Annotated in this window: 55 protein-coding genes (1 of these 55 running past the window's edge); 32 read left to right on the top strand and 23 right to left on the bottom strand. The window is 39.1% G+C overall.

The features are described 5' to 3' along the window. From AS141_RS03580 to AS141_RS03500, 17 genes are all read left to right on the top strand, one after another. Positions 1-164, top strand: the end of a protein-coding gene (locus AS141_RS03580) for a primase-helicase family protein (RefSeq protein ID WP_057936272.1). It extends 1,054 nt beyond the left edge of the window; 164 of the gene's 1,218 nt are visible here — the last part of the coding sequence; its start codon lies beyond the left edge, outside the window; its stop codon occupies positions 162-164. A 1,225-nt stretch (positions 165-1,389) separates the two neighbouring features. Then, complete coding sequence (locus AS141_RS03575; protein WP_057936271.1) at positions 1,390-2,871, top strand: type I restriction-modification system subunit M; 1,482 nt, start codon at positions 1,390-1,392, stop codon at positions 2,869-2,871. 2 nt (positions 2,872-2,873) lie between these two features. Further along, positions 2,874-4,685: a DUF262 domain-containing protein gene (locus tag AS141_RS03570; RefSeq protein ID WP_057936270.1), complete on the top strand. Its 1,812-nt coding sequence runs from the start codon at positions 2,874-2,876 to the stop codon at positions 4,683-4,685. Between the two features lie 2 nt (positions 4,686-4,687). Continuing rightward, entirely contained in the window at positions 4,688-6,154 is a 1,467-nt protein-coding gene (locus tag AS141_RS03565) for a type I restriction-modification system subunit M (RefSeq protein ID WP_057936269.1), read from the top strand. Positions 6,155-6,162: 8 nt separating this feature from the next. Then, positions 6,163-7,314 (top strand): restriction endonuclease subunit S, encoded by a 1,152-nt coding sequence (locus AS141_RS03560; protein ID WP_232424809.1) that lies wholly within the window; start codon positions 6,163-6,165, stop codon positions 7,312-7,314. Between the two features lie 3 nt (positions 7,315-7,317). Continuing rightward, positions 7,318-8,406 carry a DUF3644 domain-containing protein gene (locus tag AS141_RS03555; RefSeq protein WP_057936267.1) on the top strand — a complete coding sequence of 363 codons (1,089 nt, stop codon included), beginning with the start codon at positions 7,318-7,320 and terminating at the stop codon, positions 8,404-8,406. A gap of 108 nt (positions 8,407-8,514) precedes the next feature. Next, entirely contained in the window at positions 8,515-8,991 is a 477-nt protein-coding gene (locus tag AS141_RS03550) for a hypothetical protein (protein ID WP_057936266.1), read from the top strand. Next, complete coding sequence (locus AS141_RS03545; RefSeq protein ID WP_157243376.1) at positions 8,991-9,467, top strand: hypothetical protein; 477 nt, start codon at positions 8,991-8,993, stop codon at positions 9,465-9,467. The genes AS141_RS03550 and AS141_RS03545 overlap by 1 nt, the downstream gene beginning before the upstream one ends. Positions 9,468-9,497: 30 nt before the next feature. Then, on the top strand, positions 9,498-12,827 hold the full coding sequence (locus tag AS141_RS03540; RefSeq protein ID WP_057936264.1) for a sacsin N-terminal ATP-binding-like domain-containing protein: 3,330 nt from the start codon (positions 9,498-9,500) through the stop codon (positions 12,825-12,827). A gap of 57 nt (positions 12,828-12,884) precedes the next feature. Beyond that, positions 12,885-14,657: a hypothetical protein gene (locus tag AS141_RS03535; RefSeq protein ID WP_057936263.1), complete on the top strand. Its 1,773-nt coding sequence runs from the start codon at positions 12,885-12,887 to the stop codon at positions 14,655-14,657. A 2-nt stretch (positions 14,658-14,659) separates the two neighbouring features. Beyond that, positions 14,660-16,495: a DEAD/DEAH box helicase gene (locus AS141_RS03530; protein ID WP_057936262.1), complete on the top strand. Its 1,836-nt coding sequence runs from the start codon at positions 14,660-14,662 to the stop codon at positions 16,493-16,495. 128 nt (positions 16,496-16,623) lie between these two features. After that, on the top strand, positions 16,624-16,983 hold the full coding sequence (locus AS141_RS03525) for a hypothetical protein (protein WP_057936261.1): 360 nt from the start codon (positions 16,624-16,626) through the stop codon (positions 16,981-16,983). 10 nt (positions 16,984-16,993) lie between these two features. Continuing rightward, entirely contained in the window at positions 16,994-19,960 is a 2,967-nt protein-coding gene (locus AS141_RS03520; RefSeq protein ID WP_057936260.1) for a type I restriction endonuclease subunit R, read from the top strand. Positions 19,961-20,038: 78 nt separating this feature from the next. Continuing rightward, on the top strand, positions 20,039-20,353 hold the full coding sequence (locus tag AS141_RS03515) for a hypothetical protein (protein WP_057936259.1): 315 nt from the start codon (positions 20,039-20,041) through the stop codon (positions 20,351-20,353). A 305-nt stretch (positions 20,354-20,658) separates the two neighbouring features. Then, a complete protein-coding gene (locus AS141_RS03510; protein WP_057936258.1) occupies positions 20,659-21,126 on the top strand; it encodes a hypothetical protein in 468 nt (155 codons plus the stop codon). Between the two features lie 9 nt (positions 21,127-21,135). Beyond that, positions 21,136-21,612 (top strand): helix-turn-helix domain-containing protein, encoded by a 477-nt coding sequence (locus tag AS141_RS25895; protein ID WP_082632168.1) that lies wholly within the window; start codon positions 21,136-21,138, stop codon positions 21,610-21,612. A gap of 3 nt (positions 21,613-21,615) precedes the next feature. After that, positions 21,616-22,056, top strand: a complete 441-nt coding sequence (locus AS141_RS03500) for a hypothetical protein (RefSeq protein WP_057936257.1) — start codon at positions 21,616-21,618, stop codon at positions 22,054-22,056. Between the two features lie 105 nt (positions 22,057-22,161). Here the strand turns inward: AS141_RS03500 and AS141_RS03495 are convergent, their stop codons facing one another. Continuing rightward, positions 22,162-22,785: a hypothetical protein gene (locus AS141_RS03495; RefSeq protein WP_057936256.1), complete on the bottom strand. Its 624-nt coding sequence runs from the start codon at positions 22,783-22,785 to the stop codon at positions 22,162-22,164. Positions 22,786-23,031: 246 nt separating this feature from the next. On the opposite strand from AS141_RS03495, the gene AS141_RS03490 reads away from it, so the two are divergent. The 3 genes from AS141_RS03490 (at position 23,032) to AS141_RS03480 (ending at position 24,930) form a co-directional block, all read left to right on the top strand. Further along, on the top strand, positions 23,032-23,247 hold the full coding sequence (locus AS141_RS03490; protein ID WP_057936255.1) for a helix-turn-helix transcriptional regulator: 216 nt from the start codon (positions 23,032-23,034) through the stop codon (positions 23,245-23,247). A gap of 61 nt (positions 23,248-23,308) precedes the next feature. Next, entirely contained in the window at positions 23,309-24,289 is a 981-nt protein-coding gene (gene rhuM / locus AS141_RS03485) for a RhuM family protein (protein WP_057936254.1), read from the top strand. Continuing rightward, the gene (locus AS141_RS03480) at positions 24,286-24,930 is read left to right on the top strand and encodes a hypothetical protein (RefSeq protein WP_057936253.1); all 645 of its coding nucleotides are present in this window, start codon (positions 24,286-24,288) and stop codon (positions 24,928-24,930) included. Before rhuM (AS141_RS03485) ends, AS141_RS03480 begins: the two co-directional genes overlap by 4 nt. Positions 24,931-25,118: 188 nt before the next feature. On the opposite strand, the gene AS141_RS25890 is transcribed toward AS141_RS03480, so the two are convergent. Then, positions 25,119-25,277, bottom strand: a complete 159-nt coding sequence (locus AS141_RS25890) for a DUF4172 domain-containing protein (protein ID WP_082632167.1) — start codon at positions 25,275-25,277, stop codon at positions 25,119-25,121. Between the two features lie 120 nt (positions 25,278-25,397). Continuing rightward, positions 25,398-26,015, bottom strand: coding sequence for a hypothetical protein (locus tag AS141_RS03475; RefSeq protein WP_057936252.1), 618 nt, complete (start codon positions 26,013-26,015; stop codon positions 25,398-25,400). Positions 26,016-26,114: 99 nt separating this feature from the next. Here AS141_RS03475 and rhuM (AS141_RS03470) point away from each other — a divergent pair, with 99 nt between their 5' ends. The 11 genes from rhuM (AS141_RS03470) (at position 26,115) to AS141_RS03425 (ending at position 36,377) form a co-directional block, all read left to right on the top strand. Continuing rightward, positions 26,115-27,089 (top strand): RhuM family protein, encoded by a 975-nt coding sequence (gene rhuM, locus AS141_RS03470; protein ID WP_057936251.1) that lies wholly within the window; start codon positions 26,115-26,117, stop codon positions 27,087-27,089. Between the two features lie 42 nt (positions 27,090-27,131). Continuing rightward, complete coding sequence (locus AS141_RS26495; protein ID WP_157243375.1) at positions 27,132-27,284, top strand: hypothetical protein; 153 nt, start codon at positions 27,132-27,134, stop codon at positions 27,282-27,284. Between the two features lie 157 nt (positions 27,285-27,441). After that, positions 27,442-27,684 (top strand): ribbon-helix-helix domain-containing protein, encoded by a 243-nt coding sequence (locus AS141_RS03465; RefSeq protein ID WP_057936250.1) that lies wholly within the window; start codon positions 27,442-27,444, stop codon positions 27,682-27,684. After that, positions 27,684-27,956, top strand: coding sequence for a type II toxin-antitoxin system RelE/ParE family toxin (locus AS141_RS27330; protein ID WP_057936249.1), 273 nt, complete (start codon positions 27,684-27,686; stop codon positions 27,954-27,956). Before AS141_RS03465 ends, AS141_RS27330 begins: the two co-directional genes overlap by 1 nt. 52 nt (positions 27,957-28,008) lie before the next feature. Further along, positions 28,009-29,220 (top strand): ISL3 family transposase, encoded by a 1,212-nt coding sequence (locus AS141_RS03455; RefSeq protein WP_057936248.1) that lies wholly within the window; start codon positions 28,009-28,011, stop codon positions 29,218-29,220. A gap of 284 nt (positions 29,221-29,504) precedes the next feature. Then, positions 29,505-30,596, top strand: a complete 1,092-nt coding sequence (locus AS141_RS03450) for a Fic family protein (protein WP_057936247.1) — start codon at positions 29,505-29,507, stop codon at positions 30,594-30,596. A 772-nt stretch (positions 30,597-31,368) separates the two neighbouring features. Beyond that, positions 31,369-31,737 carry a type II toxin-antitoxin system death-on-curing family toxin gene (locus tag AS141_RS27000; RefSeq protein WP_232424808.1) on the top strand — a complete coding sequence of 123 codons (369 nt, stop codon included), beginning with the start codon at positions 31,369-31,371 and terminating at the stop codon, positions 31,735-31,737. 499 nt (positions 31,738-32,236) lie between these two features. Further along, positions 32,237-34,846 carry a PKD domain-containing protein gene (locus AS141_RS03440; RefSeq protein ID WP_082632166.1) on the top strand — a complete coding sequence of 870 codons (2,610 nt, stop codon included), beginning with the start codon at positions 32,237-32,239 and terminating at the stop codon, positions 34,844-34,846. 76 nt (positions 34,847-34,922) lie between these two features. Then, positions 34,923-35,753 (top strand): alpha/beta hydrolase, encoded by an 831-nt coding sequence (locus tag AS141_RS03435; protein WP_057936245.1) that lies wholly within the window; start codon positions 34,923-34,925, stop codon positions 35,751-35,753. A 3-nt stretch (positions 35,754-35,756) separates the two neighbouring features. Next, positions 35,757-36,008: a hypothetical protein gene (locus AS141_RS03430; RefSeq protein ID WP_057936244.1), complete on the top strand. Its 252-nt coding sequence runs from the start codon at positions 35,757-35,759 to the stop codon at positions 36,006-36,008. 132 nt (positions 36,009-36,140) lie between these two features. Beyond that, positions 36,141-36,377: a type II toxin-antitoxin system HigB family toxin gene (locus AS141_RS03425; protein ID WP_087149380.1), complete on the top strand. Its 237-nt coding sequence runs from the start codon at positions 36,141-36,143 to the stop codon at positions 36,375-36,377. Between the two features lie 485 nt (positions 36,378-36,862). Here the strand turns inward: AS141_RS03425 and AS141_RS03415 are convergent, their stop codons facing one another. From AS141_RS03415 to AS141_RS03320, 20 genes are all read right to left on the bottom strand, one after another. Further along, on the bottom strand, positions 36,863-37,282 hold the full coding sequence (locus AS141_RS03415) for a hypothetical protein (protein ID WP_057936242.1): 420 nt from the start codon (positions 37,280-37,282) through the stop codon (positions 36,863-36,865). A 519-nt stretch (positions 37,283-37,801) separates the two neighbouring features. After that, on the bottom strand, positions 37,802-38,329 hold the full coding sequence (locus AS141_RS03410) for a Crp/Fnr family transcriptional regulator (protein WP_232424806.1): 528 nt from the start codon (positions 38,327-38,329) through the stop codon (positions 37,802-37,804). 260 nt (positions 38,330-38,589) lie between these two features. After that, entirely contained in the window at positions 38,590-38,967 is a 378-nt protein-coding gene (locus AS141_RS03405) for a response regulator (protein ID WP_057936240.1), read from the bottom strand. Between the two features lie 368 nt (positions 38,968-39,335). Then, complete coding sequence (locus tag AS141_RS03400) at positions 39,336-40,910, bottom strand: PKD domain-containing protein (RefSeq protein ID WP_057936239.1); 1,575 nt, start codon at positions 40,908-40,910, stop codon at positions 39,336-39,338. Positions 40,911-41,960: 1,050 nt separating this feature from the next. Then, on the bottom strand, positions 41,961-42,839 hold the full coding sequence (locus tag AS141_RS03395) for a hypothetical protein (protein WP_057936238.1): 879 nt from the start codon (positions 42,837-42,839) through the stop codon (positions 41,961-41,963). Then, complete coding sequence (locus AS141_RS03390) at positions 42,820-43,650, bottom strand: DUF4138 domain-containing protein (protein ID WP_057936237.1); 831 nt, start codon at positions 43,648-43,650, stop codon at positions 42,820-42,822. Before AS141_RS03390 ends, AS141_RS03395 begins: the two co-directional genes overlap by 20 nt. 2 nt (positions 43,651-43,652) lie before the next feature. Then, positions 43,653-44,990: a conjugative transposon protein TraM gene (gene traM / locus AS141_RS03385; protein WP_057936236.1), complete on the bottom strand. Its 1,338-nt coding sequence runs from the start codon at positions 44,988-44,990 to the stop codon at positions 43,653-43,655. Then, complete coding sequence (locus AS141_RS03380) at positions 44,971-45,375, bottom strand: hypothetical protein (RefSeq protein WP_057936235.1); 405 nt, start codon at positions 45,373-45,375, stop codon at positions 44,971-44,973. The genes traM and AS141_RS03380 overlap by 20 nt, the downstream gene beginning before the upstream one ends. Next, positions 45,372-45,989 (bottom strand): conjugative transposon protein TraK, encoded by a 618-nt coding sequence (traK, locus tag AS141_RS03375; RefSeq protein ID WP_057936234.1) that lies wholly within the window; start codon positions 45,987-45,989, stop codon positions 45,372-45,374. Before traK ends, AS141_RS03380 begins: the two co-directional genes overlap by 4 nt. Continuing rightward, positions 45,989-47,167 carry a conjugative transposon protein TraJ gene (gene traJ, locus AS141_RS03370; protein ID WP_082632165.1) on the bottom strand — a complete coding sequence of 393 codons (1,179 nt, stop codon included), beginning with the start codon at positions 47,165-47,167 and terminating at the stop codon, positions 45,989-45,991. The genes traK and traJ overlap by 1 nt, the downstream gene beginning before the upstream one ends. After that, on the bottom strand, positions 47,064-47,729 hold the full coding sequence (locus AS141_RS03365; RefSeq protein ID WP_157243374.1) for a TerB family tellurite resistance protein: 666 nt from the start codon (positions 47,727-47,729) through the stop codon (positions 47,064-47,066). The genes traJ and AS141_RS03365 overlap by 104 nt, the downstream gene beginning before the upstream one ends. A gap of 7 nt (positions 47,730-47,736) precedes the next feature. After that, positions 47,737-48,369 (bottom strand): hypothetical protein, encoded by a 633-nt coding sequence (locus tag AS141_RS03360; RefSeq protein WP_057936231.1) that lies wholly within the window; start codon positions 48,367-48,369, stop codon positions 47,737-47,739. Continuing rightward, positions 48,366-49,016 (bottom strand): hypothetical protein, encoded by a 651-nt coding sequence (locus AS141_RS03355; RefSeq protein ID WP_082632164.1) that lies wholly within the window; start codon positions 49,014-49,016, stop codon positions 48,366-48,368. Before AS141_RS03355 ends, AS141_RS03360 begins: the two co-directional genes overlap by 4 nt. 58 nt (positions 49,017-49,074) lie before the next feature. Beyond that, entirely contained in the window at positions 49,075-51,528 is a 2,454-nt protein-coding gene (locus tag AS141_RS03350) for a TraG family conjugative transposon ATPase (RefSeq protein ID WP_057936229.1), read from the bottom strand. 28 nt (positions 51,529-51,556) lie between these two features. Beyond that, positions 51,557-51,877 (bottom strand): DUF4133 domain-containing protein, encoded by a 321-nt coding sequence (locus tag AS141_RS03345; RefSeq protein ID WP_057936228.1) that lies wholly within the window; start codon positions 51,875-51,877, stop codon positions 51,557-51,559. Between the two features lie 8 nt (positions 51,878-51,885). Further along, positions 51,886-52,164 (bottom strand): DUF4134 domain-containing protein, encoded by a 279-nt coding sequence (locus AS141_RS03340; protein ID WP_198293501.1) that lies wholly within the window; start codon positions 52,162-52,164, stop codon positions 51,886-51,888. Positions 52,165-52,247: 83 nt separating this feature from the next. Further along, positions 52,248-52,547: a hypothetical protein gene (locus tag AS141_RS03335; protein WP_057936226.1), complete on the bottom strand. Its 300-nt coding sequence runs from the start codon at positions 52,545-52,547 to the stop codon at positions 52,248-52,250. 140 nt (positions 52,548-52,687) lie between these two features. Beyond that, on the bottom strand, positions 52,688-53,929 hold the full coding sequence (locus tag AS141_RS03330) for a WG repeat-containing protein (protein ID WP_057936225.1): 1,242 nt from the start codon (positions 53,927-53,929) through the stop codon (positions 52,688-52,690). Between the two features lie 132 nt (positions 53,930-54,061). Continuing rightward, positions 54,062-54,907, bottom strand: a complete 846-nt coding sequence (locus tag AS141_RS03325) for an RteC domain-containing protein (protein WP_157243373.1) — start codon at positions 54,905-54,907, stop codon at positions 54,062-54,064. A 37-nt stretch (positions 54,908-54,944) separates the two neighbouring features. After that, positions 54,945-56,489: a terpene synthase family protein gene (locus AS141_RS03320; RefSeq protein ID WP_057936223.1), complete on the bottom strand. Its 1,545-nt coding sequence runs from the start codon at positions 56,487-56,489 to the stop codon at positions 54,945-54,947. A gap of 288 nt (positions 56,490-56,777) precedes the next feature. Here AS141_RS03320 and AS141_RS03315 point away from each other — a divergent pair, with 288 nt between their 5' ends. Next, positions 56,778-57,245: a MauE/DoxX family redox-associated membrane protein gene (locus AS141_RS03315; protein WP_057936222.1), complete on the top strand. Its 468-nt coding sequence runs from the start codon at positions 56,778-56,780 to the stop codon at positions 57,243-57,245. Positions 57,246-57,671 lie beyond the last annotated feature (426 nt).

Here is a 57,671-nt window from a genome sequence, read left to right as displayed (position 1 = left end):
TGGAAGAAGTTTGGAAACTGAAACAGTACCCCAATGCCTCCAACTTCACCGCTTACCAATATGACTCAACTGGAAGCATCTATGAAAAAGAAGAGAAAGGAAGGTACTACAAAATACTTCAACAGGAATTAGAGCCAATTTTGTCTGGAATGTTGACTAATTGATTTATTGAATTGAAAATGAATAGGTTAACAAGTCAACAATCAGTCAACATTTGGTCAACAATTGAAATCAATGTTGACTACCGATCAACAAACAGATTGGAATGTTGACCTGAAAGTTGACCAAATGTTTACCATACAATAATCTGATAAACAGTGACTTGACATCAAAAGTCAACAAATCAACATTTCAATGGACGATTTTCAGGGTTCTCAATTGAGGTTAATATTGAATAAGATTCAAATGAATAAAAGTGCATCCTTTTCTTTTTGCTGTGTTCTCTCAACCTCCGTAGATGTAAGGCAACCAAGGAAAGAAATAAAGAGAGCTGTTGAATATTTCATCTTACTTCAAGGAAGTGGATTTAGTGAACCAGTTCAATGCCATAGTGAACCACCTCATGATTAAAGTGAACCAGTTACCGCTATTAACACATCAGCTAAGACCTTAACACACCACCTTCGTCGCTTAACACACTACCTCCAATGCTTAACACATTAGCTGAAACTCCTTACTCAGAGCAACTTGGTCTGCCTCAGCAATTAATTAGTAGAAATATGCCCCTGATGAACATTTTGAAATATTCGTCGGAGGTAAAAAAACAGCAAAAAGAAAAAAGATCTAAGTGATTGGCTTTTGAAATAATCCTATGCAACAAAGTTATTTCCGTAATTTTCCCAAGCCTTTGAGTGGGCAGGAAAATTCCAGAATAACTTTTCAACTGCTATCAAACCTTGCAAGATTCTTCCATACAAACTGTTAAAAAATGTATTGCCACATCTGTTTGCGTGTGCTTTGCAAGTTGTGTATATGTTATACAAATTCTCCCGAATTTGAAAAACAATAACCTACTTGCCTTCCGACTCACCTATTGCATATGGTAAGCCCAAAGGAGTTAAGAACCTCGCAACTCGGTTCACATTAAAAAGAGAATCAACACATTATGATCCATAAAATATACCTGCATATATGTATATGTATATCTATATTTTTTAAAAAAGTTATTTCCGTAATTTTTCCAGGCCTTTGGAGGGGCCGAAAAATTCCAGAATAACTTTGATCACACCTAACTAAGGGGAAAAACCATTAATGTAAACTATTCATTTTCCCCTTTCCTGATTTGCCATTTTTCTCAAAAAAAATGCATCTTGTAGTTAGTTTTTTTACTCAAGGCTACAAAATAAATTTTTGATCTTGGGTACTTAGGCATAAGCCCATTACTTTCAAATGATTAAAGAAAAACTCACCCTTTCTCAGCTTGAGCAATACCTTTCCAAAGCAGCATGGATTTTAAAAGGTCCAGTTGACGCTTCGGACTTCAAAGTTTACATCTTCCCTCTCCTATTTTTTAAGAGAATCTCTGATGTATACGATGAGGAATTTAGGATTGCACTACTAGAATCTGATGGTGATTCAGAATATGCAAACCTGCCAGAGTTTCACCGATTCCTTATCCCAGAAGGTTGCCACTGGAAAGACGTAAGAGAAACAACTAACAATGTTGGACTCGCCATTGAGAAAGCTCTCCGTGGAATTGAACAAGCAAATCAAGAATTCCTGTATGGAATTTTTGGTGATGCCCAGTGGAGCAATAAGAACAAGTTATCAGATCGCCTGCTCATTGATTTAATTGAGCATTTCTCACAATACGATCTTTGCAATAGCAATGTGGATTCTGACCTTTTAGGGAATTCCTATGAATACCTCATCAAACACTTTGCAGATCTTACAAACAAGAAAGCAGGTGAATTCTATACGCCACGCTCAGTTGTCCATTTGCTAGGATTGATTCTAGATCCACATGAAGGAGAAACCATTTATGATCCTGCCTGCGGAACAGGTGGAATGCTTTTAGAATGTGTGGATCATTTGAAGCACAATAAGGAAGATTATCGAACACTAAAACTTTTTGGTCAGGAAAAAAACCTAACCTCCAGCTCCATTGCAAGAATGAATATGTTCTTGCATGGTATAGAAGACTTTCAAATTTATAGAGGGGATACACTTCGCAATCCAGCATTCTTTGAAGCAGATGGTTTAAAGACTTTTGATTGTGTCATTGCAAATCCTCCTTTTTCACTTAAGGAATGGGGTGCTGTGAATTGGGCTAATGATCCATATGGAAGAAACATTGCAGGTGTACCTCCTCAAGGCAATGGAGACATGGCCTGGGTTCAGCATATGATTAAATCCATGAATAGTACAGGAAGAATGACGGTAGTTCTTCCTCATGGTGCACTATTTAGAAAAGGTGCTGAAGGAAAAATTCGTGAGGCTTTGCTTAAAATGGATTTACTGGAGGCAGTTATTGGCTTGGGCTCCAATATCTTTTATGGAACTCAACTGGCGGCTTGCGTACTGGTTTTCAAGCAAAATAAAACAGCAGATCGAAAAGGTAAAGTACTCTTTATAGATGGATCAGAACAAATCCGAGTGGGAAGAGCGCAGAATTTCCTAGAGCCTCAGCACGTACAGCAACTTTTTGACTGGTATGGTGAATTTGCCGATGTGGAGAATTTCGTCAAAGTAAGCACCTTAGATGAAATCGCTGAAAATGATTTCAACCTGAATATTCCACTTTATGTAGAGAAAATCATTGAAGACAATCTTCCTTCGGTGGAAGAAGCATTGGCTGATTTAAAGAAAGCTTGGGAAGCAAGCCAAAAAGCAGAAGAAAATTTTAAATCCATTTTATCCAAATTTTTATAAACATGGCATACGAAAAACCAATATCAATAAAAGAAGCAATAACCTCTATTAGTGAACAAGAGTTTATTCTTCCTGCAATTCAAAGAGAATTTGTTTGGAATACAAGACAAATAGAAATGCTCTTTGATTCCATTATGAGAGATTACCCAATTAGTACTTTTTTGTTTTGGCATGTTAAATCGGAGCATTTAAATAGATTTAAGTTCTACAGATTTTTACCATATTTCCACCAAAGAGACAAACGTCATAATGACCCTGCTGAATTGAGTTTTACAAAAGATCGAAGAGCTGTTTTAGATGGTCAACAAAGACTAACGTCTCTTTATCTCGGACTTAAAGGAAGCTATGCCTATAAACTTAATAGGTATAACTGGAAAAGCGATCATGCATTTCCTAAACGACACTTATACATAAATCTGTTATCTGCAGCTGAGGATAATGAGATGCTATACGATTTTAGATTCATTTCTGAGGAAGAATTAAGTCATTTCAAAAATAACTTTAGTAGTAAATATCACTGGTTTAAAGTTGGTGATATTCTTGATTACTCAGGGCTTATTCAGTTAATGAATTATATTACCAAACATTCATTAGCAGATTCTTCTAAATACTCTTCTGATCAAATTGATTTTGCTTCTAACACCCTTTCTAACCTTTATGAAAAATTTAATGACAAAGAACTAATAAATTTCTATTTAGAGAAATCGGAAGAATTAGATAAAGTCCTTCATATTTTTATTCGAGTTAATAGTGGTGGTACTAAATTAAGCTACTCCGATTTACTTCTGTCGATTGCCACTGCACAATGGAAGGATAAAGATGCGCGTGAGGTTATTCACAAATTTGTGGATTCAGTAAACAGCATTGATCCTGGTTTTAATATAAACAAAGATTTAGTGCTAAAATCTTGTTTGGTACTTGCTGATTTAGACGTAAAGTTCAAAGTCGATAACTTTTCTTCAGAAAATATGCATGCAATCGAAAATCAATGGGATTCGATTTCAACTGCAATCAATATTTCATTTCAACTTATAGCCTCTTTTGGTTTCGATAGTAAAACATTAACTGCTTACAATGCTGTTATTCCAATTGCTTACTTCTTAAAAAAGAACGGTTTTAAAGAGGAAGTTTTGCATAGTAAACATCATCAACAAAACCGAGCTAATATTAAAGAATGGTTAATTAGAGCCTTACTTAGAAAGGTATTCGGTGGAACTCCTGATAACCTATATCCTACATACCGAAAGGTTATTGCTGAAAACTTAGGAACATTCCCTCTTGAGGAATTAGTCACCAAGTACAAAGGTTCAAATAAATCTTTGTCTTTTGATGAAGATACTATTGATAATTTACTGAACACGCAATATGGAAGTGCTTTTGCCTATATGGTGCTAAATTTATTGTACCCTTTAAATCATAATTACAAGTTTCATCAAGATCATATGCACCCAAAGAAATTCTTTACAAATAAAGCATTAAAAAAAATCGGGTATGATGATACAAAAATTGAAGATTATATGAATAGGTTCAATAGCCTTGGAAACCTTCAATTGATTCAAGAAACTCAAAATTTAGAAAAAAATGCAACTCCATTAGCGGAATGGCTTTCAAAAACCATTGGTGCTGCAGAATTAATTAATTACAAACAACTTCATTACATACCTTTTGATAATGATTTATCAATGGATAGCTTTTTGGGGTTTTATGAGGAGCGAAAAAAAATGATGAAATCAAAATTAATGCAATTGCTTAAGGTGGAGAAAAATCATTTAATAGAAGTAGAAATCGATGCTTATGAGGAAGAATTAAATTAGCAATGACCCAACAAGAACTTGAAAAATATCTCTGGGGTGCGGCAACTCAATTACGAGGCACCATTGATGCCGGAGATTACAAACAATATATTTTCCCCCTACTCTTTTTTAAGCGTATTTGCGATGTTTATGATGAGGAATTTGAAAAAGCTTTGGCTGAAAGTGATGGGGATATGGAATATGCTGCTTTCGCGGAGCATCATCACTTTATCGTTCCTGAAGGAGCGCACTGGAATGACGTTCGGGAAACCACTACTAATGTGGGTATGGCTTTGCAAGATGCCATGCGCCAGATAGAAAAAGCCAATCCAGATACGCTCTATGGGATTTTTGGCGATGCCAGCTGGACAAATAAAGATAGACTTAGTGATGAGACACTAACTAATCTCATCGAACATTACTCTCAGCATAAACTGAGTCTGAGTAATATTGCAGATGATAAACTGGGGAATGCTTACGAATACCTGATCAAGGAATTTGCTGACGATAGTGGCCATACGGCTGCTGAGTTTTATACTAATCGAACGGTGGTCAAACTGATGACTATGATCATGGATCCACAACCCGGAGAATCAGTTTACGATCCTACCTGTGGTTCTGGAGGCTTATTGCTCAACTGTGCCCTGCACCTAAAGGAAGAAGGAAAAGAATATCGGACCCTTCGCCTGTACGGACAGGAAATCAACCTGATTACCTCAGCCATCGCCCGGATGAATATGTTTATGCATGGTATCGAGGAGTTTAGCATCGTGCGGGGAGATACCTTGGCCCAACCGGCATTTTTGGAACAGGACGAACTGAAAAAGTTCAATGTGATCCTTGCCAATCCACCCTACTCGATTAAGGCTTGGGATCGGAAAAGCTTCGAAAACGATCCCTATGGACGAAATATTTGGGGTACACCTCCTCAGGGCTGTGCGGATTATGCCTTTCAGCAACATATCCAAAAAAGCTTGGATGACCGAAACGGTAGATCCATTTCACTGTGGCCACATGGGATTCTGTTTCGGGAGTCGGAAGCGGATATGCGGAGAAAAATGATCGAAGCCGACTTGGTGGAATGTGTGATTGGCTTGGGGCCAAATCTCTTTTACAATTCGCCCATGGAAGCCTGTCTCCTGATCACCAAAACCAACAAGTCAAAAGACCGAAAGGGGAAAGTATTGATCATCAATGCGGTGAACGAGGTAAAGCAGGAAAAAACCATGGGTTATCTCGAAAACAGCCATGTCGAAAGGATTTTTGAAGCGTATCAAAATTTTCAGGATGAAGAAAATTTTGCCAAGGTTGTCCCAGTTGATGAAATCCTGGCAAACAAAGCCAATATGTCAATTAGCCTCTATGTAAGGCCGGAAAAAAATTCAGCAGATGATATCCTACCATTTCCAACAGCTTTTGAACTATGGGAAAGAAAAGGGATTGAACTTAAAGAAAGTATGAACCAACTTTTTGAGGTATTAGCAAAATGATGGAGGAAGTGGTAAATCAGATTGATCTCAATATTGATAAGTCCAACTGGAAATTGGTGAAGTTCGGCGATGTAGCCTTCGAACCGAAAGAAGTATGTAAAGACATTCAGGAAGAAAAAATCGAGCATGTCGTCGGCCTTGAACACATTGATTCAGGAGATATTCATTTGAGGAAATCCGCTACTATCGAAGAGGCGACAACCTTTACCAAGAGATTCCGAAAAGGGGACGTGCTATTTGGCAGACGAAGGGCTTATTTAAAGAAAGCTGCTCAGGCGGAATTCGATGGGATTTGTTCAGGAGATATCACAGTCTTTAGGGCCAAAAAAGAGCTTTTGCCTGAATTGCTTCCCTTTATCGTTCACAATGAAAAGTTTTTTGATTATGCAATCAAACATTCAGCAGGCGGTTTGTCACCAAGAGTTAAATTTAAAGACCTAGCTAATTACGAATTCCTCCTTCCTCCCAAATCCGAACAAGCCCGCTTGGCGGAATTGCTTTGGGCGATGGATGAGGTGATTGAGAGGGAGAGGGAGGTTTTGGAGAGGTTGGAATGTTTATTAGAATCTATTGAAAATGAAACATTCACTAACAAAAGATATAAAAAACTGTCCTCTGCCATAGTAAAAACACTTTCTGGAGGAACGCCTGACACAAAGGAAGTTCAATTTTATAAAGATGGAAATATTCCTTGGCTTACCACCAAAATTCTCGAGGGTGATTTTATAGAAAATGGAGAAAAACTAATTTCAACAGACGCTATAAAGCTTTCTGCTGCCAAAGTTTTACCTAAAGGAAATATTTTGGCAGGTACTCGGGTTGGTGTAGGAAAATTTTCAATCAATCTAGTGGATATGTCTTTTAGTCAAGATGTAACCGGCTTATTGGTAAACAATGATGTAGTAGATGTTGAATTCCTTGTTTATCAGTTGAATTCAAATTGGTTTGGCAAAATGCTTTCTCCCCGACTTAGAGGAACAACTATAAAGGGGGTTTTAAAAGATGATTTATTGAATATGAAAATTCATTTTCCAACCATTGATGAGCAAGTAATTATTCGTGAAAAACTAAAGCAAATGAAAGCTTCCATTTCTAAAACCAGAATAAAGACCTTCAATTCCCAATCCCTTCAAAAATCCCTTATCAATCAGATTTTTTAATTTATGGGCTTAAGACAAGGAAAGACTAAACTTCTTTTAGAAAGCGCAATTGATTGTGCATTACTCGCTGTTGAGATTTATAATAAGCCTAGAACACCTTTCCGAGTCGAAAATTACATCACAAATATGATTATGGCCTGGACAAAGGTCTTTCATGCTCATTTTCATACTACAATTGGTGAAAAGTATTTCTATAAAACCAAGGATGGTAGAAGGTATGAGGTAATTGACGGTGAAAGAAAAGCATGGGAACTTTCCACCTGCTTAAAGAAGTCCAATTCTCTAAGTCCGCCGGTAAAGGCAAATTTGGAATTCTTCATAAAGCTTCGAAACAAGATTGAGCACCGGAATATCAATAAAGATGAAGTGGGTATTGTAATTTTTGGTGAGTGTCAAGCCTTACTCAACAATTTCGAATCTTTTGTAATTAAATGCTTTGGTGAGGAATACACCCTGAATGAAAGTCTGGCCTTTGCCTTACAATTTTCCAAGTTGAGAACTGATCGGCAACAAAGAGCTTCTAAAACTCTGTTGGCAAAGGAAGTAAAAGAACTCAAGGAGTTTATTTCAAAATACCGAAGATCCCTTGATGAGGAGACTTTCAATTCACAAGAATTTAGTATTAAGTTGATTTCAGTTCCCAAAATCAGCAATACGAACCGAAATGATCTTGCGATTGAGTTTGTCAACTGGAAAACAGTGAAGGATGAGGATAAAGAAAAATACAGCAAACTTTTAGCAATCATAAAAGAAAAACATGTAATAAAAGAGGTGGTTAATGCTGGAAAATTAAAGGCTGGATCAATAGTTCAAAAGGTAAAAGAGAATACGAGTGTTTCTGATTTCAATCACTTTGACCACAGATGCTTATGCATTATTTTTTCAATAAGACCCTACCAGGGTGAAAAGGATAAAGATCCTTTTAATACAAACTCTAATTTTTGTCACTATGATGAGGCTCACGATGATTACCTATATCAAGAGGAATGGGCAATCTTTTTAATTAACCTTATTGCCAACAAAAATTGGAATAAAATAAAATGGAAGGAGCATTTTAATTCATCAATAAAACTTGACCCTGATAAATTATAAGAAATTATGGTTCACTGCTTACAACTTCTGACTTTCAAAGTCTCAAACTTCTTGGGAATGAGGGTATTTAAGTAGAAAGGGTTCTTTTGGCCAAATAATGCAAACACTATGAGTTTTCATTTTTCACATTGCCGATTTTCATTGTTTATCCGAGAAGATTCCGGTAGGATTTTCTATAGTTTGGACAGTTTTGACTCACCGGATTCAGATTACCTAATTCGGTCCAGACAACCAAAAATCTATGTAATCAAATCGGAAGAGGATTTTCTCTATGTAGGTTATGCTTCACAATCTTTGATCACTCGATTAAATCAAGGATTTCGTGCAAATGGTAAAAATGGATATCATGGATATAAATGGAAGAAGTTGGAAAAGGTGGAGGTTCATGTTTTTGTATTTCCCATCCTAGCTGATACTCCTGCCAAAGAAAGTAGACTATTCTTCGAGGCAATCGAAGCAGAGTTGGTATTTCAAATCCGAACTCAAACAGGGAAATGGCCCCTTTCTCAGAATGAGATTCATTTTAATAATTATTTCTTGGAGGAAGCAGAAAGAATAGCTGGTGAACTAATAGAAGAGCTTTGATGAAGGACAAATCATATTTCGATCCAGACCCTTTGATGCATTATTACCAAATTCATTCAGGCGAAGAATTTGTCAAACTCTATTTGGTGAAAGGAGAATTCGGACCAAAAGTCCCTGAGGATGTCAAGGCTAGTTACAAAACCGCAGAATACCTGATGGCACATTCCTACTATCATTGGCCTATGTACGATGAGGCGTTTTGGAAGGTCCTAGGAATTTATGAAATGGCTATCCAATTCAGGTGCAAAGAATTGGAAATAGAACTTAAAACCGCAAAAGGGTGGAGAAAAAGCCTCGATGCTCTCCAAAAGGACTTGATCGAGAAGCTTCAAATGGAAGAATATCTATACTCTTTTGACAGAATCAGAAAGTTGAGGAATGACCTGGCTCATCCTGAAATACATTCCTTTGGAGGTGGGCTTTACAAAACTCACATTGAGTTTATTGTGAATTTTATCAACATGATTTTTGAATAATAACCAAACCTAATTTTATAATAATAAACTATGAGTGAATTAACTTCAAACCTTGTTGACCTAGATTTCGACGACCCAAGAGTAATTGAGGAACAAAACAATCGTAAACTCACCGCTGATAAAATCAGGCAAATTTTAAGTAAGGTAGAAAACAACCCAGGTGATTCTTCTAAGCGTTGGGTTTGGGAATTAATCCAAAATGCCAAAGATGTACCCAATACAGCATTTGAGAGGGTTTCAATTCAGCTCATTTTGACAAAAGACAAACTGATTTTTAAACACAATGGAGATCCTTTTACCTTAAAGAACATTTTTAGTTTGATTCAACAGGTAAGTTCCAAAGACTCTACCAATGCAGACGAAGAAGTGACAGGGAAGTTTGGGACTGGATTTATCAGCACCCACTTATTATCCAAAATCATCGAAGTAGAAGGTGTGGTAAAGCATCGAGGCATTCATAGGAACTTCAAATCATTATTAGATCGATCAGGAAATACCTCAGAGGAAATGCTTCCAAAGATTGAAAAAGCCCTAAATCATATTCGAGATATTGAAAATGATGAGGTTTTTCCAAAGGCATCTGAATATGAATTGCGTCGAGAAGAAAGTTCTCTCGATACGGTTTTTACCTATTTCTTAGATACAGAGGAGCGTTTATCTTTTGCTGAAGAAGGACTTAAGGATCTGGTCAATACTCTTCCATTAACATTAGTCTACCTTCCAAAAATCAAAAAGGTAGAAGTTTTGAACGAACTTGAAGAATCTGAGATTTCGTTTTCTAGCGAGTTGAAGGATCAAACTGATGAGGTTTCGAAATTCACTGTCACAACCTTCAAAGATGGGGAATTTGAGCTAGATCATAATTTCATTACTTATTCGACTCCAGAAGTCTCATTAGCTGTGGAAGTTGAAGATTTTGAAAACATGAAATTAATTCCTCATGATTCCAGAAACCCTAGACTTTTTAGAGATTTCCCTTTGATCGGTTCCCAAAAATTCCACTTTCCTTTCATTCTAAATGGATTTAAATTTAATCCCACAGAGGATAGAGATGGTATTTTGCTTCATAGTAAAGAGGGGGTTGATGCAGTTCAGAATCGAGAGATTATTGAAAATGCTTATGAAGCAGCCACAAAATTTACTGACTGGTTAATTGAAAATGATGCTAAAAATAGGTTCATTACTGTTTTTTCTAAACTTCCAGATGAAAAATGGAGTGATGCTAGTAAACCTTGGATAGAAGAGCAAATCAAAGGCTATAGAGAATTTATTTATAATTCCGAAATTGTTGAAACTGCTGAAGCTGGTATCATAAAACCTTTGAGCGAGACTTTTATTCCTAAGTATGGAGCAAGTCATGAGTCTAAACTTGCTTTTTATGAATTGGTTAAATTTTTTAAAGGAGCAACAAGAGTACCTCAGAATAACAACATTTTAGATTGGATAGAATTTGTAGGGCCTACAGCTGAAGAGGAATTATGGCCTGCAAAGATTTATTATGGACTGGAGGATTTATTGACTGAATTATCAGAACTAGGATCGGTTCAGGCTGTCTCTGACTTATTAAAGATTAAAAAGAAAAAGGTTAGAGAATGGATAAATCAACTTATTGAATTTTTGGTAAAAAATAAGGAGTCAGAATTGCTCAAGGAGTACGCTATTATTCCAAACCACAACAATGATTTTTTGCTTTTAGAAGATCTTTACTTGGAGGCTACTGATGATCCAATTGCTGATGAGTTTTTGGATTTAGTAGTGCCGTTTGACGATGACTGGAGAGACTACATTATCCATAGCTCTATAAAATTAGCGGGAATTTCAGTTGAAAAGCTCGGGTTATCTGATCTTTCGGCTAAGGTAAATGAGGTATTAAAAGAGAAAATATCTCTTGCTGGTAATAGGTTCAAATGGAAGTTTAAAGAAAGAGACGATGCAAAGGATCTTTTAATTCAAATTCTACAACTCATTGGAAAAGATTCAAAAACTGACAGTTTTAAGAATCAAATCTTTTATTTCGGAAAGGAAATTTTTGGGTTTAAGGAGGAGTTGATTTCAATTGACCGTATTGAAAATTTTCGTTATGAAAATGCATTGAAGTTCTACATCGAGTTAATCAATGATCAAATTGAGGAAACTGAAAATATTTCTGGACTAGCAGACAGCTTAGAAATTAGTAATAAAGAAGCTAAAGAATGGATTGACAATTATATAAAACTACTTAAAGGTAAAACTGATTTTGAATCTCTAATCAAGCATGGAGAGATCATCCCAAATAGGTATGAATATTTCTGTGCATTTGAAGACCTGAAAAATTATGGAACACCTGAAAATCCTTTAGATGAAAAACTATTGGATATTCTATTTGAATTGGATGAAAAAGAAGATTGGAGAATTGATTTGGTTCATGAATGTATTTCAATTCCAATGGCAGAAACTATTAAGTTTGAAGAGTTAGGAAGTAAAATCCAAGAGATTACCTTCGAAATTCAGAAAAGTGACTTATCTGAACCTGATATGGGGCACCTGGAAAAATACAGGAATTGCCTTCTTGACTTAATTGATTGGGCAAACAAAGATGAGCGGGCTGAAAAGTATTTGAAATCATTCAAAGAAAAATCAAATGAACTTTTTTATAAGCTCACCATGAGGAATTCCAACCTTACGGTCGATGAAATTAAAATGCTTGCTGATCCAGAAAGCAAATCACTTATGAAACAAATTTCCAATTCAAACCTCTCAAAAAAAGAAATCCAAGATTTAATAGCACGTGCAGAGCTTTTGGGCTCAACTTCATCTCTGCTAAAGTACGCTGATGACCTATTGGCTGAAAAACAAAATATGGAATGGCTTTTAAAAGTAGGGTCAGAAATTGAAAAGGCATTTTTGCAAGCTTTAGAAAATGAATCATTAAACGGGGAGTTAAAGCATACCGGATCTGGTTCATTCGATTTCAAAATCACGAATAGTCAAACCGGTAAATCATTTTTTATCGAGCTTAAATCATATGCTAATGGATCGACAAATTCTTTAAGATTTGCTCCTAGTCAAGCGGAAAGGGCAATCAATTCGACTGGTGATTTTGCGATTTGCTTAATTGAAAGACCATTTAATCAAAATATTTCAACTGAATACATTAAATCCTATACCAAAAGTGTAATGAATTCATCTCCGCTTTTCACCACAGGATTTAGAGACTATAAGAAATATTGTGAGATAATCGGAAGAGATGGAAGTCTTGATTCAAGACTAAGACTTGTGCTACTTGAAAGAGAAAGAATTGAGGTGACTCAAGAAAGTCTTTTAAAAAATTCGATTGATTTTCAATCTATTATCGAAATTATTAAAAGAACTATTTCTTAATATGACATTCCAACGAAACATAATCAAAAGGATAAATTTAAAGCAAAAATTAGCTTGATGGCAAAACGGGAACTTTCCATTTTACAGCGAGCTTATCGAGCGTTTTTTCTTTCTCGATTGGCAGAATTTGGGGTGAATTCTCCCGCAAAACTCGAATTTGAGCAGAAGAGGGAATTCTTTAATGGAATTCGTGAAGGTTGGAAAGTAAGGAAGGTGGAGCTTATCAAGCCAAAAGTTCCAAAGGCGGCACCTTCAAAAAAAGAAGGATATGCAAAAATTAAGATTTCCCGACCTTCTGTAGCGCTAGAGCCAGGACGATCTTCCTATAGAAACTCCAATTCTCCCGCTCAAATCGAGGAAATGGATGAGATCATTCAAATCCTTTCCGAGAAAAACCCGGAGCAAACGAATGATTTGAAGATAAAATTCTATCCTAACCAGTTTTTTGAGCAAGAAGATCCTTATACTTATCCTGTTGTGAAGATGCCTAGGGAAGATTCATTTCTTAAACTTCCCAGAAAAGGACGTGCTCAGGGAAAAGGTTACAAAGAGAATGATTTTTATCAAGCTATTCTAACCAATATCCCAGAGGTGGAAGTTGAAATAGATGTTCATATGGCGATTCCACACTTTAATAAACCCTATGAGCCAGATATTGTTCTAATACACCGAGAACTTAATTTATTCATAGATATTGAAATTGATGAACCCTATGATGGATTTTATCGATTCCCAAGACATGAAATAGAAAAGGATGATATAAGAGATTTGTTTTTTACAGAAAGCGGATGGATTGTAATTCGATTTACAGAGAGACAGGTTCACCTTCAGGAGAAGGAATGTATTACCCACATCAAGGATGTGCTGAGTTCAGTCTATTCTTTCCGGCTTGAAGAAACATCAAATTGTATCCCTGAAGAGCAATGGGATTATCAGCAGGCGGTGCGTTGGGAAAAGGAGCACTATCGGGAGAAATATTTGGGCATTGAGTCTTTTGGTAAGCAGAAAATAATTAAAGAGATCGTGGTGGAAGTGGAAGATGAAGATATCGATGGGATAGAAGAAAATCTCCACCGCACAAAAAAAAGGAAGGTACCAAGCCTCCTTGATAATATTGCTTTTGAAGACGAAACACATACCTATCACCACCCAAAAGACGAAACAGGGAATGCGGAATACATCTCCGTTACTACACTGATCGATCGATTTTTCCCATTTGACATAGATCGATTTATCACAGTAAAAGCCCGAAAAGAAGGGAGAACTGAAGAAGATGTTTTGGATGAGTTTTTAAAAAACAGGGATGAAGCAGCTGAGAAGGGGACCTATTTGCATGAGCAAATAGAGTACTTTCTAAAAGGAAAAGATCATGAATCCAAGTCAAAGGAATTCGGAATGTTCAATGAATTTTATAGCCAAATCGTGGTAGCCAAAGGCTTTGAATTTGTAGAGGCGGAAAAAAGGATTTTTTTGGAGGATTACAACATCGCAGGTACTGTGGATGCTCTTTTCAAAAAGCCAAATTCAGATCAGTATTTAATTGTAGACTGGAAGCGTAGTAAAAAGCTGGTGGTCGATGGGAATCCAAAAAAATATGGATATGGGTATGGTTTGTCTGAATTAAGCCATTTGGATAATTCAAGCTATTACAAGTATGCATTACAACAAAATATCTACCGATACATTCTTCAAAAGAAATATGGGATGAAAATTTCTTCAATGAATCTCATTGTCTTGCATGAGAATTTTGAACAGTTCCATCGTGTCAATCTGGAAGTATTGGAAAGGGAAGTAGAAATCATTTTTAAATCAATAAACCATAAAATTTAACCATGCCAGTATTAAGTGAATTTAGACAGGCGATTGCCATTCAGCAGCGAAAAGAGGATGAAGCATATGAGGAGCAAATGAGATTACCTATTGACGAAAGAGTCGCCAAAGGGATTACTATGACCAATCTTAGAGTGCACTTTGATTTTTATGACTATGCTCCTAATGATTGGTGTCCTTATATTCCAGAGCCCCAAAAATTTATTCGATCCGCAAAAATTTACAGTCAGAATAACATTTCAAAATTTAGAGAAGGGGGTCAGGTTATTTTAAGCAATGGGACCAAATCATTCAAAATGGAAATCAAGGAGGATACGATTTCCAATTTCATCATTGCTCCGAATGATTTCGACGTAAAGTTTTGTTACATCGACTCTGAAAATTATAATCCAAACAATTGGGAAATTAATATTGTCAAGACAGACCTTACCCTTAAGTTGCTAACAGCTACAGCAGGAAACTTGGAATATGACAGCCAAAGACTGTCAAAAATCGAAAAACTCCTTGGGGGGAGTTTGGAGAATAGAAGTATTTCCAGCTTTCAATATTCCGTATTGAACCCTTCTCAAAATAAGGCGATTGAGAAAGGTATAAATTCTCAAAACTTCCATTTAATCCAAGGCCCTCCTGGAACAGGCAAAACGAAAACTATCGCCCATATTGCTAAAATCCTTGTTGAATCTGGAAAGAAAGTCTTTGTAACTGGTCCGACACATACAGCTATTAATAATTCTTTAAATGCCATTTCAGCAGAAATCAAAGATGCATCCAAGGTTGTGAAAATTGGAGAAAAATATCAGGCTGCAGAGATTCTTGGAAATGAATTTGTAACCAGGAAAACAAGACTTTCTCTCGGCACCTATAATTACTCCAATGATTTCAGTAAATCGGGAATTGTCATCGGTGGAACACCATTTTGCATGTGCTATCCAGCCTCAAAGCGACTAGACCAATGGGAATTTGATGTCGCCTTGATTGATGAGGCAGCGCAGATGAGTATTCCATTGGCTGTAGCAGTCATGTCCAAAACGGAGAAGTATATTTTTGTTGGAGATCACAAACAGCTTGATCCAATCATTCCTTCTGGAACTGGCCTTTCCATGTTTTCTGAGTCAATATTTAGTAGGTTGGTGAGGCTTTATCCTAATGATATGTCTCTGTTGACTATCTCCTATCGACTAAATGAACAACTGATTAGAATTCCTAACAACCTGTTTTACAATAACCAACTGACATCAGGAATTCTGAATGGCACTTCCCATAGGTATTTGTCTAGTAGTAACTTTTCAGAAGTTCTTAATCATTCTGACCCGAAGGTATTGTATTTGCATCGCGAATTCGATTCCCAAGGTAGATCTCCCTACGAAGCAAAGATAGTTGCAGAAATAGTGAGTGACTTGGTTTCAAATGGGGTTGATTTGAAAGACATAGGGATTCTTACTCCTTATAGGGCGCAAGTAAGGGAAATCAAAAAAGCTCTGAATGATACCATTGGTAGAATTGATACTAAAGAAACAGAATCATTGATTATCGACACTGTAGACAGGATTCAAGGGCAAGAACGAGATTATATAATTTACAGTATGTCTAACTCGCATCCTTTGGAGTCTAAAAGAAGGCTTGACTTTTTTTATAGCCCTAATCGATTAAATGTTGCCATTACAAGATCGATCAAGAGATGCGTCGTAATTGCCAATTATAAAGTATTCGATATTATTGATGAGGAACTTTCTGAATTACCTGACTTTGACGGTCTCAAGCCAAGCTTAGATATTTTTAAGGAATACTATAGACTTTCTACCAAAATTGAAGAAGAATCAAATGAGGATGAATGGTAAATAAAAATTAGAAATTCAATTTTATATTACAAAGAATATAGTTCAAGAAAGGGAATTCACCAAACTCAATAGCGTAGAACATAATATTATTCACCAGCTGGTTGAGAAAGGTTTAAGGTCATAATCCAATGGAGAAAAAGCAGCTAATCAACTATGTAAACATCCACTTCAAAGGAAATTTGAATAATGGTAATACGAGCTATTCTCAAATCAATAAGGCCAAAGCTGTGTGGTGGTTTAATATTCATGTTTCAAGATTTGATGAGGATGTTCATTTATTGCTGAACACCACGGATCATTCCATTTGGATTACATTGCCAAAGGGATTTGTAAGCAACCTATCTGATACATTTAAAATCAGAGAAGATAAAAATGCAGTGGATTTAGAAATATGGGCCGATAAAGACGAACGGTACTTATTAGATGTAAAATCTGGGGGTAAAGGGTTAAATTTTAGTCCCTTTGTAAAAGAGATCATCAATCATTAGCCGAAGTCCTATGTCATTCACCGAACTCAATAGCGTAGAACATTATATTATTCACCAACTCAGTGGAGTAAATTTGAATAATAATGGCGCTCAAGAATCCAAAGCTTCATACGGGGCTACTTGGGCCTATAAATCTGCCAAGGATATTCAGCGTGGAGTGAATGAAGTATTGGTAGAATCCGAGCTGAAGTCCGCTTTGATTCGCTTGAATCCTGAGATTTCGGCAAATCCTGAATTGGCTGATGAGATAATCTATAAACTAAGAGCGATTTTAATCGCTGTTCCTCAAGTTGGATTGGTTAAGGCAAATGAAGAATTTTTTAAGTGGATGTGCGGTGAAAGGACCATGCCTTTTGGTGAAAACAATCGTCACGTTCCGGTTCATTTGATTGATTTCGATAACCTATCAAATAACACCTATGTAGCTACCAATCAGTATAGAATTCATCATCGGGAAACGAAAATCCCTGATATCGTATTGCTGATTAATGGTATTCCAATGGTAGTAGGTGAAGCGAAGACTGCTATTCGTCCTTCTGTAAGTTGGCTAGATGGAGCTCATGAGATCCATGAAATCTATGAGAATACGGTTCCTCAATTATTTGTACCAAACATTCTATCATTTGCAACTGAAGGCAAGGAACTCTTTTATGGAGCTATCCGATGTCCATTGGAATTTTGGGCACCTTGGCGTTTGGAGAATGATGATGATGCTTTAGCAAAAAGATTAGGACTTGGAGATGTTGGAAAAGAGCTTTCGGATTTATTGAACCCCGTTAGATTATTGGACATCCTTCGGAATTTCACATTGTTTTCTACAGACAAAAAGAAAAGGAGAATCAAGATTATTCCACGATTCCAACAATATGAAGGAGCCAATAAGATTGTCGAGCGTGTAAAAGAAGGTAAAATCAAGAAAGGATTGATTTGGCATTTTCAAGGTTCGGGCAAGTCCTTTCTGATGGTTTTTGCAGCGCAAAAATTGAGGAGAACTCCAGAGCTTAAAAGTCCTACTGTTATCATTCTGGTGGACCGGACAGATTTGGATACCCAGATCAGCGGCACTTTCAATGCTGCGGATATTGCAAATGTAGAAACTACGGAAAATATCAGTGAGTTGCAGGAAATGCTTGAACGCGATACCCGTAAGATAATTGTGTCGATGATTCATAAGTTTCGCGATGCAAAACCAAACATGAATACTCGGGAGAATATCATTGTATTGGTTGATGAAGCGCATAGAACGCAGGAAGGCGATTTGGGCCGTCAGATGCGAGCTGCCCTGCCAAATGCTTTTCTTTTTGGTCTTACAGGAACTCCAGTAAACAAAGCGGATAAAAATACTTTTTGGGCTTTTGGCTCCGAAGAAGATACAGGAGGCTATATGTCTCGCTATACTTTTCAGGATTCTATTCGTGATGATGCTACCCTACCCTTGCATTTTGAACCACGTTTGGTAGATGTGCACGTGGATAAGGAAACCATAGATAAGGCTTTCAAGGAATTTCAGGATGAAGTTGCATTAACTGATGAAGAAGCGGATGCATTAAATCAGAAGTCAGCAAAGATGGCAGCCTTTCTAAAGTCTCCTGAGAGAGTGGAAAAGATAGTTGCCGATATTGCTACCCATTTTAATGAAAAAGTAGCTCCTCATGGATTTAAAGCCATGGTTGTTACTCCTGACCGATATGCTTGTGTACAATATAAAGAGGCATTAGATCAATATTTCCCAGAAGAAGCTAGTGCAGTTGTGATGTCAACTACAGCTAATGATAAACCCGAGTTCAAGCAGAAATGGGCAATGGATAAAGGCAAGCAGGAGAAAATTGTGGATGAGTTTAATGATACACAATCTGATCTAAAGTTTATCATTGTGACTGCCAAATTGCTAACTGGCTTCGATGCTCCTATTCTACAGACCATGTATCTGGATAAATCACTTAAAGATCATACCTTACTCCAGGCAATTTGTCGTACGAATAGACTCTATCCCAATAAGTCATTTGGCCGAATTGTGGATTATTTTGGGGTATTTGATGATACTGCCAAGGCTTTACAATTTGATGAAAAAAGTGTGCAGGCAGTGATCTCGAACTTGTCAGAGTTGAGAGGAAAATTACCTCAAGCAATGCGCGATACATTGAGTCATTTTGAAGGAGTAGATAGAACTATTGAAGGATTTGAGGGATTGGAAGCGGCTCAGAATGCAATCCGAACAGATGAGAAAAAGGATGCCTTTGCAAAGGATTTCAAATTCCTTTCAAAGCTATGGGAGTCCCTCTCCCCTGACAACATCTTGGATCTTTACAATTCAGATTATAAATGGCTATCCCAAGTATTTGAATCTGTTCGACCAGCTTCTGATAATATCGGTAAGCTACTTTGGTTTTCATTGGGTGCTCAAACCACCAAACTCATACATGAGAATATTCATGTCGGAGAAGTTCACCAGCTAGAAGAATTTGTTCTGGATGCAGATGTGATAGAAGAAATTTTCAACAACCCTGATCCTAAGAATGCCAAGAAACTGGAGAAGATCCTGGTCAAAAGATTTAAGAAACATGCTGGCAATCCAAAGTTCAAAAAGCTAAGTGACCGTTTGGAAGAGCTTCGAAATAAAGCAGAACAGGGTTTGATATCTTCCATTGAATTTGTGAAAGAGCTTTGCAAACTAGCCAAGGAAACTGTGCAAGCAGAAAAGGAATTAGAAGACCTAATACAAGAGAAAACTCCTCAAGCAGCATTGACTGAACTCTTTTTGGAATTGAAAACAGATCAAACTCCCGCAGTTGTGGAGCGAATTGTAACAGACATTGATGCTATTGTTCGAGTAGTTCGTTTTCCTGGTTGGCAAGACTCCAATCAAGGTGAAAGAGAAATTCAGAGCTCATTAAGAAAGGTCCTATGGGCAAAATACAAGATCAAAGATCAGATGTTGTTTGATAGAGCTTATGCTTATATCAAGGAGTATTATTAAATCTATTTTTAGTCTCTTAAACAATTGAAAAATTTGACCTAGTAGTTTTTTGGAAATGACAACTTTAAAATAAAATCTATGATCATATTAGTGAATATTGGAAAATCTTTGGCTGAGGGAAAAACTTATATCGAAGCCACACAAAGAGCTTGGAAACTTAGCTTAGCTAGATGTAAAAAAATGGATTATGTAATTGGGGTTTCAAATGGAGAACCAAAATGTTTTTTCGTCCTAAAAGATGCATTTCCTGATCAAATACAAAAAGATCGTATCGCCTTCGACTTGGCACCATGCTTAAGTGAAGAGGAAGAAAACCTAAGAAAAATCCTCCAATACAATAAAACTAATTTTAAAGGGATTCAACGCGGGAAATATTTAAAGCAAAAGTCTTAAAAAGTTTTTGACCAGGAATTAATCCTAGAAAATCAGATTAACCTTTATTATTTCATTTGAATTTTAATACTTAGAATGCTCCTAATCACTTTAATTATCCTTAGTGGAACTCATTTGAATGCTGGGATTGCTATGCTTTTAAAAACTCCAAAACCGGAATCCTAAAATCAGGTAATTAAAACCATGAAAACCGATGGCCTCTTGGCCCAAAAAGGAAGAAAGATTGAATGGGAATCCCAATTTTCAAAATGATAAGCTTGCTTATCTCAATAAATTTTTGATACATTTGTAAACTTAACTTAAAAGTGAAGCGTTACTTTGAAATAAAGACATACCTCAGTTTCGGAAAAACCCAATTCTATACCATAGAAGAAGATGGAAAGGGAATGAATGAAACAGACGAATTCTTTATTCGCTTCAAAGATGATCCTGTTTATCAAAAAGATATTGAAACTATCGCGTATTGGATCCAGAAAATTGGAAAGGAATCAGGTGCCCTGGAAAGGCATTTTAGACTTGAGAGATCTGCAAAAGCAATTCCCATCACAACTTCGAAGCTTCGGCTTTATTGTTACCGAATTAGTGATGAATTAGTGATTTTAGGCAATGGAGGAATCAAGTCATCTCAAAAAGTTCAAGACAGTCCGGATGCATATCCCCATTTCGAAGCAATGAATACCTTAGCATTTGTGATTCACAAAAAATTAGAAAATGATCAGATTGAAATTACTGGAAAGAATATTTCCGGAGATTTGACATTTTACACAAAATAAACCCTAGTTATGAGCGCAATTTTCGAATCAATTCAAGTAAGTGATGAAGTGAAGCGTTATGTAGATCATTCTTTTGACATTGTCAACAGAATCCATGATTTACTCGAAAAGCAAGGTAGAACCCAACGGGATCTAGCCAATTTAATGGGTAAGAAAGAATCTGAAATCAGTAAATGGATGCAAGGCACCCATAATTTTACCTTAAAAAGCATAGCCAAAATTGAATCTGTTCTAGGTGAAAAATTAATTGTTTCCCCTAAGCGTGACGAAGTTCTTGTAAAAAAAGAGGTATTAGCATTTTACCATCAAAACATTGAATTGAAAACTGCCTTGGTTCAACAAAAACAAGTTGTTCAAGAAAAAAATAAAACAGGGATTTCGATATCATTTCACCTTATGGGAGAAACCGTAACAAAGTCCAATCCCTCAACTGTAGAAGTTTCTACGGCAATTCAAGAGACCTATCCTTATTTAAAAGTAGCTTAACTCATGGCAAGTCAGCAAGTAACATTCAACCTAAAAGGGATCTCAACCGATGAATTTGCAACAATTAAGGAATGTTACAATAAGGAAGAAAATGTAAAAGTAGAAACCGGGTATGGCTTCGAAGTTGACCCTGAAACCTATACTGTTTCGGTACGTTTTTCAATATTGTTTAAGTGTAAGGAATCCCCATTTATTGTCCTGAAATTGACATGTGGATTTGATGTTGAAAAAGAATCCTTTGATGGTTTTCTTGATTCTGAATCAGGAAAATACATAATACCAAAGGGATTTCTTACTCACTTGACAGTTTTAACAATTGGTACAGCACGAGGGGTTTTACACGCGAAATTGGAAAAAACTGGTTTTGAAAAATACATGTTGCCTACCCTGAATGTGTCAGACTTAATTAAAGAGGATATGGTATTTGAAATCCCTAATTCTTGATCAAATCAGAAAATGAATCTTAAGGCGTTCAGGAAAGGCCCTATGGATTGCTTTCTTTTTGACCAGGAGTCAGGATTTCTTAGATAATTATCAAGTCATCTAATTTTACTTCCAAGCCCTATATCCACCCAATCCTAGTTTGGCTTTTTGCTGGTATTCATTTAAGTTCATCAAATCATCAAAAGATAATTCACCTTCTTCTTCAGCTTGGGCTTTTCTAAAGTGCCAGTATGGATTAAAGTAGCCTTGTCTAAGATCAAAGAACACTTTCTGCATTTCCCCAGAAAACTCATAGCTTACATTATTCACATAAAAAGTAGAGCTACCGAAATATGCATTGAAAAATGGTAAATCTATGGTCTCTCCTAGTCTAGGGATCACAGGGAGGGTTTTTGTTGTAAATGAAGTTGAATGATCCCTCCTTCCGAATACATAAAAAGTATATTCCACTTCTTGAAAAGAGAAGAAAATATCATCCTCATTTTCAACAAGTATCTTATAAATATCCTGTAGGTATCTTCTGAGCCTATCGTATTTGATATCGAGTCTTTTTGAGATATCTTTTAATGTTGGATATCCATTTTCATATTCCTGGTCTACATCCAAGTTCAATAGATCTTCTAGAAACTTATTGAATGCATTGTCCTTCTGGAGTAGAGTTTTAGCTCTTTCCTTCATATCAAGAATATCGATAACTATTTTTCTGGTGGAAATTTGGCTGAAATCCATGATGGTTAAAATTTAGAGTTAAAATTATGTGTCGTTTGATTTCAAAATAATTTTCAAACCTAACCTAATTGCCCGATCCAAATCCATGATATGATCTATTTGATTTATTTCTATAGCTCAGTATTTCCGAAAATTTGAGCGATAGAGTGAATTTCTATGGCTCATTTAAACTTGGTCAGGAATAATTATATCCAAAAGCATATAATTTAAGCTTTTCGTCTAAATTTATATGCAAATACATATAGAATGAATCAAATAGCAGAATTTGTAAAATCCAGAAGAAAGCAGTTGGGGATGACTCAAGAAGAATTTGCCGATAAAGCTGGAGTTGCACTTACAGTAATCAGGAAAATAGAACAAGGAAAGGAAAATCTAAACCTATCCAAGGTCAATCGTGTCCTTAGTATGTTTGGTCATATATTGATTCCCATTAGCGAGAAAGATAGTAAGTTGCCTAAATAAAAGAGAAGGTGTTAAGTCGGAAATGCCGAAATGCGTGTAGTAGAAAATTTTAGAGTTTAGAATGGAAAACCAAATCGAAATATATCAGGGGACTGATGGCCAGACCCAAATTGAGGTGAAATTTGAACAGGAAACTGTTTGGCTTTCTCAAGATCATATGGCAAGCTTGTTTAATCAAACTAAGCAAAACATCAGTTTACATATCAGTAACTGCTATAAGGAAGGAGAATTGGATAAAACTGCAACTGTCAAGGAATCCTTGACAGTTCAGCAAGAAGGTAAAAGAAAAGTTACCCGAAAAATAAACTTCTACAACCTAGATGTAATCATTTCAGTTGGGTATAGAGTAAAATCGAACCAAGGTACCCAATTCAGAATCTGGGCAACCAAACGGTTAAAAGACTACCTTATCCAAGGCTATTCAATCAATGAAAATAGGCTAGCCCAGAAACAGCAGGAAGTCCAAACTCTAAAAGATGGTATTCGAATTTTAAGTAGAGCAATTCAGCAAAAAGAAGAAAACCAAAACTTGGATTTTGAATGGCTGAATCATTTTGCAAAAGGTTTGGAATTACTTGATGATTATGATCATGAGAACCTGGACAAAAAAGGATTAAGTAAAAGAAAAGCAACCTACCCTGAATTATCAGAATATCAAGAGGTAATCAAATCCATGAGATCAGATTTTGAATCTGGTGTATTTGGAAAAGAAAAAGACGGAAGCTTTGAAAGTGCAATAGCACAAATCAGCAAAGGCTTCGATGAAGAGGACTTCTATCCTACCCTGGAAGAAAAAGCAGCCACCCTACTCTATCTCATTGTCAAAAACCATAGTTTTGTAGATGGTAACAAACGGATTGCAGCAGCTTGCTTTCTTCTCTTTTTGCGGTCAAATGATCTTTTAAATAATAGCAAAGGAATTTCAATTATCAGCAATGACGCACTTGCGAGCTTGACTTTATTTATAGCATCCAGTAAGCCAGAAGAAATGGATACGGTGAAAAAATTGGTGATAAGTGTATTGAATAGAAATAGAAAATGACACTAGACCAACTTTACAAATTGATCGAGAATTCTACCTCCATCTGGGATTCTGCTATGATTACAATTCAAACAGTTTTCATTGTTGTGGCTGGGTTTTTAGCTTACCAACAATTTATTCTACAAAAGAAAAGTCAAACTCATTCCACTGCTAAAGAAATAGTAAGACAAAACTTAGACTTAAATGAATATATAAGAGAGATATTGAATACTTCACCCACAAAAAAAATTGAAGAGAAGGAATTCAAAATTAAATTTGGAAATTTACCAGAATCCTTTGCTAGGACTATCAATAAAATTTATCAAATATGTGATAATATTCCAGAGGAAGATAAATTAACGAAGCTATTTGTAAATACTGAAAAAGAAATTGATGTATTAGGAAATCAAAGAATATGGGAATTGCATTTTGATAAAAATGGAGCAGCAAGATCCATTCAGTCAGAATTTTTAGATACCCTAGCCTATTTGGAAATTCTAAATCAAAAAGCACCTAACATTCCTGAAAATGATTTAATTGTAGAATTCAATAATATTGTCACAAAACTTCCTAGGTTTATAGGAGATAAAATTTCTGAGAACATGAGAAATTTTGTAGAACTAGATCAAGAAATAAGAAAAGAGTTAAAAAAATATTTGTAACAATTAACCTTGAAATTGACTTCTATAATTTCCATAATAACTTAGAAAAGTTGCACTCAAATCCTGGAATCCTAACAAAACTCTATACTTCAAACAATTCAATTTAATATTGAAATAAGCCTAAAAAAATCAAGAATATTTGATTTTTGTACCGTATTTGTACCGTTTTATGGTTAATTATTTATTTATCAATAGGTTACACATTCTGTATCGGGAAATAAATCCACTTTTCTAAGCGAACCTAAAATCAAACCCGTATTTCGGTGAAATTCGCGTTCTAAATGTGTGAATTCGGCTTCGTCAAATGTAAAGTTTGGCCAATCTGACCTCTCCCAAATCCATTTCATGAGCTATTGAAATTAATTCTATAGCTCAAAAATACAAAAAATATGAGTTATAGAATGACTTTCTATAGCTCATATAAAAATTAAGAAAGAAGTATATGGAATTCTTTGTTGATATATTCCCTAATTTGGTATTGAAAAAACAGGCCTTGAAAAGGAAAACAAATAGTCAATTTCAGTTTCGACATATTCTTCTGTAAAAAAGTCATACACCTTTTGGCGTGTCTCCATACGGATGGATTTATCCTCTGGAAAATAGTCCAAGCTTAATACTTCGAATTGATCAAGAAAACTTTTTGGGTTTGTTGAATTAGCTCCTTCACCCCCGTAAAACATCAATTCCAAATCGCCATTTTCTTTCTGATTCACAATCCTACGTGAAAATCCACATCCCTTAATAATTTCCCACTCCTCTGTTTTTGGGTTGAACCAATCCCAAAACATGAATGTATCAAAATCCATAATTGGAGTTTGCTTATTCAGACGCCATTCTATTGAAAATTCTCCTGGTCCACACATTAAAAAATTAGCCGCGTGCTCGGTAATTTGCTCACCTGTATCGCTGAAATCCACCGGAATAGACGAAACCATGGATTCTACAGTATAAATGCCATACGGATCCATAAGGGGTTTTTCTACTTCCTTACACCCAATCAAGGAGAATAAACCAAAAGTAAATGCAATTTTTCTCATAGATAAATTTAAAAAATTAATTTCACTTTTATCATTATCGGCAATCATGCTAGACAGGATCATTTGAAGAGATAATTGACATGAAAAACGGATTAAATCCGAAGCATATTATACGGGAATTCCGAAATAATGGTATCAAATTTTAAAATGGAAAACCAAATCGAAATTTATCAAGGAAGTGATGGCCAAACTCAGATTGAGGTAAAGTTTGAGCAAGACACCGTTTGGCTAAATCAAAAGCAATTGGCAGAACTTTTTGGTAAAGATGTAAGAACAATAAGTGAGCATATCAAGACAATATATAAAACCCAGGAATTGGAGAAGGATTCAACTATCCGGAATTTCCGGATAGTTCAACTTGAGGGGAAAAGGAATATTGACAGAAAAATTGATCACTTCAATTTGGATATGATCATTTCGGTGGGTTATAGAGTCAACTCCAAACAAGGAATCCAATTCCGTCAGTGGGCAACCAAGAGACTTAAAGACTTTTTAGTGCAGGGCTATGCAATCAATGAAAATAGACTTGCTCAGAAACAACAGGAAGTACAAACTCTAAAAGATGGCATCCGCATATTAAGCCATGCCATTGAACAAAAAGCACAAGATCAAAACTTGGAATGGCTGAATTACTTTGCAAAAGGATTGGAGTTACTGGATGATTACGATCACGAGAACCTGGATAAAAAGGGATTAAGCAAGAGAAAAGCTAGTTACCCTGAATTAGCTCACTATCAAGAGGTAATAGCATCGATGAGATCAGATTTTGAATCCGGTGTATTTGGAAAAGAAAAAGACGGAAGCTTTGAAAGCGCAATAGCACAGATCAGCAAAGGTTTTGGTGAAGAGGACTTCTATCCTACCCTGGAAGAAAAAGCATCTACCCTGCTATACTTGATCGTCAAGAATCATGGTTTTGTAGATGGAAACAAACGAATTGCAGCAGCTTGTTTTCTTCTCTTTTTGCAGTCAAACGATTTACTGCATAATAAAGAGGGAATCTCAATCATTAGCAATGATGCACTGGCCAGCTTAACGTTATTTATCGCTTCAAGTAAACCTGAAGAAATGGACACGGTGAAGAAATTGGTTATCAGTGTACTGAACAGGAATCGTAATTAATCGGGAAAGTCAAGTAGAAAAGAATTATAAAAACCCAGGATTATGGCACACAAGAAAAGAGGACATATAACTGTTTCTGGAGAATGGGCTAAACATTTAAGAAATAAGAAGAAAAAGCTTTTTTGGAAGGGTGAAAGGAATGCAGGTAAAGAATTGGTTAGAACCGAACTTAAAGAAGATTGTCCTGAAAATTGATCAATTAACTGGCTATCGCAAAATTTGAGACAACCACTTAATACGTTCCTAAAAGTGATCATATAGTAGATAATATTCACAAAGTAGCTGTTCAGGAACTTTAACGTTGATAATTGTATTTAATTGGTGTATTATTACACCATAACTACACTGCACTATGGCCAGACAAACTATAACAGTAAATGAACCAAATGACCGCTGGATGAAACAGAAGGTTCAGGAAAATGAATATGCCAGCAAAAGCGAATTGATAAATGATCTGATCCGGCATCAGAGAGAACAGGAAGAAGAGCGTATTTGGCTAAGAAATGAGCTAATTAAAGGTGAGGAAAGCGGGCTGTCTCAAAAATCCATGGCTGAGATTTTAGAAGAAGCCAAAAGACGCGCGCGAAAAGCCTAATGATATTTTCACTCACCCGTGAAGCGGAAGAAGACCTAATCCATATTTATTTGTATGGATTATCCAATTTTGGAGAATTACAGGCAGAAAAGTACTTTTCCTCATTGGAAAACGCTTTTGAGAGAATTGTGGAAAGGCCTGAAATGTATCCATCTGCTACAGAAATTAGACCCGGTTATCGATTTTGCGTACATAGTTCTCACACAATTTATTTTTCAATTGAAGATGAAGTTAGGATCATCAGGATAATTGGACAACAGCGATTTCCTTAATAAAAATGGTTCTACCCCGAATTTAATGGAATGACTAACTTTGAGCAAAAAGATGTTTACGGAAAATTTCTTCACAAAAATACTAGATTTAGAAGATGGGTGGGTAGTCAAATCAGTTGATACGGATTTTTCTAAAGAGGAAATTATCATTCAAATAGACTGTTTATTGGAGCAGTTGGAAGATCCCCAATCAGGTGAACTCTGCAAAATTTATGATCATGCGCCAGCACGTAAATGGAGACACTTGGATACACTGCAATACAAAACTTATATCAAGTGTGAATTGCCCCGGATTATTACTTCTGAGGGTAAAGTAAAGACTATTCAGCCCAACTGGGCCTCGGGAAACGAGCGTCATACCTTTCTGTTCGAGCATTCGGTAATAGACTTGCTCAAGGCGAGTAAAAACCAGACCAAGACCGCCCAGCTGATGCGATGTGGATTCAATGTGGTTAACCGGATCATGCACCTGAGTACACAAAGAGGCATGGCTAGAAGAAGCTATACCGATCTTGTATTTGATCAGGTGAGTCTCGATGAAAAATCATTCAAGAAGGGCCATCATTACATCACCGTGCTGAGTCATCCCGCTTCCGGATGTGTGCTGGACGTGGAAGAAGATAGAACGAAGGAGGCTTGCAAGTCATTGTTTAGCAGGGTATTTACCGAAACACAGCTTAGCCAGGTAACCGCTATCAGCATGGATATGTGGCCGGCCTATATCAATTCAGCAGAAGAGTTCCTTCCCAACGCTTCGATCTCACACGATCGGTTTCACTTGATGGTGTACCTCAAAAAAGCCATTGATCAAGTGCGCCGACGAGAAGTGAAACAGCATGAGGAGCTCAAAAACACCCGGTATGCTTTACTTAAGAATCCCGAAAACCACACAGAGAAACAACGGATAAAGTTTGAGGCAAACGCTGGTGCGAATTATGAGGTCAGCAAAGCATGGCAGGTACGGGAAAATTTCAAGGAGTTGTTCAGTTCAGGCAAACTGTTCGCATGGCAATTGTTTAACCGATGGGCAGTTGATGCAACCAAAAGAAAAATCAAAGAAATAGACAAAGTTGTGACCATGTTTAACAACCATATCTCAGGGGTGGTCAATGCATTGATAAATAACCTCTCCAATGCAATGGCTGAGCGATTAAATGGAAAAATCCAAGAGCTTAAAACGGTAGGGAGAGGTTATCGAACATTCATAAATTTTAGAAGCGCTATACTATTTTTTCACTATGGATTAGATCTATATCCCCACTAACTTAAGGGTAGAACCACAAAAACTTATTTGATGGCCATTTGATCCTCCCTCTCTTTTATAATATAGCATACTGGTAATCAGCCGATCCTTATTTGACGGTTGTTTGATGATCAAGATGAAGAACAACTACAGACTGTGACAGCTTTGTGATGGAAAGTAAAAACCAAGCGTAGCGCTGGATCAAGAGTTTAGTGTCTCATCGATGAGATACAAAACAATTTGTGTCTCATATTTTTGAAATAATGAGACACAACACTATCTTGTGTTGCATAGATGAGATACAAATGAAACCGTACAAACCACAAGAACTTCTTTCGACGAACTTAGACTGGGCAGCTATTGTGGATTTACTGAGTACTGCCAATCGCCAGCTTGCCCGATATGACGGGCTACTTCAGTCTATCATCAATCCAGAAGTTTTGCTTTCACCTCTTCGCACTCAGGAAGCCGTGCTATCTTCCAAAATAGAAGGTACACAGGCTACACTAAAAGAAGTGTTGGAATATGAGGCTGATAAAGTCCAATCTTCAGAAAAACAAGGAGATATTAAAGAGATTATTAATTATAGGAAAGCCTTATTGGCAGCAAAATCAAGACTTGACTCCCTACCCCTATCTCTTCGATTGATTCGTGAAATGCATGCTGTGCTAATGCAAGATGTCCGCGGAGAGAATAAGGCTCCAGGTGAATTTCGGAAAATCCAAAATTGGATAGGATCTCCGGGAAGCACCATGGATACTGCAAGATTTGTTCCTCCCACAGTTCAGGATATGCTTCATGGCTTGGATGATTGGGAGAAGTACATCCATTTTAAAGAAAAAGATCCCCTTGTACAGTTGGCAATTATCCATGCCCAATTTGAAATACTACATCCATTTTTGGATGGTAATGGACGGATTGGAAGAATTCTGATTCCTCTATTTCTATTTGATAAAGATATTATCAGAGAGCCTGTATTTTATCTTTCAGACTATTTGGAGAATCATCGCCGTGATTATTATGATGCGCTGAAGGATATCACCGATACAGGGAGCTGGACAAATTGGATTAGATTTTTTTTGGGAGCGATTATTAGTCAGGCAAAGAAAAACAATGATCAAACTCGCCAAATAGTGGCACTTTACGATTCCATGAAAGAGCGAATAGTGACGGCAACGCACTCTCAATTTGCTGTAAGTTGCCTGGACTTTATTTTTAATCATCCAGTTTTCAATAGTGGAAGATTTTATGAAGAGTCTGGAGTGCCTAGAGCATCTGCCTCACGGTTACTTAATGCAATGGAAACCAATCAGATAATCAAATGTATTGAGAAGGGATCTGGCAGGAGAGCATCTCTGTACATATTTGAACCTTTGCTTGATATCGTAAACCAATAGGAAACTTGTATATCATGAAATATGCACAAACTCATTTGCTTCTCATAAAGCAAGATATATGAGACAAAAGCATATCTTTTATCTCATCTATAATACACAAAAATAAATAGGCAAAACGGCTTTGGCTGGTTCTTACTTTTCCAATTCTACGAATGCGCGAGAATTGAAAGATGTGAAAATCTATTTATGATCATCTATACTTCGGCTAGTACCGTCTCATAAAAGGTGTGTAAATGGATTTATGAGATTTTGATCAATGAGATGATGGGAATAAAAATAGGGGCATTTAAAGGGCGATGTCCTTACCAGAAATAGTCTCAAAAAACGGTCGTTTTTTGAGTGGTTGTCGCAAAATTTGCGACAACCACTCTCCCCGGTGCAATCAAAGGAAAGACGCAAACTACAAATACTGAGCATTATAACCTAGACGTCATTATATCAGTAGGCTACCGAGTGAAATAACATCAAGGAACCCAATTCCGAATCTGGACCACTAAAAGACTATTTGTTGCAAGGCTATGCGATCAATAAAAATAGACTTGCACAGAAGCAACAGGAAGTCCAAACCCTTAAGAATGGAATACGGATTTTAAGTAGAGCAATTCAGCGAAAAGAAGAAGATCAGAACTTAGATTTAGAATGGCTGAATTACTTTGCAAAAGGACTAGAGTTGCTAGATGATTATGATCATGAGAATCTAGATAAAAATGGGTTAAGCAAGAGAAAAGCAACTTACCCTGAATTATCTCACTATCAATAGGTAATAGGGTCAATGAGATCAGATTTTGAATCTGGTGTATTTGGAAAAGAAAAAGATGGCAGCTTTGAAAGTGCAATAGCTCAAATCAGCAAAGGTTTTGGTGAAGAAGACTTCTATCCTACCCTGGAAGAAAAAGCTGCAACCCTCCTATACTTGATCGTGAAGAATCATGGTTTTGTAGATGGAAACAAGCGAATAGCTGCAGCCTGCTTTCTTCTCTTTTTGCAGTCCAATGAGTTACTTCATAACAGCGAAGGGATTTCGATCATCAGCAATGATGCACTTGCTAGCTTAACGCTCTTCATTGCATCAAGCAAACCTGAAGAAATGGAAATGGTGAAAAAATTGGTAATTAGTGTTTTGAACAGAAATAATAATTGATTGGGAAAGTCAAGTAAACAAGAATTCCAAAACCCAAGAATACAGCACACAAGAAAAAAGGACAAAAACTGTTTCTGTGACTAATACTCAGATATTTATTCTAAATTTTTAAGTGAAAAATCAGCGATAATTATTTTTATAGTGATTTTAGTTTAAAATTTATTGGACTTATTATCTTTGAATTTACAAAACTGAATAATTATGGTAACCATTGCATGCGAATGCCAATGATTACCGAAACTTCACGGTCAACAGTAAGTTAATTTGTCTATACATTGATATCGGCGACTCAAATACCAAGATAATGACCGCTGGAGTGAAGGATCAAACTAAGACTCCTTCCGGCGCCGATTTTTCTTCGAAAATATGATTCCCGGCATGCAGTAACGTGTTGCTAAATGGAAATAAGGATCATGCGTCCCTTGCCACATCCTGGCATTATTTTGCTTTCTGAGTATAATTACTTGGAGTCAATCCACTATATATCGTCTATACGGTAATGCCCTGTAGATATTTTCTTTCGCTTCTGTTGTTTATCAGCTCGTGGCAGATGGCCATGGGGCAAAATTCGACTATTGGTACCGAATTTTGGGTCGGATTCATGGAGAATCTTGAGGAAGATGGTAGTTACAGTGACGTTGTATTAATCATAACAGCTAGTGAAAAGACTTCAGGGGTGATAGAATACCTCGGTCGCTCATCGTCGTTTGATTTGAATATAGGCCAACAGTATGAATTCCGGGTGAATTCAGGTAATCTTAACCTGGTGCACAGAACTTCAGGAATGGTGGAAAACAAAGGTATTTTTATCAAGGCCACTGGAAAAATTGCGGTCCATGCTTTCAACGAAATGTTCAGAACTACTGATGGTACAGTGGTTTTGCCTGTTGGGAGTTTGGGAAAAGATTATTACATCACCTCGCATCAGGAAGTCAGTCCTTTTCCCAGTACCCTACTGGTGGTGGCCTCAGAGGACAATACCAAAATAGAAATCACCACTACGGTAAATTCGGTCAGTGGCAACCAGGCCGGGATCCCGTCTATTATTGTACTTAATCGGGGGCAAAGTTACCAAATCAAAGCAGATAAAGATTTGACAGGTTCCAGGGTACGGATAGTAGATGATAATGAAAACGACTGTAAAAAAATTGCTGTATTTGGAGGGAGCATGTGTACTTGGGTGGGAGATTGTGAGGCATGTGACAATCTTTTCCAGCAAGCATATCCAGTCAGTTCCTGGGGCAAACACTTCGTACATATCGCACTGAAAGACAGGACATCAGGAGAGTTGGTTAAAGTACTGGCTTCGGAGGACGGCACTGAAGTCAGTCTTAACGGAATACCTCAAGGGACCATTCACAAGGGGCAATTTCTGACAATCAATTTCCGTGCGGACGAATCGGGAAAAATTGAAACATCGAAACCCTCATCTGTCACCGTATTTTCGAAAGGTGTGGGATGTAATGATTACGGTATTCCGGAACTTGCCAACTTCGGAGACCCCTTTATGATTACCTACAGTCCGATTGAGCAATTTCTAAAAGATCTGGTTTTCAATTCCTTCCAAATGGCTAACATTAGTAACCATTATGTCAACATAGTAGTGAAAGCTGGTACACAGCACAATACGTCTCTTGATGGCGACAACATAGGAGGATTTTTTGAACCATTGCCTGGCGATACCGATTTTCAGATTGCCAGGATCAGGGTATCAGGAGGTGTGCACCATTTGACCAACCCGGATGGCTTTGCCGCATATGTTTATGGTTTTGGATTCCGGGAGTCTTATGGCTATGCTGCCGGAGCAGCATTGGGTAATCTAGACATCGATATCCAATCAGAATATGAATTTGAAGTAATTGGCGACAAAGTGGCCTGTCTTGATCAGGAAGGGGAATGGAGCATCAGTACCAGTGCTTCCGATTTCACGTATTTTGTATGGGACTTTGGAGACGGTAGTCCCTCCCAAACAGGTCAACATACCTCTCATACTTTTACCAGGCCTGGCAAGTATATGATCAGTGTCACCGCATCCACTGGATCGTGTGAAGACGGGGATGAGTCCACATTTGAAGTGGAAGTAATGAACCCAGAAGCCGAATTGGTCGGGCATACCACTGTATGTCCCTATATCGAGGAAGTAATGTACCGGTTGGTGGACAAGCAGGATATCACCGAAACTAAATTTGAAGCTATTGGAGGGGAAATCCTGGAAAGCTACGTAGACTCTGTCTTGGTCAGGTGGGGTCCAACCAATCCCGATGCAAAGCTCATCATGACACCCTATACTGAAAATGGCTGCCCGGGTCGCCCAGTGGAATTGGAAGTGAAGGTTGACTCCGATCTTCAGGCGCTAAGACCAATTGGTCCGGAGGAAGTGTGCTTTGACCCTGGATTGGCCCACACTTACAGTGTTGAAGCCCACGTACAGGGAAGAGCGTATGAATGGACGGTTACCGGGGGTAAACTTGTTTCAGGACAGGGAAGCCATGAAATCCAAGTAATTTGGGACCAACCCGGAATACAAGCCGGAATTAGCTACACCGTTTATGGCACAGAAAATCCTTCTTGTGTGGGTATATCTACTGAAATACCCATTAAAGTGGCTGAGCCATTGGCCAATGCGCAGGTTACAAACGTAGCCTGCGCCAGCGAATCCTCTGGGACAATCGAACTTAAACTACTTGGTGACCACGGTCCTTATACCTATGAATGGCAGCATGATCCCAACTTAGATGGCCCAATCGCAGAAAATTTATCAGCAGGATTTTACTCGGTCACGATCAGGAACCAAAAGGGGTGCAGCCAGGTCATCAAGGCCATTGAAGTGAGCGAAACCGTTCCCATGATCAGGATGCCAACCGGCTTCGACTCCAGGCAAGCTCCGGGGATTTATGAAGGCGTATCCCATTGCACGGTCAGTTTTGAACTATGGATATATGACCGTTGGGGAACACTGGTTTATTACGGAGATACTGGCTGGGACGGCAGAATAAACGGGAAAGAGGCTCCCATCGGATCTTATGTCTATATGGTCAAATATTATTACACCCTGGATAAAATAACACAGCGCGAGGAGAAAAGAGGCACTTTTGTACTTGTTCGCTAAAGTTGCCAAAATGTACGATTTTTTATAAGGATAGAATTTCTAATAAATTTGATAGGTAACAGAACTCGACAGGTGCATGAAAAAAACAGTACTATTTCTGACTTCAGTAATTTTCTTATTAGCATTCAGTAAGGTTTCTGCTATAAATCCTGATCGGGAATACTTTATGACCCCGGATTCTGTCTCTTGGAATTATGAACAGTTGAAGATCACGACTAAGGACAATTACGAATTAAACACTTGGATTTATGAGGCGAACAATGAAAACAAAAAGGACACGGTCATCATTCTAGCATATCCTGATGCGGGTAATATGTCATATTTTGTTTACTACGCCGCAATTCTAGCCAATGAAGGGTATACAGTAGTTACATTTGATTACAGGGGATTTGGCAAAAGTGACGATTTTGAAATTCAGCGTGAATATTTATACTACAGAGAATTTGCCTTGGATCTTGAAGCAGTGGTTGATGAAATTTCAAAGAAATTCAAACATCAACAAATAGGGATCTGGGGTATGTCCATGGGGACGACAATAGCTTCTCGTGCCTACCCAGCTATAAAAGGGAAGATTGATTTTATCATCGGCGAAGGTTTTGTGACAGACACTTCAACCATAATTGATAGATATATAAAGCTTGACAAAGATTTATTGCTTCCTGAAGAATCTAGGATATATGAAAAAGCAATTCAATCTATTAAACTTCCAGTTTTAATTTTGACTGCTTCCAATGATGAAATTACCACTCACCAAGATGCTCTGAAACTACAAGAAATACTTGGCCAACGCTGTGAGGTCATTCAGTACGAAGGAAATCATTTATCAGGCTTTCAGCTTGATGCTGAAAACATAGGGTTTGGTACGTGGTATGTAGAGCAAATCAATTCATTTTTAGAAAAAATCTAAGTCATGATCACTTCTGATATAGAGTATAAAGCCACTTTGGAAAGAATCAAAGAATTACTTGCAAATCTTAAAAACATAGGGAATTCAGAATCAGAGGGATTTGTAGAACTAAATATGCTTTCCGATTTGATCGCAGATTATGAAGAGAAAACCTTACTTAGAGATGAGTTGATCAAAGGTGAGGAAAGTGGTACGTCTCACAAAACGATGGGTGAAATCCTTGAAGAAGCGAAAAGACTGGCTAGAAAAAAATAATTACTAGTACACTCCCAATCAAATACCAAAGGAATCAATTTGCAATTGATGCAACTGATCCACTTAAATATGTTTTCATTCTGAAAACTTTTTGATCAGTTTTATAGAAAGCACCCCGATTCCAAATCAAGTATCGAAACCTGGATTGCAGTTACAAAACATGCAGATTGGAAAAAATCTTTGGACGTAGTTGTGGATTTTCCTGATGCTGATCCTGTAAAGAACAATCGAGTTATGTTCAACATTGCAAGGAATAAATACCGACTGATCGTTCAGATATGTTACCTGAGACAATGGGTGTTTATCAAATTTATCGGTACGCATTCAGAATATGACAAAGTGGATGTACCTACTGTAGATTTATTTTAAAAATTGTAAATAAAATCGTAATCATGAAGTGGGAGAAAACAATTACTACTGAAATATTGTATTCAGTCACTCTAACTCTTCCTCTCTTCAAAGGCGCGGCCAAGGAAATAGCCGGCCAAGGCAAACCAGGACAACTTGTGGATCACCATCCCTTGTATTCTTCAACGAGAACACCTGGCCTATCCAAAATGCCGGACGGATGTCGAACCGTTTATGGCAGCAGGGAAGAATTTCCTCTATGGATGAAACTGCCCTATTCTTCCGCTGTGGCAACCTGATAACACCTGGAATGTGTTTCTGCATTTTACCCATATTTCGATATGATAGGTATTGGCTGGGAAAAAGAATTGAATATCACTTCATTCCGCTTAACTCATTCACCCTCCTACTTTGCCACATTCGCAAAGTGTTTGATTTAATTGAATTTCTATTCTCATCGACAAGTTTCGGGTAGAATATAACTGATATAAACACACTATCCATAATCAATTCTGGGATGGCTGTATGCCTATAGATTCATTCTCTTCTAACAATTTATAACACATTGCAAGATTAAACTCTGTAATAGTTTCAATTAAGTCAGCCATACCCTTCTCACGAACCGGAATAAAATCCCTAATAAAATAGGTTAAAAAAGATGAATTCAAATCCTGTCTAAAGATTATATGTAAAGTACCATTGTACTCTTTAAAAAAATCGACTGCATTGCCGATAAAAGATTCAAAAACCCGTTCAAGAGCTTCGCTATTCCCTGAAATTATCGGCAGACAATTGTCCAGATAAAAATGTAAATTACAATCTTCTAATTTATCAGTTATATGTGAAATCAAGGCATAACTATCAACTAAATTACCACCTTTTTCAATCAAAGGGTTAGTTATTTGAAAATCATTTGGATATATCATAATGGTTTATTATAGGTTAAGTAGCGATTATAAATAATAAGTAGTCCAGTTAATTTCCAACATTATTAATTTCCATTTATAGGATTTTTAGACAAAGTCTCTCCATCCTACTTAGTTAGCAGTAGCTTACTTCCAATCTTGCAGATTCAGGACAACTCGGTCTGCAGGGTGACACAGACACTTTTTTTGCTTCCAGATCTAAAATAATCAGTATGAAAACGTCAGCTTTCTTTCCTCTAAGGAGTGAAAATCACGGACTTATGCCATTTATTAGATTCCAAGGCATCAGGAATATTTCTTACTAATTAATTATATACATCTCAATGTAGTGCTTGGAATAAGTGATCATCCAGCATGGGATGTATGGGAGCCCGATAAGGTTATCTTTGTAACCGAACCAAACCGACTCTTTAGTTTTTACGCATAGTTAATTTTCTGCTTCATTTTATGAGAATACACTTAACGGGAGAGCAAATAACATAATTTTAAATATTAAAACCATTTACATTTGTTACTTAATCAGGAAATATTGCCTCTGATTCTGCTCAGACTCACCTGTGTAATACCCAAGTAAGAAGCAATATGTTTTATGGGTATTTCTTTTACTATCTGGGGAAATTTCTTTGTCAAAAATAAATAACGCTCTTCTGCACTATGAAACTGAAGGCTCTCAAGTCGGTTTATTGTATCTACATATGAACGTTCGACAATTATTCGAAACAGGCGCTCAACATCCCTGTGTTGATCAAAGAGCATCAAAAGTTGATCTGCCTGTATTGCCAAGAATATTGTTTCTTTTATGGCCTGTATTGCTTTATGGCTCGGCGTTCCGGTAAAAAGACTCTCCGCCCGAATAATAGGATCGTTATCAAACGCAAAATTTTCAGTAATCTCTTTGCCATCTTTATAATAGAATATTCTTGCTGCACCTTGATTAACAAAGTAGTAGGTCTTACATGTCATTCCGATAGATTGGAGATTTTGATGTTTTTTGATTTTAATTTCGGTCAGTAAATTAAAAATAGCCTCAGAAGCCTCCTGGGACAAAGGGCTTATTTGATTAAGATGGGCAATGAATTGCTTTTTTCGGGTCGAATGTTCCATGTTTTCTCTAAGTACAATAAATTTCTTAGGCCATATTATTATACTACCGATATAGGAAATATCCTGCTGTAAATACTCATTGGTCTTGTTTTAATTGAGCCACTCAGACTTAGCTTACGGATCAAAGGGTACTGCAAATTAGGTGCGAATGCGATATGCGGATTCAGTGTAACCGTGGTATGCGAAAATTTCAGTCCCTTGGATTATAAAAGCACAAAAGTTATAGTTTCAAGATCATCTGTTTTCAATGGCTTGATCAAATAAGAAGAAACCTGGTTGTATTTTTTTGCTTCCATTTTATCTTCGGGGTCTGTAGAAGAAGTCACAACATGCACCTGAACATCGATATCCTTAAATTCTAAAGAAATCGCCTTTAAAAAGCCCCATCCATCCAACTCCGGCATATTCAGGTCCAGAAAAATAAGGTAGGAATTTATGGGGTTCTCTTTTAAATGGGCCACCGCTTTATGACCATTTTCAAAAATCAACATGGGGGTATCGGGAAACTTCTTACGGATTATCCTGGAATGGATAAAGTTTATCACAGGGTCATCATCAATGAGCAGAATTTGTTGTGTCATTTTTTTATATAAGCCTTTGTTCTGTCACTTATTTTAAGGATTACTTTATTCAGTTTCCCAGTTGATACATAGAGCTATCTTTTTATGCAGATTTGTGATTCCTCCCAGCCGTAATCCCTGGAGCTGTAAGATCCAAAACCGAACCAACTGATAGCCATTTGATTCATTATGCCATTCACTCACTATGACATACTACCCCATGTCGGCGGGTCAGATACCTGGACAGTGTTTACAGTCGTTCCTGGATATCATCTTTTGGAAGACCCAGTGGGGCATCCTATCCGATTGATTGAATAGGAACTACTTGAAACCGGACGGGATTTTTTCCCATGATGATTTTTCCAGGCATAATGCCGTTGGGATTACAGTCAGTAATGTATCAGATGAATACTATGTACCCGGTTATCCAATATTAACCTCAAAGTCAGGTGGCCTTTTGGCAGACCCTGAAAAACTTCCTTCAGATTAATTGCTCCTGGCAATGGATTCAGGAGCGTTACAGATTGAAAGTAGTTCCCTGAATTAAAGACATCAATGGTTAAAGGCCTATGTGGAGATTTCACTATTCCCAAATACCTAAGATGCACTTCTTCTCCAAAGGAAGGGTTAGGATAAACGATCCACTGTTTATCAGGCTCAGAAACTTCATTTTTAAACATTTTTACTGAGCTGTAATCAACTTCTGAACTCGATTTCTTCACAATACGGTAGTAAAATGTGTTTTCAAGTGAAGGCATGGAATGATCTGTAAATGAATAAACCGCTGCATCACTTCCGAATTTTACTCCCTGAACGGATCCAATACTGATAAAATTTGAGATATCCCGCGAGCTTCGTTCGATTTCAAAATAAAAATCCCCTTCTTTATCGGTAACCTCCCAACTGACATTGACTACCGACCTGTCCCCGGAAAGGTGTACAGATTTCCAAAAAGAGCTAAGTACGGTAGCTATTTCCAGTTCATAATTTACCTGTTGGGTACAACCGTTTGCATCAGTAACGGTAAGGGTATAGAATCCATCACCAAGGTCGAAAATATCCCTTGAAGTGCTGGTAAACCCATTTGGTCCGGTCCAATAAAATGAATAGGGTTCGGTTCCTCCGGTGACACTTTGTACATAGATAATTCCTGATTCCTCATCTTTCTTAGTCGGAAAGATGTCCACCTGTATACCGAAATTGGGATCAATGTAGATATCCTTCACAACCGTGGTGACCGAAGTCCCATCATCTACAGTGAGACTAATAGGATAAGTGCCTGAGCCCGGGAATTCGTATATGGGATTTTCAAAAGTGGAATCAAAGATCCCGTCCCCATTAAAATCCCAGGAATAGGTGTAATTGTAGGGTGGCGTCCCTCCGATTGTCTCGCTAAAGAACTGGATGTTGGTACTGCACATCCCGCTGCTCTGAAAATCAAATTTTGGAAACAAGGGTACTGCCGCCGTGAATCCCTGGGGATTGCTATAACATTGGGAATTAATGTTGGTTTTGCTGCTAACGGCACAGGTAGTATCGGGTTTTGCAGTACCTGTTTCCCAATGAATGAAGATATTCCTGATATCTATGACATCACCCCAATTCCATGTAAAATCACGCACCTTGATCCAGGTATTCTGTATAGCCTGGGTCCCTGAAAAAAGGCACTCGGACTGATCTGCCTGGGACAAGACTCCATCAACATACACATCAAAGAAAAAACTGAGATTATAGCCGTTGGTAGAGGATCCTCCCAGCTTAATCCATAATTCACCATTTACCGGATCACCAAGTTCATAATCGTCTGTCACTGAAAAAGGATTTCCGTTCTCATCGCGAAGTTCAAAGCCGGATACAGTAAAATTATTTTGGGAACATTGTGCAAAAAGCCAAAGCGGTTTACCCATTGTCAATAAGAAAATGGCAATTGAAAAAAACCACTTTGCCTTAAATACAGATTTCATAGGGCTCCTCTGGAGTTCTTAATTCACGGATTGAATTGCGAGCCAAGTTAGTCAAAAGAATAAATTTTTAAAATTTAAGTCCTATTTAAAACATAAAATAGATAAATTAATAATAATAATTAAGTTACAATTAAATAATCATAAAATACATTTATCTAATAGTTTATTAAATAAAGCAAATACATGATAATTTTCAGCAGTAGGCTTTATAGCGCGTCTATAAAGCCTAACTGTTATGAATTAAATTTTGGTAGACATAATTTGAGGCGCCTAAAACTAAAACAATCATCATTATTGCGCGGAAAGGAGGCGGAAACTGCAGTGCCCGCTTCTTGTTGGCTTGCTCTCTAGTGGATCGCATCCTTCATCTATCAAAATCGAATGATCAATTAGCGGATATCCACACCACCGTACGTACCGTTCGGTATACGGCGGTTCCTTGCTTTTGCAACGGGAGTGTTTGGCGTTGTTTTCAGGTATCCTCCTAAGGAATCACTCTTATCTATCCTTCGGATTCCGTCCTATTCTTTTGATAAGGAGCCTCGTTGCCGAGCATCTGATCCTCTTCTTTCGGTAACATTCATTTACTGCCTAACTGCAAGGTTCGAGCCTTCCCAAACCAACTCGTGATCCGGTACTTTGCCCTCTGCTGACTTCTCATGGCTAGCTTTACACCGTATGCCAGAAAAGAAATCCGACACACGTCCATGAGAACTCCCCAGGTAAGAACAATAACTTTCTTCTCATATACCCGCTACATCTACCATGTTGTCTCCGAGCAGTATAGGACTTTGGTTTGTTAGGCAACCTCATCCAGACAACTTTGGCCTAATATGTAGTTTCTGTACCTCAGGCCGAGAATTTGCCGCTGGCTTCCTTCAGATTCCACCTCACGATGGACACCCTTGCCTTAAGCTAACACTTCCAACTGCCAAGGCGTGTTCGGGGCTTGCACCCTATAGCTATTGCCCATGCTGGGCGCACCTACAAAAAAGCCCGACTAACAAGCCGGGCCTTTTCCAAAAAACGCGATTAATAAATTCAGTATTCTTAAATCCTCTTGCCCTTTCCGGTTCTGGGTACCTTTGCAGTCTGGGGAACCCCACCAGCGACAGTTGGGACTTTCGTCTTTTTGCTTACCTCCTGAACTGCGCTCTCTTTCTTTTCAGTTGTCTTCGCTGACACTCCTTCCTTCATTACTTTTTTTTTACCCAATTCCTCCACTATAGGCTCCTGCCCCACTGACTTATCCTTTCCATTATCCAGCTTTAAGTCCTCAGCTTTCACCGAAGAAAACGATACATCAAACACATTGATGGATTTGAATTTTGGACTGGCTTCAATGAACATGATCTCATCCATTCCATTTTTCTCCATGGTGATAGGATACTGATTTCCTTTTCGTAGAGACTTCATCATCCATTCGGTCTTGGTCTGATCACCAAGCTCCTTGATGGGAAACTCCCTTAATTTGGCTTCCAGATCAAAACCATATTTCTCATGGTACTGGTTGACCTTAAAATTCCCGTTATTTCCCTTTTGGGAAAGATCCAACTGTAGCCAAGCCTTATACTGCTCCTTGTCAGTATTCTGCATAGTTTTATTCACGGCTCTTCCTTCCAAAAGGTTAAAAGCCTCCTTTGCAGTGACTCCCTGGTTTTGGTAGAAACTATGGCTTTTGCCTTCTATTTCAGGATTACTGTTCTGCACCGACACATCCATTTTGTTATAGAAATAACGCTCACTGACCTCTGACTTTTTGAAGTGCAGGTTATAATCCACCTTTTTGTCTTCGATTTCCATCTGAAACGGCAAAGTAAATTTGACAGCTCCAGACTTAATCTGATTCTCCAATGCAGTATTCAGCTTGTCCTCAAATCCCGAGTATTTAAGTTTGTCTTTTAGGTATTCAAAATTCTCCTGATCCATCGGTCGTTTGGTTTAGGTTAGAAATAAGCAAGGAATCTGCTCGCAGCAGTTTCTTGCCTGAAATAGCCAGATGAAGCTGGCGGTCACCGTGCTCTTCATAGAAGCTGAATTCCAGCTTCTTTTTTTCAGCGATGGTGAATACGTCAAACACCAGCAGCAGCGACTGGGGTTGGTCTATGGTAACTACTGTTTCTTTGTCAAAGGAATTGTACACCGGGGTGAGGGAAACAGCTCTGTTACTTGAGCGCTTACCTCCTTTTTTGTCCCTGACTTTAATTTCTACTCTGGACTGCTCAAAAGGGATTACAGTGTTATTTGCAACGCTGAACTCGAAAAACAGCAGCCCTTCCTCAAAATAGATCCCATTTAGCAACAGGTCCATTTGATAGGCAATGCTTCTGGCAATTGTCTTGGTCGAGCCAAGTTTTGCATGGATTTCTTCAAAATCCTCTTTGGAATAGCTGGATTTCATCAGTACCTGTCTGCCGTTCATTTGATCCGGCTTTCTCAGATCCACAGTCAGCACAGCCGGAGAGTCGGCATAGGTTACAGTAAAGTCATACAATGTTCCGTCTGCGGTAAGCACATGCAGGTTGGTCATTCCCAAATCCCTGCTCCCTGCTTTGAGTTTCAACAGATTCAGTCCGGCTTCATCCCGCTGGCTCAATAAAAACCTGGAACCCCGGTCCACCGATTCAATTTCCGAATCAAACATAAGGTACGTTGTCTTGTCCCACCCGACCTCGATCAATTGCTGAGCTGATAGGCCATAACCCAACAGCATTCCCAGTATCAACAGCATATATTTCATACTTAACGGGTTTGGGTTGAATTGATCAAAAAAAGTGGGTGTCCGGCTTTTACGGTAATCTGCTTAGCCTTAGAACCCGATTTCAACAGCCCTTTTGTGGCCTGAATGCCTGAATTGGCTACCTGGGCCTGCCAGTCCATCCCCATTCCCATCATTCCGATTGACTGAAGTTCATTTTGGCTTCCTTCCAATGCCTTTCCGCCTGCTGACTTGGCATTGACTGGCAATCCTGCCATCGCATCCAGACTGTAAACTGTCAGATCCAAAGCAATAAGTTCGCTGTCCAGTACCAACCCGGAAACACCAACCAGTAACCTGTTTGAAGAAAGACTGGTTTTTCCGAATAAGGAAGTCCCGGCAGGAATCTCCTTTCCATTGACCCAAAGTGACTCCTCCAATTTGATCTCCAGGGCATCCCCCGGATAAATTTCCTGGGTCCTGGGAACAATGGCCGAAAACGTGGACTTTTCTATCCCCCCTGGATGTTCTCCCGGAAGCTCATCTGACAACCCATAAAATCCGTTCTGGATTTCAACAGGAAATCTCCCTAAACTTTCATCCGCCACAAAGGAACTGGACGAATCCAACTGTCCTTTCTTTAATGCGGGGAAGGCTCGTTCTTTCAGGACTATGGGTTGTTCATTTTTCCTGGATTCTGCCAATTCGGGATTTTGTAATTCGAGCAGCTTATCCATAATTTCAGAAAGCTGCTTCAACTGTACATCAGGCTGATTGGATGCAGATTCCAGTCCAGCCATCAGCTCTTGCATTTCCAGAAGTTCAGCGCTGATTTCCGGCACTTCTGGTTTAGACAAGATATCTGCCCGGGGATTTGAACCATACCCTAATCCCTTGGATTGACCCTTATTCAACAGCTTCATATCCGATTCTTCAGAAATCAGTTTATCTATTTCTTCAATACGTTGATGGATCAACCGTTCCTGTTCATGTAGGACTGGATCCCCACTGGAACCAGGCCTGCTCTCCTTTTCAAGAAATTTTTCCGGAATGGCCAGTTCAATTGGCTTTTCGGGAAGCTCTGCTTCAGAACCCAGAGAAGAATAAAGTGCAGGTAATTCTAAATCGGCCTTTGGCACCTGTTTTTTTTCCTGCTCCATCAAAGCATAGGCGGCAGCCTTGGTTGCCTTTTCCTGTTTGATCTGGGGGGCAGGCAATGCTGTATTGAGGCCACGGTTGGCATCAAAAGTTTCAGCCTGTACCGGGAGCAAAATCCAGCTTAGGCCAAACAAAACAGGTAACACAATTAGCGGCAGGATCAGATAAAAGATTCCCTTTCTGTGTAGCTGTGCATCATGTGGATCAATAGGGTTTGTTTGCATAGGTATATGGTTTTAGTGTAAATGAATGTATCAGAGTATCCGGGGCAATCATGGCCCCGCTCCCCATCGTAGGAGGAACAGCAATTGACCTAGGCAACCTATAATTGGTATAGGCTTGGTTTTTTGATACCAAGGTGATCAGTGGGAATACTGAAACTACAGCCATCAGTAAAAGCAGGGATCCATACACGATAATCCGCTGACTTCTGTTCAATAACCTGTCTGCCGCAGATGCTCCCTCACATAGCAAGACCTGAAACCGGCCGATCAAAAGGGCTATTTTCCCGGCTATCAATTCAGATTTTTCCAACCCTTCCCTTGAGATATTCCCAGAATTTGTCGGCTCCTTTAAAACCCATCCCGATATAAAACCCGAACGGCTCATCTGGCAAACTGGTCAAGATCCTTATTCTCAATAATCTCCCAGTTCTCGACCAGGAAACCGTGCGGATTATGTGCAGAGCGCTGGACAGCCCGAAGATTTCCCATAGTGATCAGAGAGCGGAGCACCCTGGAAGAGGAGCGGATAATTTCCTGTTTTCCGTAAAACCGAAAAGGAAAATTCTCCTTGGTAACATCAACAGAAATACTGTCCACCAAAAGCCGCTGGCTGATAGTGGCCGCCAGTACCTGTTTGTAATAGCCCGATTCCCTTAAATTGTCCACATGAAATTTCAACGACCTGTCCCCTAAATAAAAGGCCTCCTCCAATTGGCCGTTGATCAGTTTCTCATCCGGCGAAAACATAAACAACAACTGGTGCACCTGCCTGATATGGGCACGGGTTTCCACTTCCGCCAGAGATTCCCGGGGATTGGCAGCAGCTTTCAGCACCTGGTTATCACTGAGCAGGTAAATTTCCTGTTTGGACTGACTGACCGCCCTATAGGAATACACAAACATGCCGATCATTGAAATCATACAGGCAGAGACTATCCCAAGACTCCACCATTTTACCAGCTGAAAAGCGGTATCCAATTGTGTAAGTTGTTTGATCATTACTTTCCTTTTAAAAGGTGTGAGGCCATCCCGGGACCATGACTTAATAGATTACTTGTTTTGTGAAGCAGCGAATCCTTTCCTCCGGCGTAGATGATGTAATTGGAAACCGATGGCACAGTCATATAGCCCAGTATGGCAATGACCATAAAGATGAGATATGCTGTATCTGTGGATGAGAAGAAAGTCTTTCCTGAGTTCTCAATCTGGGCCAGATCCACTTCCAGCAGGCCTTCTTGGATTTTATTGATAATAAATCCGAAAACGTTGGCTACCGGCAACCAGAGAAATACATTGATGTAGCGTGCTATCCATTGGGTCAGTGTGTGGTGGTACCCGTCAAAGACCGCCAGTCCAAAACTGATCGGACCCATGATGGACAAGACCACCAGATAAAATACCCGGATGGTGTTGATGGCCAGGGCTGCCGCCTGATACAAGACCTGAAGGACTTCGCTCATCCAGGATTTGATGTTCATCTGCATATGAAAAGATGCTTTTTCCAATGCAAACTGGATCCCGTTTCCGACACTTTCCATCCAGCCCTCCTCTCCTGCTTCCGGATTGGAATACTCGTACCAGAGTTCCCTGTCCCCCTGGCCTTCCTCCCCCACATACATTTCGTAATACCTGCCGTTTTCCAAAGCTTCCTGCTTGGCAGCAACCAGCCGTTCAATCCCCCTGTTAGCATCCTCCTGCATACTGACAGTCGCATAGATCACCGGGGTCATCAGCGCTTCAATGAATCCAGTAACCCAATGGAAATTCAGGATCAAAATAGCCAGTACAAAAGGCCTGAATAGCGGATAAAAGTCCACAGGCTCTGCCTGGGCAATATGTTTCCAGACCTTGTTACCGATGTAAAAGACTGCTCCGATTCCTGCTATTGTGCGTGCCGCTCCCTGAAGATGGGCGGTTCCTTCACCCAAGGAAGATCCCACATCAGACAGGGTAGCCTGAAAATCTGCCATCGACTCAGCCAGCCCCTGTGCCATGCCGGTCAATGGCACCAGGAAAAATAGAAAAGATCCCAGGAATAGCACCGCCCGTTTATCCATCCGGCATTCCTTCCCCTTACCTCCCATCGCCGAGAATACTTTTAAGGGTGGATTGCTCAGCCCTTGCCTTGGACCTGATCCGGAACAACTGCCTAAACTCCCCAGTGACCCGTTGGCCATTCAGGACCACTTTTCGCAGGTCCAGGTAAATCCTGTCTATTGCCCTGATCCTTTCCCCGTCATCCATCTGGAACTTGTTGTCTGTAATTAGGAGCAGTAGTTCTTCTAAATTCCTCATGCTCTTGGCATTGAGGGAAGAAAACACCCCAGTCAGGTAATTTATGTCATCCAGGCTACTCCCGGAATCAAGCTTTATATCCTTTAGGATATTCCGGGTATAATTCAACAGCTGGATCTGCAGCTGGATCGTTTCCCCTACCCGGTAATAGGTCTTCACCTTTGGACTGACCTTGTACAACCTGTCCAGAAACAAGTCATGCAGCTGAAAATTCCCTTCAGTGACGGATTTCACCCGCATATATCCCTGCTGGATAATGTCATATTTTTCCTTCATCTGGACCAGCAATTTCTTCAGCTGATTGAGCTTTTCCACATTGAGCAACAGCTGCTGGATTTCCTGATCCTGCGCAACTGCAGGTTTTAAGCCGAGACCCATAGACAGAAAAACCGCCAATAACATCCATGCTTGCCTTTTCATATACCTCACTACCCTTTCCTTCATTTTCATATCAGTTTAAGTTCAACGTATAGTACTGCAGGTATCTATGCCCCTTTTCATGGACCAACAACAGGTCCTTTTTGAGCTGGATCAGTTGGTCCATTATATCCAATACCGATACTGCCCGCTCATAATCCTCCATCTGTAGTCCCTGCTTTGAAGTCAATAGTTCAAAATAAACCTGCTGCTCATCCGCCCGTTGAATCATTCCTTCAAGCACACGGTCAGACCATTGAAAAAGTCTAGGATGATCCCATTTGGTCTTAGTCCTCCAATAGCGTCGGGATTCCATCAAAACCTGCTTCAACTCCGTAGGATGCAAGCCTTGCTTCTCCATTTCGAGCAAGACATCACGGGTCAAAGGTCCCGGTACCTTAAGCTTGTCAAAAAACTGCGTATGCCTGCTGTATTCTCCATCTTTGGATTCACCGATCAGGTCTAATCCAGCACCCAGGATATTTCCGGATTCTTTTACAGAAGCCCTAAATGTTCTTAACAACACCACATGTTTGACCAGGTATTCGATCTGGGTCTTTTTGGGCTTCAGCCATTCACCCATGGTCTGCGCCTGACCATTCAAACCACCAAGAAACAGCAACGCCATTTCCATACTTAGAACTACCAAAACCAGAGTTGTTTTCATTGTGTCAACTCTTTTAGGGTGTTAAGCGCCGCCTTTTCTTTGCCCCGCTGTCTGGATAGGGTTTCCAACTGGTATGAAACCCGGGTAAGGTCCCTGTAATTTTCCTGCATACGGGAATCGAGTACATGAAGCCTCTCCAACCTGTCCGCATCTGACTGCTGGCTGTACAGCGAGGTAAGTACCGTAGTAAGCTCCTCCAGATTCCGGATACTCTGTCCCAGTATTTTCGTGAAACGGTCTTGGACCAGTGCCAATTCTTCCGGGGTAAACTGCCCTTCAGTACGGAGGTACTGCCAGGAATTCCGGTAGAGGTTGACCAGCTTTTTTTGCGTCTCAGTGATTTCCTTTACCCGCTGAATCTGGGTAATCATACGCTTCACTTTCCATAGCCCATCATAATAATCGGCATAGAGTTCCCGTTGCTTTTCCGACCATTCGGCAATCTCATCCAGCCTGGTTTTGGAAAGCAAATTCTCCAGTCGTTGTTGTGCCTGTTGCAAAGCAATAGTCTGGTTCTGCAGTCGCTGGATCTGTAAATCCACCGCTACAATCACCCGCTTCACTGCCTGCTTAATGATCTCTACAATTGGGATTGCACCATGGGAAACAGGAGCGTTCAATACCATGAAAATTGGAAACAACAGCATAAATTTCCAACGGCGTACCATTAAAGTAAAACTGTTAAACAAACAATATATAACCTTATTATTCAACTTCTTGTAATTTAGATGACAGTTCAACAATAGCATGTTCCCGGTCACCGCCGTGTTTAAAACAAAGCTTTTCCAATTCCATTTTTTCTTTCTCTTCAGTCGTATAAGTGAGATATTCTTCCATACTTACTTCGGTGCGGAACACCTGGCTCTGACTGCCCAATCCGATAAAAACCTCCTTGTATTTGAGGGCCGGATCATTGGCCCTGTTAAGGGAAAGAACCAGTGCTTTGTCTTTTTCACTCAGCGCCAGCAGGCGCTGGATCTGGTCAAACTTGTTCTGGTATTTGCGTTGGTCCAAAAGAATCTTGCAGTCCGAATTATTGATGATGGCCTCCTTGACAATGGGAGACTGAATGATATCCTCTACCTCCTGGGTAACCACAATCGCTTCCCCATAAAACTTCCTGACCGTTTTGAACAGATACTTGATGTATTCCGCCATGCCTTCCTTGGCGATAGCTTTCCAGGCCTCCTCGATCAGGATCATTTTTCGGATTCCTTTTAAGGTTCTCATCTTGGCAATGAAAATTTCCATGATGATCAGGGTCACCACAGGAAAAAGAATAGGATGATCCTTGATTTTGTCCAGCTCAAAGACAATAAAAGGCTGCTCGAGCAAATCCAGATTTTCACGGGCATTGAGTAGGTAATCAAACTCTCCCCCTGAATAAAACGGTTTGAGCACATACAGGAAATTACCCAGATCAAAATCACCGGACTTCACTCCTTCCTCTCTGATCAATTTTGAATAATCATCTGCCAAAAATTCATAGAATGTATTAAAGCAGGGTTCTATCCCGTTATTGGCAGCAAGTTTTTCGTAATAGCATTTAACAGCATTGGAAATAGCCACATATTCTGATCTACGGAAAGACTCATCCTCCTTTTTCCAAAGTGCCAGCAGCAGGGTTTTGAGACTCTCCTTCTTTTCCGTCCCCAGACCCTCTGCTCCCAGATAAAAAGGATTGAAACAAATCGGGTTAGACTCTGAATAGGTAAAATAATAGCCCCCCACCAATTCGCAGAGTCCCTGATAGGAATGTCCCACATCCACCAGTACTACATGGGTTCCCTGCTCATAATAGGACCTGACCATATGATTGGTAAAGAAACTTTTACCTGATCCCGAAGGTCCCAGAATAAATTTATTCCTGTTGGTAATCCAGCCTTTACGGACAGGCTCATCGGAAAGATCCACCCAGACCGGTTGACCATAGGTACGGTCCCCCAGCTTTAAACCTTTAGCTGCCAAGTCCGCCTTTGGGCTACTTTCCAGATTATACAGACACAATGCCGCATCCAGAAATAATGAGCAGGTTTCATTCAGTGGTAAAGCAGCGGCATTTCCCGGAATACCCGCCCAATAGAGCTGGGGAGCTCCAATAGTTTCTATTTTAGGAATCAGTTCCAGGTTACTCAACGCCGATGCCGCCTGCTGTAAAGAAGTGGTCAATGCCTGGTTACTATCCTCCCAGCACAGTAAATGGGCATGCATCCTTACGGGCACTTTAGCTTCTTTGATCCCGTCCTCCAGGTACTCCTGAATGGAATCAGCTGCCAGTTCATTTGCTCTGCTATACCGGGATAAGGCATGCATGCGCAGGCGCTTACTCTCCAGCCTGGAAAAGGACTCCTCCTTTTCTACCAGCTGGATGACCTGTTGATAAATATGATTGCAGGAAAGCAGCTGTCCCATAGGAGAAGCAAAGCCCAGATAAAACTTGCTTAAATCCCCGGAGTAAGGCTCATATACCCTGCTGACTTCCAGCTCTGACGGAATCTGATCCAGTGAGGAAATTGAAACCATTCCCAGGTACTGCTTGCCAGAACGCCATTCAGGCTTCAGTTCCTGGTCTATCAGTTCCCTGTCAAATGCACCTGGCATCAGGTACTTTTCAAGTAAACCTTTACTATGTTCACCACCAAGTAACTCATTTTCTTCCAGACGTTTAAGTGAAATATTCCCTGTTCCCAACAAATGCTCCATTTGTCCAAGTGTGCCCTTAATGCGCTGCAGTAAATCAGCTGTCAAAATAGGCTCACCAATCCAGTGGCTTCTGAACAGGTTGGAAAAACTGCTGTTGCGCAAGGGTTTTTCCGGATTCGGAAAAGTGATGAAGATATAGCAATGATGGGTCAGTACCGGTTTACCCTCAAAATATGCGTCACTCTTTCTGGAAAGAAATGAGGAGTCCGATGTCCAGTCCACCTGAACCGTTTCTTTTTCAAACCAATCCTGCTTCCATATAATAGTACCTTCGGGCAGTACCTTCCAGGCTTTTACAAACAACCCATGGATCGCCTCTGCTTCTGATTTGGACAAGGTAAACAATGCCGGCAAATCCAGGGCATAGCAGGCCGTCAGGTCACCCTGCCTGGAAACCAGCAATTCCTGCGTGTACTTATATAAGGGAAACAGCTTATTCAGCTCAACTGATTTCATTGACGTTGATTATAAATGAACTTAAAACCTATCGCTGTTTAGCCCGAAGACTCTTCACAAAACCGCGGTTGCGGATCCTGATTGAATAAGGCAACCTGCTAAAGGATTGCTTTTTCATCAGGCCGTCCTTTCCCAATCTTTTATTTAACCCGGCAATCCAGACACTTAAATAAAAACCAGAACCTACGCATACTATCAGACTTAAAACCAAGGGGAAACCAACAGAATAGAGAATCAGAAAGAGCAACAGATCCCCTCCCAGCACAACTCCCATATAGACCAGGTACTGGGATTTCAATCCCTTAAACTCCATGTCCTGATCTACTCCTTTATAGACTCGATAGCCCATAATTAACCCTATGGTACAGCAAAGAAGCTCGATAGAACTGCCGCTACCACCACTAAAAAAACGCAGGAACCAAACCAGGCAGCTGCCACTTTTCCCGTATCAGGTTCACCGGAATTCCATTTATTGAACACCTTAATCGCCCCTATCAATCCTACCACTGCTCCTATGGCATACATCAGGTTCACACCGGATGCAAAAAAGCTATTGACTAAATCTGTGGCTTCAGTGATCCCTTCATTCCCCTGGGCATACAAATTTTGCCCCGTCTGAATTACCAGTATTCCCATACCCGATAAACCTGCTTTAATTTTGAATCGATTTAGTCTCATAACTGTAGTTGGTTTAGTTTACTTTCACTTGATATTTTTGCTTAAGATTTAATACTACTGGATATCAGTTCCTTAAAAGGAGACCTTTTCAAAAGTTCCTGCTCATGTAGATCCAAAACAGCCCGGTTGTCCAGCATCAGCTTGCGCTGGATAGAAAGTGAAAAGGCTAATTCATCCACACTTATTCCGGCTGGCGTACTGGTTTTAAATGAGGTTGCCCCTGAGAAAAATGATAGAACAGGGTTTCTAAAAAATCTATACCCTACCCATCCATAGTAAGCTATAACCACAGTGACTACTGCAATCCAAAAGGCGGTACTCCCAAAAAGCTGATGATTCATAAGATCCCGGTTTAGTAAAACATAGGATCCAAAACTCGGTAATGATCACATTTAAAATTCACAGGTTGAACCCCACTTGGGTAGTTTACATTAAAAAATGCCCCCAAAAAGGGGGCATACCTACATCCATTGATAAAACTTTAAAACCCGCTCTGCTTCACTTCTACCAACCACTCACCTTGCAGATTTAATAAGCCATATCGGGGAATGTAAGATTTACCTAAGGGGCTCCTTTCAATACACAGGAACTTACCCCCAATCAGGTTTTTAATAATTGCATGTTCATTTACGTATTCAAGATCCCCATCCAAAGAATAGATCCGGGAAGACTTGCCATGGATAAATATCCCCCTGTTCAAATCCATAAGATCTATAAGCGTACGATAGGGAAAATACCCATATTTATCCGGGTAGTCGTACCCGGATTTCAAGGGGGTATTCTCTAATCCTGGACTGTCTTTCTCCACCCCTTTTTTATCCAGCAAAAGCCAGGTATTAGCTTGATTATATTTCTTTACCAACGAGTAGCCCTTATAAAATAAAGAAGCCTCATTATATAGGGGTTGGATAACCAATGTCCCTTTTGTATCAATGAAACCTATTTTGTAATTCTTGTCTTTTACCTGGGCAAGACCATCTGAAAACCTGCTGGGCTTGAATCTGTATTGGAATGGAATAATCTGTTCACCGGAGGAATCTATAAATCCCCAGAAACCCTGAGTGTTCATAACAGCCGCCATCCCTTCAAAAAAAGGTTCTGCATGTTTATAAAGCTGCTCCGTTACGGGCAAGAGTAAAGAATCAAAGTAACCCCACCGTTGGCTTTCTGGATTACGAAGTGCAATTAACCCCTCAGTATACACAGATGGGATAACTCTAAGCCTACCTTGAAAATATTTAACTCCGCCATATTTTTCAATATCACCGATACCGAGTGCCTTCGCAATGGAATCCAACCGGTGCTGGATAATTATTTTACCCTGATCTGATATCCAACTCAGCACAAATCCTTCCTTTACCCCGGTTTCATGCCATGCCAGAATTACATTCCCGAACCAAGCATCGATGTAATCGAATTTCTGGTTCAGTACAGGGTCAGCTTCCCCCAGCTTCTTTAGCTGGAATTTCCCGTCACCCTCCTTACTGAAATACAGGCCCCTTTTATATTTCAGATCCTGGAGATAAGCAGTAGACAAAATCCTGGTTTCCTCATTAAATTCCTCATACACCATGGTCTGACCCAGGTTTCTGAAAATCAAATAATTCCCATCCCATAGCTGGGATGCCGGCATAAGCCCGTCAAACTCCCCCTCCAACACTTTCTGTGCACTCAGCGGACAGGACATACCCATCCACCAAACCAAAATGATCAGCTTTTTCATCCGTTTTTAGTTGATTATTTACGGTCATATGGAATCTCGCATGCATTAAAATCATCTGACTCTTGAGATATGCTCGATTTCATACTACTTAAAGATTAGATAAACCTTCTTATAAAATTGATAAACAGTACATTATACACCTTCAGATTCTTCCATATACGATTCCAGTTTATCCTTGCATAAATCCAGGAACACAGTCCTGCTCCTCTTTCTGATCCTGATCTCCTGAAAAGTCCGGTAGTAATCCTTCATATCCTTATCAAACAGGATCTCCATTATCGCTGCAATCTCCCTGATATCCGCAGTACCATGGTTAAATACCCCAGAAGCCTTTAGACTATAGATCAATTCAACCAAATACACCTTAGGTGCCGTCCAGGTAAGATTGAATTTTTTGGGTATGTCTTTAATTTTCAAGTCGCCGTTCAGATTTGTCAATTCCTCATAGAGGTAATCCGAAATAGCCAATGTGGCCTCGATCCTTGCAAAGGAGACCGTATAAACTGTACAAAATCGGGTATCCAGCGTATGCCAAAACAGATTGGGCTTTAAAATGGGAGATTGGGAATTCCGTAGAAAATAGGTTCTGTCAAAGTGGCTTTTCTTCAGCAACATGTAATTGTACAGGCCCTGCTGATCGGTCAAAAAGTCCCGTACCCCTCTCAGCTCTTTCTCATAGAACTGCTTCATGTACTTCCTGGAGCCTACCGGCCGGTTGGATTCTATCCCGAATAATTCTGAATAGAAGATTGAATCTTTCAGAAACTTGGACATATAGAACTTGAAAAATATAATTTCCTGCTCTTCATCCTCAAATTTATAGCTGACCAGATACCGTTTCAGTGCATCCATTGCCTTATCGACCAGGCTAAAAGCACTTTCCAACTTGATAAGGCGGTTATCGCCTTCTAATTTAACCACGGCTAAATCCAGCTGCAGTTTTTCATACAATTGATTCGAATAATTTAAAATTGACATAATACCCATCTTCACATTTCCATTTCACATCATGCATTTAATCAAAATACCTCTCTGTATCCCTTACCGACCATTCCAATGCACCTGAAATCTTAAATTTCACCTGCTTGATAATTGCCAGTACCAAATCATTATCCGGGTTATACTCCCGGGTCCATAGCGTAGCTTCTTCCATAAATTCCCCCAATATCCGCTCATGCTCGGCTATAAGGTAATCCCTCGCCTCTTGTTCTTTCATCCCCTTTGAAATCCCCAATAAAGAAATCCAATTGTGATAGTCACCGAATAATTTCTCCTTGGGAAAGGAAAACAGGTCATTGCTGATGACAATCAACTTTTCTGCAAGCTCTCTGATTTTAGCTGTTTTGGACCAAGCCTCTTCCAGCTCAGAATAATCAGCGCCCATACCCATAGGAGAAAGTACTATGGCCAGCCTCTCACCTGAAAACAAAGGACGCTGATCAGCATATTCGTCTATGGAAGGAATAATTCCAGCATCTTTATTATTTGCTTCCCACAAGTTGGATTCCAGGAAGCGTATAATTTCATTTTGAATAAGGCTGAAAAATTTCTGATCATTCTTATTCCTAGTTTCAAAATCTTCCCACAGGCTCTGAAATCCCCTTAGGTAATTGACTATTCTGGTACCTGCATTTGTCAGATTTGTATGGTTGATGATCTCATTAAAACCAGTGGACAAGTCCTGCCAAAATACCTTCTTAAGACCCTTAGGTATTTTATCGGTAGCATCATCCATCATGAAAAGCAGCAGGAAAAATTTGGACAACCAGCAAGCTGAAAGCCAATCTGCCTCTGGATATAACCTGGCGGAAAGCCAGGGTAGTTTCATTGCATCATAATTCTTCTCATCCTTGTTTGCATCCAAAAAACCGTGAAAATACGTGGCCCAGGCAAACACATGGATATTTAGCTCCTCCGTTCTGTCATAAAGCACACTTTTAAAGGAATAGGAAAGTTTTTTCCTGAGATACTCCTTATCCTTATTATTTCTCACCTCCTGATAAGCCTGTACCCTATGGCGATAAAGCGTTTTGACATTTACATTAAGCACATCCGAGATATGTTTCTGGCTCAGTTTGAGTTCTAATTCAGGATCTTTTGACTTCAGATATTCAAGTACTTCCCGCCAGGGAAGTTGGGATAACGCCAACCATTTATCATTGGACTCCCTGGCTATTGAAATCAGCTTTGTAGAAAGCTGGGAGAATTCCGGCACCTCCAAAAGAAGCTTTCTTTCCCCTTCCCTGCTCAACAGCGTAAAAGAGCTGTTCTCAAAAGACCTGAATTCATATTTACTTGGTGTCTGGTAAAAATAAGATTCAGCATCCATCATGATTTCATTCGGGAAAAAGATACGGATCAATTTCCTGTCCCTGAACATCCCTACTAAACCGCTCAGCAAAATCCTTGAATCATGTTCAATCCGCGCAGACGGCTTGATCAGTTTCTTTCCCTTCACTGATTTGTACTTGATATAAGCCCCAACTTTTTGATAGGCTTCCTTGGAAACTACATCCAAGGGATCAAGTAAATGTTTTAATTCAACAGCTTTCCAATGCATTAGAACTTAGACTAAACAATTTATTATACAACCAATTACTACTCCACACCCTCTTAAAAAAGGTACCATTGCCCTAAAAAAAACTAATCAAAAAAGGCAAAACACTAATACCGGAATACACTCCGATGACCAATAAACTTAACATTAAGGTAAAACTGAATTTTTAATAAAACCTAAATTTCCACCTAAAAAAATCCCAAAATGCTCAATTTTAGGACATTGTCCGATTTTTTCACCCCTTCTCCCACCTTGTGAATTCACAGTTTTAGGAGTTTCTAGCTTTCAACTATGAAAAAGGAAGCCACTCTTAAATGGGATTTTCAGTCGATTTCAGGCCTGATACTGATCATTATCTGGACCTATACCAGCATGGACAAGTTGGTCAGGTTTACCGATAGCAGGAATGCCTTTCACAATCAAACCTTTCCTGCAGAGTTGGCAGAAGTGTTGGCTTATGCAGTACCAATCATAGAGTTGTTGATTGCCGGGCTCCTGCTCTTTTCAGTAACCAGATGGTGGGGATTTCTCTCAAGTATTCTCCTGCTCTCCGTCTTCACCTCTTACGTGGGACTGATCTGGGTGGGGGCTTTTCCCAGGGTTCCGTGCAACTGTGCAGGGATTATTGACAGCATGGGCTGGGAAGCACACTTTATAATGAATCTTCTGTTGATCGCCCTGGGTATTTATGGATTACACCAAAACCGGATGAAAAAACCCAAGACAGATGCCCCAGGCTTTCAGGTTGTTAAGCTATAATTAGTATAGAAACATAACATTTCTATACTATAGCCCAAATTTAACCTATAAACCCGATTAAAGACTAACCGCTAAACCAAACATGAAGTAAAAAAACGGGCAGGGACATTGGTCAGATCCCCACCCAAAAAATAACAAAGCTTTGCAGGATAACTTATTTTCCAAAAGCTACAAAAATTGCACCGTCCCTTTCTAAGACAGGGAGTCGAAAGGCCTGTCAACACTCGGCGGTGCAGAAGGGAGATGCCGAAAACCCTGAACAGAGTAGGCACTTTAACCACGTATTGAATGGATCAAACCAGATTTCATCTAATACCCCAAACGTTTTCACCTGTTTTTGATCTGTTAAAAAACAGGACATATTATGAATAAAGTAAAGGGCGCATTGCCCATGATTGCCTTATATGGAGAGCTCTCCATATACGC

It is taken from the genome of Algoriphagus resistens (assembly GCF_001442615.1).
In the GTDB taxonomy this organism is placed as follows: domain Bacteria; phylum Bacteroidota; class Bacteroidia; order Cytophagales; family Cyclobacteriaceae; genus Algoriphagus; species Algoriphagus resistens.
The sequence above is the reverse complement of the archived record's forward strand: the minus strand, read 5'-3'. Positions and strand labels throughout refer to the sequence as shown.

Excerpts from the sequence above, each read along its gene's own strand:
- AS141_RS27000 (WP_232424808.1), top strand. The coding sequence starts at position 31,369 with ATGAGATCAGATTTTGAATCTGGTGTATTTGGAAAAGAAAAAGATGGC.
- AS141_RS03440 (WP_082632166.1), top strand. The coding sequence starts at position 32,237 with ATGCCCTGTAGATATTTTCTTTCGCTTCTGTTGTTTATCAGCTCGTGG.
- AS141_RS03495 (WP_057936256.1), bottom strand. The coding sequence starts at position 22,785 with ATGGATTTCAGCCAAATTTCCACCAGAAAAATAGTTATCGATATTCTT.
- AS141_RS03380 (WP_057936235.1), bottom strand. The coding sequence starts at position 45,375 with ATGAGCCGTTCGGGTTTTATATCGGGATGGGTTTTAAAGGAGCCGACA.
- rhuM (WP_057936251.1), top strand. The coding sequence starts at position 26,115 with ATGGAAAACCAAATCGAAATTTATCAAGGAAGTGATGGCCAAACTCAG.
- AS141_RS03500 (WP_057936257.1), top strand. The coding sequence starts at position 21,616 with ATGGCAAGTCAGCAAGTAACATTCAACCTAAAAGGGATCTCAACCGAT.
- AS141_RS03325 (WP_157243373.1), bottom strand. The coding sequence starts at position 54,907 with ATGTCAATTTTAAATTATTCGAATCAATTGTATGAAAAACTGCAGCTG.
- AS141_RS03570 (WP_057936270.1), top strand. The coding sequence starts at position 2,874 with ATGGCATACGAAAAACCAATATCAATAAAAGAAGCAATAACCTCTATT.
- AS141_RS03340 (WP_198293501.1), bottom strand. The coding sequence starts at position 52,164 with ATGGGAATACTGGTAATTCAGACGGGGCAAAATTTGTATGCCCAGGGG.
- AS141_RS03345 (WP_057936228.1), bottom strand. The coding sequence starts at position 51,877 with ATGGGCTATCGAGTCTATAAAGGAGTAGATCAGGACATGGAGTTTAAG.
- AS141_RS03520 (WP_057936260.1), top strand. The coding sequence starts at position 16,994 with ATGTCATTCACCGAACTCAATAGCGTAGAACATTATATTATTCACCAA.
- AS141_RS26495 (WP_157243375.1), top strand. The coding sequence starts at position 27,132 with ATGGCACACAAGAAAAGAGGACATATAACTGTTTCTGGAGAATGGGCT.
- traJ (WP_082632165.1), bottom strand. The coding sequence starts at position 47,167 with ATGGCCAACGGGTCACTGGGGAGTTTAGGCAGTTGTTCCGGATCAGGT.
- AS141_RS03550 (WP_057936266.1), top strand. The coding sequence starts at position 8,515 with ATGAGTTTTCATTTTTCACATTGCCGATTTTCATTGTTTATCCGAGAA.
- AS141_RS03405 (WP_057936240.1), bottom strand. The coding sequence starts at position 38,967 with ATGACACAACAAATTCTGCTCATTGATGATGACCCTGTGATAAACTTT.
- AS141_RS03555 (WP_057936267.1), top strand. The coding sequence starts at position 7,318 with ATGGGCTTAAGACAAGGAAAGACTAAACTTCTTTTAGAAAGCGCAATT.
- AS141_RS03355 (WP_082632164.1), bottom strand. The coding sequence starts at position 49,016 with ATGCTGTTGTTTCCAATTTTCATGGTATTGAACGCTCCTGTTTCCCAT.
- AS141_RS03335 (WP_057936226.1), bottom strand. The coding sequence starts at position 52,547 with ATGAATCATCAGCTTTTTGGGAGTACCGCCTTTTGGATTGCAGTAGTC.
- AS141_RS03540 (WP_057936264.1), top strand. The coding sequence starts at position 9,498 with ATGAGTGAATTAACTTCAAACCTTGTTGACCTAGATTTCGACGACCCA.
- AS141_RS03530 (WP_057936262.1), top strand. The coding sequence starts at position 14,660 with ATGCCAGTATTAAGTGAATTTAGACAGGCGATTGCCATTCAGCAGCGA.
- AS141_RS03320 (WP_057936223.1), bottom strand. The coding sequence starts at position 56,489 with ATGCATTGGAAAGCTGTTGAATTAAAACATTTACTTGATCCCTTGGAT.
- AS141_RS03515 (WP_057936259.1), top strand. The coding sequence starts at position 20,039 with ATGATCATATTAGTGAATATTGGAAAATCTTTGGCTGAGGGAAAAACT.
- AS141_RS03465 (WP_057936250.1), top strand. The coding sequence starts at position 27,442 with ATGGCCAGACAAACTATAACAGTAAATGAACCAAATGACCGCTGGATG.
- AS141_RS03565 (WP_057936269.1), top strand. The coding sequence starts at position 4,688 with ATGACCCAACAAGAACTTGAAAAATATCTCTGGGGTGCGGCAACTCAA.
- AS141_RS03575 (WP_057936271.1), top strand. The coding sequence starts at position 1,390 with ATGATTAAAGAAAAACTCACCCTTTCTCAGCTTGAGCAATACCTTTCC.
- AS141_RS03535 (WP_057936263.1), top strand. The coding sequence starts at position 12,885 with ATGGCAAAACGGGAACTTTCCATTTTACAGCGAGCTTATCGAGCGTTT.
- AS141_RS03390 (WP_057936237.1), bottom strand. The coding sequence starts at position 43,650 with ATGAAATATATGCTGTTGATACTGGGAATGCTGTTGGGTTATGGCCTA.
- AS141_RS03395 (WP_057936238.1), bottom strand. The coding sequence starts at position 42,839 with ATGGATCAGGAGAATTTTGAATACCTAAAAGACAAACTTAAATACTCG.
- AS141_RS03400 (WP_057936239.1), bottom strand. The coding sequence starts at position 40,910 with ATGAAATCTGTATTTAAGGCAAAGTGGTTTTTTTCAATTGCCATTTTC.
- AS141_RS25895 (WP_082632168.1), top strand. The coding sequence starts at position 21,136 with ATGAGCGCAATTTTCGAATCAATTCAAGTAAGTGATGAAGTGAAGCGT.
- AS141_RS25890 (WP_082632167.1), bottom strand. The coding sequence starts at position 25,277 with ATGAAATGGATTTGGGAGAGGTCAGATTGGCCAAACTTTACATTTGAC.
- AS141_RS03480 (WP_057936253.1), top strand. The coding sequence starts at position 24,286 with ATGACACTAGACCAACTTTACAAATTGATCGAGAATTCTACCTCCATC.
- traK (WP_057936234.1), bottom strand. The coding sequence starts at position 45,989 with ATGATCAAACAACTTACACAATTGGATACCGCTTTTCAGCTGGTAAAA.
- AS141_RS03490 (WP_057936255.1), top strand. The coding sequence starts at position 23,032 with ATGAATCAAATAGCAGAATTTGTAAAATCCAGAAGAAAGCAGTTGGGG.
- AS141_RS27330 (WP_057936249.1), top strand. The coding sequence starts at position 27,684 with ATGATATTTTCACTCACCCGTGAAGCGGAAGAAGACCTAATCCATATT.
- rhuM (WP_057936254.1), top strand. The coding sequence starts at position 23,309 with ATGGAAAACCAAATCGAAATATATCAGGGGACTGATGGCCAGACCCAA.
- AS141_RS03315 (WP_057936222.1), top strand. The coding sequence starts at position 56,778 with ATGAAAAAGGAAGCCACTCTTAAATGGGATTTTCAGTCGATTTCAGGC.
- AS141_RS03430 (WP_057936244.1), top strand. The coding sequence starts at position 35,757 with ATGATCACTTCTGATATAGAGTATAAAGCCACTTTGGAAAGAATCAAA.
- AS141_RS03455 (WP_057936248.1), top strand. The coding sequence starts at position 28,009 with ATGTTTACGGAAAATTTCTTCACAAAAATACTAGATTTAGAAGATGGG.
- AS141_RS03365 (WP_157243374.1), bottom strand. The coding sequence starts at position 47,729 with ATGAAGGAAAGGGTAGTGAGGTATATGAAAAGGCAAGCATGGATGTTA.
- AS141_RS03360 (WP_057936231.1), bottom strand. The coding sequence starts at position 48,369 with ATGAAAACAACTCTGGTTTTGGTAGTTCTAAGTATGGAAATGGCGTTG.
- AS141_RS03450 (WP_057936247.1), top strand. The coding sequence starts at position 29,505 with ATGAAACCGTACAAACCACAAGAACTTCTTTCGACGAACTTAGACTGG.
- AS141_RS03330 (WP_057936225.1), bottom strand. The coding sequence starts at position 53,929 with ATGAAAAAGCTGATCATTTTGGTTTGGTGGATGGGTATGTCCTGTCCG.
- AS141_RS03525 (WP_057936261.1), top strand. The coding sequence starts at position 16,624 with ATGGAGAAAAAGCAGCTAATCAACTATGTAAACATCCACTTCAAAGGA.
- AS141_RS03475 (WP_057936252.1), bottom strand. The coding sequence starts at position 26,015 with ATGATTGCCGATAATGATAAAAGTGAAATTAATTTTTTAAATTTATCT.
- traM (WP_057936236.1), bottom strand. The coding sequence starts at position 44,990 with ATGCAAACAAACCCTATTGATCCACATGATGCACAGCTACACAGAAAG.
- AS141_RS03350 (WP_057936229.1), bottom strand. The coding sequence starts at position 51,528 with ATGAAATCAGTTGAGCTGAATAAGCTGTTTCCCTTATATAAGTACACG.
- AS141_RS03545 (WP_157243376.1), top strand. The coding sequence starts at position 8,991 with ATGAAGGACAAATCATATTTCGATCCAGACCCTTTGATGCATTATTAC.
- AS141_RS03435 (WP_057936245.1), top strand. The coding sequence starts at position 34,923 with ATGAAAAAAACAGTACTATTTCTGACTTCAGTAATTTTCTTATTAGCA.
- AS141_RS03415 (WP_057936242.1), bottom strand. The coding sequence starts at position 37,282 with ATGATATATCCAAATGATTTTCAAATAACTAACCCTTTGATTGAAAAA.